This window comes from Faecalicatena orotica, from assembly GCF_003149245.1.
Classification (GTDB): domain Bacteria; phylum Bacillota; class Clostridia; order Lachnospirales; family Lachnospiraceae; genus Faecalicatena_A; species Faecalicatena_A orotica.
The window spans coordinates 115,344-173,014 of sequence record NZ_QGDL01000014.1 but is presented as its reverse complement, the minus strand read 5'-3'; the positions used below and the strand labels follow the sequence as shown (position 1 = coordinate 173,014).

The following is a 57,671-nucleotide window of genomic DNA, read 5'->3' as shown; positions in this document are numbered from 1 at the left end:
AACCGGGATACCATATTCTTTCGCGGCCTCATAGCAGTTCATAACCGCTGTAACCTGCGGCACACCAATTCCTGCTACGACACGTGTTGTACAGATGGAACCTGGTCCTATTCCTACCTTAACAGCATCTACACCAGCCTCTATCAGAGCCTTTGCTGCCGCACCTGTAGCCACATTTCCTGCAATCACCTGAAGGTCTGGATATTTTTCTTTTACCATGCGTACGGTGCGCAGAACATTTGCAGAATGTCCGTGTGCAGAATCCATAACGACAACATCCACTTTCGCGCGTACAAGTGCCTCGACCCTCTCCAGACAGTTTGCTGTAATTCCGATTGCGGCTCCACAGAGCAGGCGGCCCTGTTCGTCCTTCGCTGATAACGGGTATTTGATCTGCTTTTCGATATCCTTAATGGTGATCAGACCCTTCAAGTTTCCTTCTGCATCTACTATAGGAAGTTTTTCTTTCCTTGCCTTTGCAAGAATCTTCTTAGCCTCCTCCAGTGTGATTCCTTCCCTTGCAGTAATCAGACCTTCGGAAGTCATTGACTCTTTAATCTTTTTAGAAAAATCTTCTTCGAATTTTAAATCACGGTTTGTGATGATCCCGACCAGTTTCTTTCCCTCTGTGATCGGTACCCCGGATATCCTGAACTTAGCCATAAGATCATTCGCATCCTCAAGAGTATGCTCAGGTGACAGATAAAAAGGATCCGTAATGACCCCGTTTTCAGATCTCTTTACCTTATCAACTTCTTCTGCCTGCTCCTCAATAGACATGTTTTTATGAATAATACCGATCCCGCCCTGACGAGCCATAGCGATAGCCATACGGTGCTCCGTAACTGTATCCATGCCCGCACTCATCATCGGGATATTCAGCCGTATTTTCTTCGTAAGATTTGTAGACAAATCCACCTGGTTTGGAATCACCTCTGAATATGCAGGTACTAAAAGTACATCATCAAAAGTAATACCCTCTCCAATAATTTTACCCATGATTTAACATCCTCCATTTTCCTCTAATAGTATTAACGTATAGGTAACTATTCATAATTCTGAATTGTTACGATATTTTAACTGATATAGTACAAAAATAAAGCCGAGTTGTCAAGGCATTCCTTCTCATAAGAGTAAAATTAATCTTGATTTATTTTAACTCCTATTATAAACCTCTGCTTATAAATCGCATACAGTTATAAAAAATGAGTATATCCAAAAACCAGTATAACAAACAACCCGCCGGACCACAAGTCCTGCGGGTTGTTTCATATTCCGGCCCCTGTCTGATTGAAGGGCTTATTACATCATTCCCATTCCACCTGCACCGCCTGCTGGCATTGCCGGTGTATCTTCTTTAATAGTAGAAACTACAGATTCTGTTGTCAGTAAGGTAGAAGCTACGCTTGTTGCGTTCTGTAATGCACTTCTTGTTACCTTAGCCGGGTCCAGAATTCCTTCTTTTACCATATCAACATATTCTTCTTTGTAAGCATCGAATCCAATTCCACACTCTGATTCTTTTACTTTGTTGATGATGACAGCGCCTTCCAGACCTGCATTTGTTGCAATGTGGTACAGTGGTGATTCCAGAGCTTTCAGAACTACCTTGGCACCTGTCTTCTCATCCCCGTCAAGAGTCTCAGCAAGGGCTGCAACCTCTTTTGCTGCGTGGATATATGCGGATCCGCCTCCTGCAATGATTCCTTCTTCTACAGCCGCTCTTGTAGCGTTCAGGGCATCTTCCATACGAAGCTTCGCTTCTTTCATCTCTGTCTCAGTTGCAGCTCCTACACGGATAACTGCTACACCGCCAGCAAGTTTGGCAAGTCTTTCCTGTAATTTCTCTTTATCGAAATCAGATGTTGTCTCTTCAATACCTTTTTTGATCTGTGCAACTCTGTCTTCAATTGCTTTCTTATCTCCGCAGCCATCAACGATAACTGTGTTTTCCTTCTGAACCTTAACAGATTTTGCACGTCCAAGCTGATCCATTGTAGCTTCTTTCAGGTCCATTCCAAGTTCATCGGAAATCACCTGTCCGCCTGTCAGGATTGCGATATCCTGCAGCATTTCTTTTCTTCTGTCACCATATCCAGGTGCTTTTACAGCTACTACATTGAATGTTCCGCGCAGTTTGTTCACGATCAGAGTCGTCAGGGCCTCTCCTTCGATATCTTCAGCGATAATCAGAAGTCTTGCTCCTGACTGGACGATCTGCTCTAACAGAGGCAGGATATCCTGAATGTTAGAAATCTTCTTGTCTGTGATCAGAATATATGGATCTTCCAGATTAGCTTCCATCTTCTCCATGTCTGTAGCCATATATGCGGAAATATATCCACGGTCGAACTGCATACCTTCTACAAGATCAAGCTCTGTCAGCATTGTCTTGGATTCTTCGATTGTGATAACTCCATCGTTAGAAACCTTATCCATAGCATCGGCTACCATCTGGCCTACGGAATCATCCCCTGAAGATACGGCTGCAACTCTTGCGATCTGCTCTTTATCTTTCACTTTGCTGCTCATCTTTGCGATTGCTTCAACTGCAACATCTGTTGCTTTCTTCATACCTTTACGAAGAACGATCGGGTTAGCGCCTGCTTCAAGATTCTTCATTCCTTCATGAACCATAGCCTGTGCAAGTACTGTAGCTGTTGTTGTTCCGTCACCTGCTACATCATTTGTTTTGGAAGCTACTTCTTTAATCAGCTGTGCCCCCATATTTTCAAATCCGTCTTCCAGTTCGATCTCTTTCGCAATTGTTACACCGTCATTTGTGATAAGCGGTGCTCCGAATGATTTGTCAAGTACGACGTTTCTTCCTTTTGGTCCTAATGTTACTCTTACTGTATCAGCCAGCTGGTTAACGCCTCTTTCCAATGCTGCTCTGGCTTCTGATCCGTATTTAATTTCCTTTGCCATGTCTGTCACTCCTCTTTCTTTTCTTCTATTCTTTTACTGAAATCTTCTTTTCTGGTTATTCTCTGTCCGCTTCCGGTTCGTATACCGCCGCTAAAGCGGCCCGGGATATTCTATGCTTCTACGATTGCAAGGATATCGCTCTGCTTAACAATGATATATTCCTCTTTGTCGAGTTCTACATCTGTTCCTGCATATTTGGAATAGATTACTTTATCCCCAACCTTAACCTGCATCGTCACTTCTTTTCCATCTATATTTCCACCAGGACCCACTGCGATAACTTCTGCCTCCTGTGGCTTTTCTTTAGCCTGGCCCGGCAGGACGATACCTGATTTTGTTGTCTCTTCTGCTTCTACCTGTTTTAATACAATCTTGTCACCCAATGGTACTAATTTCATAGTAATTCCTCCTTGTTTTTCGTTTTATTAGCACTCATTTCTTTTGAGTGCTAACCTCATGAATATAAAATAGCACTCTGTTTCCATTTTGTCAACAGAGTTTCTAATTTTTTATATTTAGTTTATAAACATAAAAATCTTATGTTACCAGTTTTACTTTCTTTTTACAGGGCGTTTCACACCGGATACATTGTAGAATCCATTTTTAATCTTAAACACGATCATATCACCGTGCTCGCATTGATAGCGCTCTTTTACGACTCCCGTACAGTAAAGCAGTTCTTTCTTTGTGGAAATGTAACACTGATACTTGGCATCCAGTGAAATAGCTGTCAGCTGGTCTTCCTTCAGCAGCAAGTATATGTAGTCTTCCTCCAAATCATACTTAAAAACCTGACAATGATGTGATGTATCATCAAAAATACCGTCTGCTGAAATCACACTCTCCATCTGCAAATCTACCGGGTTTCCTTCATACATTATATTATGCCTCCTGTTCTTTTATTAATCTGGAAACAGAAAGGGCATCAGCTGCCTGATACCCTTTCGATTATCCCATCCACTGATAAGAATAAACTTTTATAAACGTTCTTTTTTAATCTTTTCCAATTCTGTAAAAACATAATCATTGAGCACCTTGATATAGGTTCCCTTCATCCCGGAAGAACGTGACTCAATGACTCCTGCACTTTCAAATTTGCGAAGTGCATTTACAATCACGGACCTTGTGATTCCCACACGGTCTGCGATCTTACTGGCAACAAGAATTCCTTCTGTTCCATCTAATTCTTCAAAAATATGAATAATTGCTTCAAGTTCGGAGAATGAGAGTGTGCTTATTGCAGACTGTACAATATGCTCTTTTCTTGTCTCTTCCGCGCTCTCTTCATTCACAGAGCGGAGCATCTCAAGTCCCACCACTGCTGTTCCATACTCACTCAGGATAATATCGTCAATTTCATAGACAGAGTTCTGCTTATAAATAAACAGGGTCCCTAGTCTCTCACCTGCAATGTCGATCGGTGTAATAATTGCCTGATAACCTTTAACGCTGTCTGCCGAAAATCCCAGTGTCTCCAGATTCACATTCTCTTTCGTGGACAGGATGTTTAAAAGCCGTTCATTCAGCATTTCATCAATATGGGATCCCACAGACTCCGTAATCAGTTCTTTGATCCCGTCTACTTCTAAACACTTACTGACCCCCAGGATCTTTCCTTTCTTACTTACTACAAGCACATTGGAATTCAAAATCTCCGTAAGGACGGCACATATATCATTGAAAACCACCTTACTGGAATTATTGTTATGCAGTAACTTATTAATCTTTCTCGTTTTATCCAATAACTGTACGCTCATAAATTTCCTCCAATTCTAATTGTATATACAAATCTTCCCAATTTCCTCGATATAGATATGTTATCATACAACTTTCGAATTATCAACGTAATTTATCTAATTCTTTTCTATAATTCTAATTCTTTTTCAAATTTCGGACATAACCGCATTTTTCATCCGCACAAACTAGCTTATTCCCCTTTTCAACCATATAGTTTCCACATTCCGGACACTTCTCTTTCGATGGTTTCTGCCAGGACATGAATTCACATTCCGGGTTGTTTTCACAGCCATAATACTTTCTTCCCTTTTTCGTCTTGCGGATTACTACATCTTTTCCGCAGAGCGGGCACAAAACACCAATCTTCTCAAGATACGGCTTCGTATTCCTGCAGTCCGGGAATCCAGGGCAGGCAAGGAACTTCCCGTGGGGGCCATATTTAATGACCATGTTGCGTCCACAGTCTTCACAGATTACGTCGGTCACTTCGTCCTCTATCTTAACGCTCTCCAGCTCTTTCTCTGCGATCTTCACGGCTTCGTCCAAATCGGGATAGAAATTCCGGATAACTTCCTTCCAGGCCACCTTTCCCTCTTCCACCATATCTAGCAGGCCTTCCATGTTAGCCGTAAAGTTTTCATCCACGATGCTCGGGAAAGACTGTTTCATGATGTTGTTTACGACTTCACCGATTTCCGTAATATATAAATTCTTAGCTTCTTTTGTCACATAGCGGCGCCCGAGAATTGTTGAAATTGTAGGCGCGTAAGTACTTGGACGTCCAATCCCCAGTTCTTCCAGTGTCTTTACAAGCGTTGCCTCCGTAAAATGCGCCGGCGGCTGTGTAAAATGCTGCTTTGTATCAAAGCTGTCTTTTTTCAGCTCTGTCTCCATGCTCAGGCCGTTAACCAGAACATTGCTTTCTTCCTTTTCTTCATCCGCCTCGGTGTAAACACTGCGGAATCCGTCAAATACAACCTTGGAGGTTGACACTGTAAAACGGTAATCACCAGCCCCGATTTTAACGGAAATTGTCTCATATTTTGCCGGTTTCATCCTGCTGGCCGCAAACCGTTTCCAGATCAGCTGGTAGAGGCGGAACTGGTCTCTGGAAAGAGATTCTTTTAATGATGCCGGTGTCCTGCTGATATCGGTCGGACGGATAGCTTCATGGGCATCCTGAATCTTCTTCTCCGTCTTTTTTGCGGCTGTGGAAGCTGCCACATACTCTTTTCCGTATATTTCTTCAATATACTGCCTTGCATTTGCGTCCGCTTCTTCTGAAATTCTTGTAGAGTCTGTACGAAGATATGTGATCACGCCGACCGTGCCATTTCCTTTGATGTCGATTCCTTCGTACAGCTGCTGTGCGATACGCATCGTTTTCTGTGTACCAAAGTTCAACACCTTCGCAGCTTCCTGCTGAAGTGTACTCGTCGTAAACGGAAGCGGGGCTTTACGGATTCGTTCCCCTTTCTTCACATCTGTCACTTTATATTCTTCATTCTCAATCGCTTCCACAATCTGGTCCAATTCCGCCTTGGAACTGATTGTGATCTTCTGCTTTTCCGTGCCATAGAACTTTGCCGTCAATGGCCGCTTCTCACCTTTTACTTTCAGAATCGCATCCAGAGACCAGTACTCCTGCGGGATAAATGCATCTATCTCAGATTCTCTGTCCGCGATCAGGCGCAGAGCCACAGACTGCACACGTCCCGCGCTCAGTCCCCTCTTCACCTTCGCCCACAGGACCGGGCTGATCCGGTATCCTACCATTCTGTCCAGAATACGGCGTGCCTGCTGTGCATCCACCAGATTCATGTCTATGTCTCTCGGTGACTTTAAAGATGCTTTTACCGCATTCTTCGTAATCTCATTGAACGTGATACGGCGCATTTTCTTGTCATCCAGCTTCAGTGCTGTTGCCAGATGCCAGGATATTGCCTCCCCCTCGCGGTCAGGGTCAGTCGCAAGATAAACTTTGTCGGCCTTTTTCGCCTCTTTGCGCAGGTTTGCAAGGATGTCTCCCTTTCCCCGAATTGTGATGTACTTCGGATCATAGTCGTGCTCCACATCAATTCCCAGCTGGCTCTTCGGCAGATCCCTGACATGACCGTTCGACGCTGCAACTGAATAGCTGCTTCCCAGAAATTTCTTAATTGTCTTCACTTTTGCGGGTGACTCCACAATAACCAGATAATGTGCCATAAAAATTCTTTCCTCCACCTGTCCCGGTTTTTTGTATATGCCCGGACACATTTATTATTTCAATTTAATGTAATAATTCTTAGATACTTCTCTGACATATCCCTTAAGCTCCAGTGAAACAAGCACCTCTACCACCTCATTTGCACTAAGTGCAGTTTCCTCAATCAGCGAACTTACATTTCTGGGATACAAATCAAGTCGACTATACACCATATTTTCCGTAGTTTCAAGCACTTTTTTATTTTTGTCTATTTTTACCGTATCCGGAAACCCGCATATTCCAAGCTCCTCGAGCAGTATTTCCGGTGTAATCAAAATGCCCGCGCCCTGCCTGATGAGCTGGTTGCACCCCTGGCTCAGACTGCTGTTAACCGGTCCTGGAAGGGCATAAATGTCTTTCCCCTGCTCCAGTGCCATGTCCGCCGTAATCAGGGACCCGCTCTTCTCTCTCGCCTCCATCACAAGCACAACATCTGATAATCCACTAATGATACGGTTGCGTCTGGGAAAATTCTGGGGTACGGGCGGTGTCCCGGGTAAAAATTCTGACAGAACGCCGCCTCCCTGTTCCAGAATATCAGCATACAGGCCTCTGTTTTCTTTTGGGTAACAAATATCCACGCCGCAGCCGAGCACGGAAAAGGTCTTTCCCTTCCCCATCAGAGCGCCTCTCTGTCCGATGCCGTCAATTCCCCTTGCAAGTCCGCTGATTATGCTTATCCCGCACTGTGCCAGTTTTTCTCCGTATTCTAAAGCATACTTTTCCCCATATGGAGTACACTTTCTGGCTCCCACGATGGCAATAGCTTTTCGGTCCTCTGGAGGCAGGTTTCCCTTCACATAAAGGGCATAAGGCGGAGAAGGGATTTCCAGAAGCTTTTTGGGAAATTCTTCCGAGAAATGAGGCAGAAACCGTATATTTTTTCGCCTCAGCTCCTGAAAATCTTCCTCAAGATTCCGCGATTTCTGTGCCTGCATAATTGTATTGACATCATCCCTGTTTAAGAACTCATGCGTCATTAATTTTGTTTCTTCTATATAAAATATATCCTTCCCCGTACCAATCTTTTTTCTCAGCAGCATCTTTTTCTTATCAGACAATTTAGGGATTGCTGCCAGCCAGTACTCGTACATCATAGAATCACCTCCCCCAGTACTTTTTATCCATCGTCCGGTAGCCAATGGCTTCTTTTATGTGCTTTTCCTCTATTTTTTCAGAGCCTTCCAGATCGGCAATTGTCCGTGAAACCTTCAGAATCTTATGATAAGTCCTTGCCGTCAGCCTGAGTGCGGAATATGCCTGTTCCATTAGTTTACTTTCCTGCCTGCCCAGCCTGCAGTATGTATCCAGTTCCTTTACCTCAAGCAGCGCATTGGAAGTAATCGTTGTTCCCACATAACGCCTGTTCTGAATCTCCCTTGCCCGGCATACCCTCTCTCTGATTTCGGCAGAACTCTCCTGTTTCTTCCGGTTCTTCAGAGACTCATACTTCACCTTCGGGGCCTCTGCACATATATCAATCCGGTCCAGAAACGGCTGGCTGATCTTCCCCAGATAGTGCTGGATCTGCCCCGGGGTGCAGGTACACCTCTCGATATCAGGATAACACCCGCACGGACAGGGATTCATGGCGGAGACAAGCATAAAATTAGCCGGGAAAATATAGCTGCCGTGTGACCTCGATATCCGGATCCGGTGTTCTTCCAGAGGCTGTCTTAAAACCTCCAGCACCGATTTTTGAAATTCCGGCAGTTCATCCAAAAACAGAACCCCGCCGTGGGCCAGACTGATCTCCCCCGGGACGGGCATCAGCCCTCCCCCGATTAAGGCCGCCCTTGTAGCCGTGTGGTGTACACTGCGGAAGGGGCGCTGTCTGATCAGGGGTGCTTCATTTTCTACCAGACCCATGATGCTGTATATTTTCGTGATCTCCATGCTCTCTTCCATTGTAAGTGGAGGCAGGATGCCCGGTATACGCTTCGCAGCCATTGATTTCCCGCTCCCGGGCGGCCCTACGAGGAGCAGGTTGTGTCCGCCCGCAACCGCAACCTCGACAGCTCTTTTCACCGACTCCTGTCCCTGGATATCGCTGTAATCAGGCAGTTCTTCTTTCTTACTTCCTCCACCTCTTTCAGGGTATGGCTGTGCTTCCAGATGAAGCTGCCCGGCCAGATAACAGAAGACTTCCTCTAGATTCTTTACCCCGACTACCGACATTCCCTCCGCAAGCGCACCTTCCGCCGCATTGTCTTTTGGCACAATACACGAGCGGATTCCAGCACTGCGCGCTTCCAGTACAATGGGCAGGATTCCCGGTACCTTCTGTACAGAGCCATCAAGCCCCAATTCCCCTATCAGAAGCATTCCCTCTGTGCTTTCCTGCGGGAGCTCTCCCAGCGAAATCAGGATGGAAACCGCTATCGGCAGGTCAAACGCTGCCCCTCTTTTTCGCATCGTCGCGGGAGACAGATTAATCACTGTCTTTCTGGCCGGATAGTCCAGCCCGGAATTCCGGATTGCCGTACGCACCCGCTCAGCCGCCTCCTTCACCTCTGATGACAGATAACCAACCATATGAAACGCCGGAAGTCCATTGCTGACATCCGCCTCCACATGTACAAACTCTACTTTCAGCCCCTGAATAGAGGCCGACAAAACCGTGCTGAAACTCATCCGCACACTCCTCTCTTCTTTTCTATAAATCATTCCATGAAACACGGCCGAACCGGCCTGATGATTGATCTGCTGTACCGGAAAAAGAAATTTCCGGAACTGTATGATTATCATATCCCGCCATTGTAAAACTGTCAATTTTATATTTGTTAAATTTTCCCATGATTCCTAAAAAAAGCATAAACTTTCTTATCTGTCTCCTCTTCTTCCATCGGATATAGTATACTGGTAATATAGAAAATTCAAGGAGGTTTCACTATGGAGAAACAGCAGTATGTATGCCCCAAATGCGGCAATAACCACTATGAAAGCGATCAGTTTCAGGCAACCGGCGGGAACTTTGCCAAAGTCTTCGATGTACAAAACAAGAAGTTTCTGACAATTTCCTGTACACGCTGCGGATATACAGAATTATACAAACGTCAGAACTCCGACGGATGGGACGTTCTGGACTTCCTCATGGGATAACAGGCCCTTAAACCTTACAAAAAGAGCCCCCACCTGTCCTTATTTGTGGTGGAAAAGCACAATTTCAGCACTTCGCACATAGACTATATCAAATGTGCTTAGAGGTGCTGTTCTTGAAATCCTTTCCAAATCCCCTCACTCCTTCGGAAGAAAAATATTACATGCAAAAATATACAGAGGGTGACCTTCAGGCAAAACATGTCTTAATCGAACGAAATCTGCGGCTCGTTGCACATGTCATCAAAAAATATCAATATTTGGATGAAGACCCCGAAGATCTGATATCCATCGGAACAATCGGTTTGATTAAAGCGGTTGTAACATTCAATCCCGATAAGGGTAACCGTCTGGCTGCCTATGCATCGAAATGTGTCGAAAACGAAATCCTCATGTACCTGCGAGCCAAAAAGAAAACGAGCAAGGAGATTTCACTGTATGAGCCGATCGGTACTGACCGGGAAGGCAATGAGATCAAGCTGTATGATATCATTGAGACAGAAGATGCAGATGTACCGGAGAAAATTCACCTGAAGGAAAATATACAGAAGCTATATGAAAAGGTAGAGAATGAGCTCTCTAACCGTGAACGGCTCGTTCTGAAAATGAGATATGGACTCTATAACGGGGAAGAATATACGCAGCGGGAGATTGCCAGACAGCTTGGAATCTCTCGCTCGTATGTGTCTCGGATTGAAAAAAGCGCAGTGGAGAAGCTGCGGGAATTTTTCTGACTGGGTTAGGCGCTTAAGAAGGCGTAACTGAAAAAGCAAGGAAAATTGAGGTATGTCCCTCTGTTTTCCTTGCTTTTTCAGCTGTACTGCTTATATTACTCCTGTCTTCTCAGGATATCGTATTTTTCGGCTTTCTGGTCCAGGCCTATATATAATACCTGTTTCGGATGTGGGGCGCTTTCTTGTTCTTCGCCCTCCTCTGTTACTATTTTCAGGACTTTTGTCTCTGTATTTTCACCGTCCGGCTTCATGATTTCTATTGTTTCGCCTACAGAAAATTTATTTCTCTGCTCGATCTGGTAAAGACCTTCCTTTTCTTCATTGATGATTCCCAGATACGTGTATTCCTTTACATAGGTATTACTGTCGTAGATCTGGGTCGTTTCATCGGGTTTCCCGTAGAAAAAGCCTGTCGTAAACTGGCGGTAGGTACAGTTTGATATCTGCTCCAGATACCAGGGCATGTTTTTCTCGTATAATGCGGGGTCCTTCTGGTAGTCGTCTATTGCTTTCCGGTAGGTCCTCGCAACTGTTGCCACATATAGCGCGGTTTTCATACGGCCTTCTATCTTCAGGCTATCAATACCGGATTCCAGCAGATCCGGAATATGCTCGATCATGCACAGGTCTTTCGAGTTGAAGATATAGGTTCCCCTCTCGTTTTCGTAGACAGGCATGTATTCTCCCGGCCTCGTCTCCTCTACCACGGAATATTTCCAGCGGCATGGGTGGGTGCAGGCCCCGTGGTTCGCATCCCTTCCTGTAAAGTAATTACTCAGCAGGCATCTTCCGGAATAGGAGATGCACATCGCGCCGTGTACAAATGTCTCGATTTCCAGTTCATCCGGAATATGGGCGCGGATCTCCCTTATTTCTTCCATCGAAAGCTCCCTCGCCGTAACGACACGGCTGGCTCCCTGTCTGTACCAGAAATTGTACGTTCCATAGTTGGTATTGTTTGCCTGTGTACTGATATGACGCTCAATCTCCGGACATACTTCTTTAGCGATATCAAATACTCCGGGATCGGCTATGATCAAAGCATCCGGTTTGATCTCCTTTAGTTCTTCAAAATATTCACGCACGCCTTCGAGATCATCGTTATGGGCCAGTATATTGGCTGTTACATAGACCTTCACATCATGTTCGTGGGCAAATGCAATCCCCTCTTTCATATCTTCCATCGAAAAATTCTTTGCCTTGGCACGAAGCCCGAATGCCTCTCCGCCAATATAAACCGCGTCGGCACCGAATATCACTGCTGTTTTTAATACCTCCAGGCTGCTTGCCGGGATTAATAACTCAGGATGTCTAGCCATCTTCTTTCCCCTTTTTCCTTATTTCGCATCTTTTATGCTCTGCTTCTTCACACTGACAGCCACTCCGTCACCCAAAGGCAGGATTGATGTTACAAGCATTTCATGATGCTTCAGTTCATAGAGATACTCCCGCATCCGGCTGTGGATCGTCCGGTTCCTTCTCTCCACGGCAAAGCGTGACTCGATGATGTCACCGTCCTGAAGTACATTGTCAGACACAAGTGTGCCCCCTTCCTTCAGAAGCCTCATCACCTCAGGGAGATAATGAATGTACTGTCCCTTCGCGGCATCCATAAAAATAAAGTCATAGCATCCGGCTAAGTCCTTCATCACCTCAAATGCATCGCCTTCTATCAGCGTGATCTGTGATTCCCTGCCCGCGCGTCTGAAATTCTCCCGGGCAATGGGGATCCTTTTTTCATAGTTTTCTATCGTGGTTATCTCACACCCGTCCGGGGCATTTTCGCTCATCAATAACGCAGAGAAACCTACGGCAGTCCCCACTTCGAGTATGCTCATAGGTTTTTGTATAGTTAAAAGCACCTTTAGAAAGCTTTGCATTTCTTTTCGTATGATTGGTACGTACGAATCCAACGCTTCCCTTTCTATCGCTTCCAATATTTCACTATTCTCTGTCTCTAAAGAATTGATGAATGTAATCATACGTTCATCTACTATCATATCTTACACATCCACATCCATGATAATCGGAATAATCATCGGTCTTCTCTTAGTCTTCTTCCAGATATAGTCGTTCATTGTATCGCGGATGACAAGCTTGATCTTATTCCAGTCTGCATGCTTATTCTGCAGGCAGCGGTCCAGTCCGTCTGACACTACCTGGCGGGCTTCTTCCATCAGCCCTTCTGACTCACGCACATAGACGAAACCGCGGGATACGATGTCCGGTCCTGCAAGCAGGCGGTTCGTCCCCTTTTCCAGTGTCAGGACAACGATCAGAATACCGTCCTCAGCCAGATGCTGTCTGTCCCTCAGGACGATATTGCCAACGTCACCGACTCCGAGCCCGTCAACAAGAATTGCCCCTGTATGGACCTTATCTACTACTTTTGCTTCCTGTTCACTTAATTCCAGAACATCTCCTGACTGAATGATGAAGATATTGTCTTTCTCAATTCCAAGTGAGGCTGCAATTGCCGCATTTGCCTTTAAGTGCCTGTATTCGCCGTGGACCGGGATCGCATACTTCGGTCTTACGAGGGAATAAATCAGTTTCAGTTCCTCCTGGCAGGCATGCCCTGATACATGTGCATCCTGGAAAATCACATTAGCGCCCTTGGCTGACAGCTCATTGATAACCTTGGAAACTGACTTTTCATTTCCCGGGATCGGATTCGAACTGAATATAATCGTATCGTTTGGCTGGATTGTAACCTTGCGGTGTACGTCAGCCGCCATTCTGGAGAGTGCCGCCATAGACTCGCCCTGACTTCCCGTTGTAATCAGCACCATCTTCTCCGGCGGGTAATTCCGCATCTGGTCGATCTCAATCAGTGTGTTCTCCGGCACATTCAAATATCCTAACTCCGATGCCGTAGAGATGATATTTACCATGCTCCGTCCTTCTACGACAACCTTACGGCCGTATTTGTAGGCAGAGTTAATCACCTGCTGCACGCGGTCCACATTGGACGCGAACGTTGCAATTATAATACGGGTATTCTGGTGTTCCGCGAAAATGTGGTCGAAGGTAATCCCTACCGTCTTTTCAGACTGGGTAAATCCCTTTCTCTCCGCGTTCGTACTGTCTGACATCAGGGCCAGAACGCCTTTTTTCCCGATCTCTGCAAAACGCTGGAGATCAATGGAATCCCCAAATACCGGTGTGTAATCTACTTTAAAGTCCCCTGTATGCACTACAATTCCTGCCGGTGAATAAATCGCCAGGGCAGATGCATCCTGAATACTGTGGTTTGTCTTGATAAATTCAATCCTGAATTTGCCAAGGTTGATAGACTGTCCGTGGCGAACGACTTTACGCTTCGTCCCCCGCAGAAGATTATGCTCTTTCAGCTTGTTTTCAATAATTCCCATTGTCAGCTTAGTCGTATAAATTGGAAGGTTGATTTCCTTCAATACATACGGCAGGGCCCCAATATGGTCCTCATGACCGTGGGTAATGACAAATCCTTTTACTTTATCGATATTATCCTTCAGATATGTGACATCCGGGATTACAAGGTCAATTCCCAGCATATCATCGGCCGGGAATGCCAGTCCACAGTCTACCACAATAATACTGTCCTCAAATTCAAAGGCAGTAATGTTCATTCCAATTTGTTCCAGACCTCCCAGTGGGATGATCCGAAGCTTTCCATTATTCTCTTTTTTCAAAAATTTTACACCTCCATGTGTTTTATGTACCTACTTCCGCGCATGAAAAAAACAGCATACCTCCGCCTGCATTCATTGCACTTTTCTTAATTATGTAATGACTTCATAAACGGATTATTTGCTCTTACTGAGGCATTCTTTACATTGTCCGTAAAATTTCAGTTCATGGTCCAGTACATGGAACCCGGTGTCCTCTTCAATGTGACGTTCCAGTTCTTCCAGAAGGTCATCTTCAAAAGGCAGCACCTTTCCACATGTCCTGCATATTAAATGATGATGGTTATGTTTTGTATCACCTTCAAATAAATGTCCGATCTCATACCTTACGCATCCATCATCCAGATTAATACGGTCCACCAACTGCATTTCAAGAAGCAGCTGCAAAGTACGATAGACGGTGGCAAGTCCGATATCCGGATAGTCTTCCCTGATCAGCTCGTAAATGTCCTCGGCCGCCATATGGCTGCCGCTGTTCGCTGCCAGCGCCTGCAAAACGAGCAGTCTCTGCTGCGTTACTTTTAGACCTTTTTCTCTTAACTTAACTTTGAGCAGTTCCTGCACTTTTTCCTCTTTCATCGTCATACTCCACTTCACTTGCAGTAAGTAAATCTATTGTAAATGTCTTTTAGACTTTACATTTCAATGTCAACGTCCTCCAGCAGTTCTTCGAAAACCTTGGATACTGCCAGAAGCTCTGTGTCGTCCTCCACGACTTCGTATACGCTCTCTGTATCTTCCTGAGAGCTCGTGTCCTTCAAAATCAGGCATTCCGCGTCGTCTTCTTCGGAGTCTGTAACAAGTATGTATACGGCTCCGTTAATCTTTGTCTGTTCCAGCACAAAAAAATCTACTGTTTCACTCGTATCTTCAAAGGTAAATTTAATCTTTTCCATACAAATATCCCCTTATTTCTGCAGCCTAAACGTTTCCTGACAAACCCTTTTTATCAATCGTCCTGCCGCGCGTCACTCTCTCTTTTTATATAGACAGAGTCAAGGTATCCCTGCAGAATAAATACTGCAGCAATCTTGTCGATATACTTCTTCCGGTTCTCCCGCCTTACATTACTTTCAATTAAAGTCCGCTCCGCCTCCACGGTTGTCAGCCTCTCGTCCCACATAATGACTTCGAGCCCTGTCCGCCGCACAAGCATATCCCTGAACTCTAAAGATTTCTCCGCACGTTCCCCTATGTCGTTATTCATATGTTTCGGAAAACCAAGCACGATCTTCCCAACCTCGTATTCGGAAACCAGCTCCTCAATACGTGCCAGAGTACGTCTTAACTTGTTTTCCTCTTTTCTTTGAATTGTTTCAATCCCCTGGGCCGTAAGTCCGAGTGCATCACTGATTGCAACCCCGACAGTCTTTGTCCCATAGTCAAGCCCCATAATCCGCATATTCATTATTCCCATGAATTGTGTTTGATATACGCTTTTAACAATTCTTCTACCAATTCATCTCTTTCTACCTTCATCACAAGGCTTCTTGCTCCATTGTAGCTTGTGATATAGGTCGGATCTCCTGACATGATATAACCGACGATCTGGTTCACCGGATTATATCCCTTTTCTTTCAGTGCCTTGAATACGATCTCCAGAATATCTTTTGCAGAAATCTGCGGACCCGGCTCTACCTGAAAGAATTGAGTATTGCTTAAATCGCTCATTTCTTTTCCTCCATTTTGTGTTTTTCACTATTTTGTGTTATTAGTATCGTAAATCTGACGATCATGCCAGATACCCTACTTACAATTCTAATATAAACATTGTCAAAATTCAATGAATAATTTGTAAATCATTTTCAATTTCAACTTTTACGATACAATTCTGAAGATTTTCATTCCTGTCTAGTGCAATTTTCATATACTCTTTTGTATGACCTACCTGCACTTTTTTCCCGTTTACCTCTGCTTCTTCCTCAACGAGCACCTCGACTTCCCTGCCAAGGAAGCTTTCTTCAAATCTGCGTCTGTTTTCCTCATTCAGTTTCAGCAGGATATCACTCCTAACGGCCTTAACCTGCTCCGGAACCTGATTCTCCATGACGGCGGCCTTTGTCCCGTGGCGTTTCGAATATTTGAAAATATGTGTCTCATAAAAACCTACTTTTTCCACAAAAGCTTTTGATTCCCCGAATTCTTCCTCTGTTTCTCCCGGAAAACCAACGATCACATCTGTCGTCAGCGCAGGCTGCCCGAAATACTTCCGCAGAAGCATGCATTTTTCATAATATTCAGCACTCGTATACCGGCGGTTCATCCGCTTCAGTGTCTGGTCACATCCGCTCTGCAGGGAAAGGTGGAAATGTGGGCACATTTTCTCCAGAGAGGCGATTGACTGTGCGAATTCCTCTGTAATAATCCTCGGTTCCAGAGAACCAAGGCGGATTCTTTTGATTCCTTCCACCTCATGGACAGCCTGAATCAGGGACAGCAGGTCTTCTTTTTCTTCGAAATCAACCCCATAGGAGCTCAGATGAATACCCGTTAGCACGACTTCCAGACAGCCATGATCCGCCAGACGCCTCACTTCATCGACCACATCTTCCTTCCTGCGGCTTCTGACGCGCCCCCTTGCATAGGGGATGATGCAGTAAGAACAGAACTGGTTGCACCCGTCCTGCACCTTGATATAGGCCCTCGTATGCTCCCCTGTCCGGGATACCTTAAGTGCTTCATATTCCTTTGTATGGTTAATATCAATGACTTCCTTCGTTTCCCCTGGCTTTGACTCAGCTATTTTAGATTCATTTTGCTTCTTCCAGTGTTCCTCAAGAATCGCAATCAGATCCTGCTTCTTATTGTTGCCTATAACAATATCAATACACGGATCGGTCTCCTGTTTTTCCTCCTGCGCCTGTACATAGCATCCGGCTGCAACTACAACGGCATCGGGATTCAATTTTCTTGCCCGGTGCAGCATCTGCCTTGATTTACGGTCGGCGATATTCGTTACCGTACAGGTATTGATGATATAAATATCCGCCCCTTCCTTAAACGGCACGATCTCATACCCCGCTTTTTCCAGCATTTCCTGCATCGCTTCTGTCTCATAAGCGTTAACTTTGCACCCTAAATTGTGCAGTGCGGCTTTTTTCATAAAATTTATTCTCCTATTTCCTTGTTTTTCCTCTTTGTTTCTTGACTTTTAAACGCGCATCTCGTAGAATATACATGAGGCGAAAAGCCTGACACATGTATATTGAAGGAGGGATTACCGATGAAAACAGTACAGATTTCTTTAAACTCAATCGACAAAGTAAAATCATTTGTAAATGAAATTACAAAATTTGATAACGACTTTGATTTAGTATCCGGAAGATATGTAATAGATGCCAAATCAATCATGGGAATTTTCAGCCTGGACTTATCTAAGCCAATCGAGCTGAACATCCATGCCGAGGGAAATGCAGATGATATTCTGAGCGCCCTGGATCCATACATTATCAAATAGTAATACATTTACAAGAAAAAGCTAGAAAGAGCTGTCTCAAAGGAGGCAGCCCTTTTTCATTTGTCCTTTATCTTAAGGCTTAACTGTAATAACCTCTGTTGTCTCTATTGCCGTCTTCATCAGTTCATCAATCTTCTCTTCCAGATTTCTCTCTGACTTCTCAATCCTCTCCAGATTCGGTTTTGTCACTGGATGCTTTGCAACGAAAATGGTACAGCAGTCTTCAAACGGCTGGATTGATGTCTCAAATGTATCTATCTTCTCCGCGATTTCCACGATCTCTCTTTTGTCAAACCCAATCAGCGGCCTGTACACAGGCAGTGTACATACTGCATTTGTAGCCGCAAGGCTCTGCATGGTCTGGCTGGCAACCTGTCCGATACTTTCTCCCGTAATCAGGCCGAGACATCCGTTTTCCTTAGCAAAATGCTCGGCGATCTTCATCATGTAGCGGCGCATGATGATTGTCAGTTCTTCATGCGGGCATTTTTCATATATATAAAGCTGGATATCGGTAAAGTTCACAACATGGAGCTGGATTGGCCCCGCATATCTGGATACCAGCTTCGCCAGATCCACGACTTTTTCCTTTGCACGCTCACTTGTGTACGGCGGTGCATGGAAGTATGTCGCCTGAAGGCCTACCCCGCGCTTTGAAATCATATAACCGGCAACAGGACTGTCGATCCCTCCTGACAAAAGCAGCATGGCATTCCCATTCGTACCTACCGGCATTCCCCCTGGTCCCGGTATAATCTCTGAATATAAGTAAATCTCTTCTCTTACTTCCACATTCAGCCGGATCTGCGGATTGTGCACGTCCACCTTCATCTCTGGAAATGCATCCAGAATCACACCTCCCAGATCACAGTTGATCTCCATAGAGGTCTTCGGATACTGCTTCCTGCTCCTTCTTGCCTCAACCTTAAACGTCTGGTTCCCTTCCGGGTACATCTCTTTCATATAATCAAGGACGTCCTGAGACAACTGCTCAAATCCGCGGTCCTCTACACGGACAACCGGGCAGATCCCCACGATACCGAAAACTCTCTTCAATCCTTCTACGGTTTCCTCGTAATCGTAGTCTCCCTCACAGTCCACATATACCCGGCCCTGTGCTTTGTGCACATGGAAGTCACCGTCCACGCCTTTCAGCGCGAAACGGATCTGGCGGACAAGTGCATCTTCAAACAGGTACCTGTTCTTTCCCTTGATACCGATTTCCCCGTACTTAATCAAAAATGAATGAAATCTCATATTCCTCTCCTTTGTCTGCATGTCCCGGTCCTGCCCGGGACTACTTCATATGGCCGGTACACCGTAAAACAGTAAAATTGCTAATGTGCATCCACCTGCCGTACGGTGTACCGGTTACTTGTTAACGTCTCGTATATTTTCTTAGCATTGGAACACAATTATATAACGTATCAAGCGTATAGTCAATTTCTTCCTTCGTGGTAAACTCTGACATACTGAATCTTACCGTCGCATCCAGAAATTGTTTCGGCGCCCCGATTCCTTTCAGGACACCGCTGACCGCCGGATGGTTGGAGGAGCATGCCGACCCGGAAGATACATAAATCCCTTTATCCTCCAGTGCATGGAGAAGTACCTCACTGCGGATTCCCGCGATTCCCACGCTGATAATATGTGGCGCGCTGCTATCATCTGTCAGTCCGTGCACGGTAGAGTCTTCAATCCGGCCAAGCCCCTCTAAAAAATACGACTTTAATTCACGCATCAGAGCCACCTTCATATCCAGATCCTGATAAATCATCTTGGACGCAAGCCCCAGTCCCGCGATTCCCGGAACGTTTTCCGTGCCGGAACGGATATTCTTCTGCTGTTCCCCGCCGAACACAATGGGTTTTATCTTTACTTTTTCATTGATATAAATAAAACCGATTCCCTTCGGGCCGTGAATCTTATGCCCGCTGGCCGTCAGCATGTCGATACCCTGACGTTTCGGATAAATATGGTATTTACCGAAGCCCTGAACCGCATCTGAATGGAACAGTATGGATGGATTGTATTTCTTGACGATCTGCACCGCTTCATCGATCGGCTGTACAGCGCCCATCTCATTATTTACATACATGATGGAGACAAGGATTGTTTCCGGGCAAAGCGCTTCTTTCAGCGCCTCTAACTTCACCCTTCCGTTTGCATCTACCGGAAGATAAGTGACCGCAAATCCCTCTTCCTCCTCCAGATATCTCATTGTATTCAGGATGGCCGGATGTTCAATCGATGACGTGATCAGATGGTTTCCCGCTCTTTTATTCGCCCTCGCACTTCCGATCAGGGCAAGATTATCACTTTCCGTCCCGCCTGAAGTGAAAAAAATCTCCTTCTGGTTTACCTTCAGTATTTTTGCCAGTCTGTCTTTCGATTCCTTGACATAGTGCTCCGCATCCACGCCTTTTCTGTGCATGGAGGACGGATTGCCGTAGTCCTGACACATCACTTTATAAACCAAATCCCCAACTTCCGGGTAACACCTGGTCGTTGCTGAATTATCCAAATAAACTTCCATGATATTCTTCCTTTACTATTTCTTATTAATACATTATGCGTCTGGAACCGTCATTGTTCTAAATGATACATTAGTATTGAAAGTACTGTCAGTCCGGCCGTCTCCGTCCGCAGGATGCGCCTGCCCAGTGTGACAGGCTGTGCACCTTCTGCCGCTGCCTTTTCGACTTCTTCCTCATCAAAGCCGCCCTCCGGCCCAATGAAAACGCCGACGCTCTGCCCCTGTCTGACTGCGGAGATAATCTCTTTCGTTTTTTCCATCCCCGCCGCCATCTCATAAGGGATCAGGAGCACATCCAGTTCTTTTGCATATTCCAGTGCCTCTGCAAAACGCATGACCGGCTTCACCTCAGGAATCAGGCTGCGTCCCGACTGTTTCGCCGCACCGAGTGCGATCGCGTTCCAGCGTTCCGTCTTTTTCTTTGCCTTCTTTTCGTCCAGCTTAACCACCGCACGCCGTGTCGCTACCGGTACGATCTCGAAGACTCCGAGTTCGACTGCTTTCTGGATGATCAGTTCCATCTTATCCCCCTTCGGGAGCCCCTGAAACAGATAGATTCTGGATGCAAGCTCCGAATAGCTCTTTTCGGAAGAAAGGATGTTCAGAACCACTTCCGTTTCTTCCAGCCTGTCTACCTCACAGACATAGTCAGTCCCCTGTCCGTCACTGATTCCTACCCTTTCTCCGGGCATAATCCGAAGAACATTCTTCATATGGTTCACATCCGGTCCGGTGATAAAGATATGCGGATCCCTGATCTGGGATGGTTCTGTAAAAAAATGATGCATATCGAAAGCCCCCTCTAATTCTTACGCGCTGTCACAGATACCCATTCGCCCTGATATGTGACTTCCAGAACTTCCAGGCCAGCCTTTTTGACAGCTTCCACTACGGTCTCTTCCTTATCGTCAATGATTCCGCTAGTAATGTAGATACCGCCCTTTTTCATCTGGTTCACAATGACAGGCGTCAGAACTGTCAGTACATCTGCAAGAATGTTTGCGGCAACGATGTCGTATTTCCCGTAACCGACTTTATCCTGTACCTCTTTGTCGTCTATAATATTGCCGATCATGACTTCATACTGGTCAGGACGGATACCGTTCACTTCCATGTTCTCATGGGTTGCCTCGATTGCACATGGGTCAAGGTCTGTTCCGACAGCATAAGCGGCACCAAATTTCAGCGCCAGCATCCCTAATATTCCACTCCCACATCCGACATCCAGAATCCTTGCCCCGTCCGTCACATACTTCTTGAGCTGGCGGATACAGAGCTGCGTCGTCTCATGCATTCCGGTTCCAAATGCAGTTCCCGGGTCAATATGAACGACCATCTTGTCCTCATCTTCCGGTTTTACATCTTCCCATGACGGGATAATCAGGATATCATCCACATAAAACTGGTGGAAAAACTGTTTCCAGTTGTTTACCCAGTCCAGATCTTCTGTCTGGGACTCTTCAATCGTACATTCCCCCACATTTACATATGAGGCCATGTCTTTCAGCTCCGCCCTGACATTCTTCAGGATTTCTTCTGTCTCTTCCCCTTCATCCAGATAGAAGCTTAAATAAGCCACACCGTCATCCATCTCCGTTACCGGCAGGATGTCTACGAACATCTGCTCCTTGTCTGCCGCTGTCAGAGGTATTTTATCCTCAATCTCCACGCCTTCGATCCCCAGGTCCATCAGCATACTGCTGACAATGTCTTCCGCCTCTGTTGTTGTCTTTAATCTGAATTTATTCCATCTCATTATTTTTTATCCTCCTGAAATATTTTTTTCAATTTCTTTATCACATGAAAATATGCCGGTATCAGAAACAAAACCGCGGCAATCCATGCCAGTCCGTTTCCAAGGCAGACCGCTTTATATCCGAATGCAGGAACGAGGACAAAGCCGACAAATGACCTTGCCGCCATCTCACATACTCCCGCGAGGATTGCAAAGCCGCTGTATCCCATCCCCTGAATCAGAAGACGTACGATATTCACCAATGCCAGCAGGATGTAAAACGCGACAGAACCGATCAGGTACAGATTAACCTGTTCCAGAAGTTCTGTTTCACTTCCGCTGATAAACAAAGATGCTATATTTTTTCCCCACAGCAGGGTAATCCCTAAAGCAACAGCTGAATAAACAGCACCGATAATTACACAGCTTTTCAGTCCCCTGCCGATTCTGTCCAGCTTCTTTGCACCTACGTTCTGGCCGCCATAGGTTGCCATCGTAGATCCCATCGCATCAAATGGGCACGCCAGCAGCATCTGTATCTTAGACCCCGCGGTTACAGCCGCCACAGCCATAGAGCCAAGTGAATTGACCGCGATCTGCAGGATGACACTTCCGATGGCAGTAATGGAGAACTGAAGCCCCATAGGAATCCCAATCTTGCATAATGGCACTACGTACTGTTTCCTGAGCCTTATATCCTCTTTCTTAAGACGAAGTATCGGAAAGTGTTTAATCACATAAAAAAGGCATAAAACGCCGGATACTGCCTGTGATATTACAGTCGCCCATGCCGCACCGGCAACCCCCTTCTTAAAAACAACAATCAGCAGGATATCCAGCAGAATGTTTAGCAGAGAAGAAATCGTCAGGAACACGACTGGTGTCTTGGCATCGCCGAGTGAACGGATATATCCCGCCAGCAGATTATATAGGAATGTAGCCGGGATCCCTGCAAATATTACTACAATATAATTGTATGCCCCGTCAACAATGTCTGATGGGGTATTCATGAATTCAAGTATGGGGCGGCACAAAATAACTGTCAGCACCGTCATAACCAGTGCAAATATAGCCGCAAGCAATGCGCTGTTCCCGACAAAGGCGCGCAGCCTCTTTTCATCCTTTGCCCCGAATTTCTGTGCAACGGGAATCGCAAAGCCATTACACACTCCCATGCAAAACCCGATCACGCAAAAATTGACAGACCCTGTTGCACCGACCGATGCCAGCGCATGTACTCCCAGAAATCTTCCTACAATCATGGTATCTGCCATGTTATAAAACTGCTGAAACAAAAATCCAAATATCATAGGCAGGGTAAATTCCAGAATCAGTTTCATAGGACTCCCCTGCGTCATATCTTTCATCAACGACTTTTTCTTTGCTGTATTTTCCATCTTCATGCTCCTTAAAGTAAATAAAACCTGTAACCGCTTTTAAGCAATCCAACGTAAACTATATCTCTTTTCTATATTACATGCAAGATTTTTTTCACTCCCATGCATTAAGCACCGGAATTGGTATAGCACCGCTTTCCTATGATTTTACCGCACTTTCTCCGGGATTGCCAGTATAAATAAAGTGGAAAGTACCAGTGCAAACCCGAGAAGGTCCATTTTCATAAACGTTGTCCCAAGAGCCGCAGCCGCAACCACAGTAGCTGCAACAGGCTCTACACTCGAAAAGAGGCCGGCATACACAGAACCAGTATATTTCACCGAGGACAGGTAAAAACAGAAAGGAAGGATTGTTCCCACTGTAATTATCATCAGAAATGCCGCTATAACCTGCCAGTCAATCACTGCCGGTATCCGCCACGGCCTCACTACTGCCATAAGCAGGGTTCCGCCGCATATCATCCCCCATGCGCTGACCGTTTCCGCAGAATAGCGCTTCAGGAGAGGCGCTGGCAGGACACCGTAAAAACAGGTTGTGACAGCTACAAGCATTCCCAGAAACAGACCCTTTCCAGAAATCGTCAACGTAGAAAAATCACCGTGGGTAGCAACCACCGCGATGCCTGCAACCGCTGCACAGACAGCCAGCATCTCCTTTACGCTCGGCATAATTTTATGTACGACTGCAAAAAACAAGATCAGAATAGCCGGGTTCAGATACTGGAAAATGGTTGCCGTTCCTGCATTCATTTCCTGTACTGCCGAGAAAAAGGTAAACTGCATTCCCATCATCCCAAGTATTCCAAACAGGACCAGCCTGATCCCGTCATTTTTATCCTTCCACACACTGACAATATCCTGTTTCTTTATTTTAGCGTAAATTAGCAGCAGGATTCCTGCCGATATAAGCCGGTACGGCACCAGCCATTCCGATACAATTCCTTTCTTCTCGAACAGAAACTGTGCCGCCGGACTTGTTACTCCCCACAGTACACCTGCAAGAAATGCATACAGGCAGCCCTTCATCCTTAATTTCCTATCTTGTGTCATCCTAAAAATCCCCATATTTTCCAAGAGGTACACACTGCCTTGCCCCCTCTTATTTTTCCTATTCGCTTATCGCAAGAAATTATTTATTACAATATAAAATATTTTAGTTTCTTCTGTTTTATTTTAGTTTTCAAAGAAATGCGTATAAGCATCAATTGACAGAAGAAATCGCAGTGCAATGAGGGCATTGTAAACGTGCCCCTATTGCACTGCGAATCTCCTTATCAGCTGTGATTCTCCTGCTATTTCATAATTTCCATAACATCTCCCGTGCGGATCCGCCCTCCCTTTATTACTTTAGCAAACACACCCTCTCTGGGCATAATACATTCTCCCATTTTCTGAAAAATCTCACAGCCGTGGTGGCATTCCTTTCCAATCTGTGTCATCTCCAGAATCACATCATTGCAACGAAACCTAGTGCCCACGGGCAGATTTCTGAAATCAAACCCTTCCACGACCAGATTTTCCCCAAAAGCACCATCCGCCACCTCTGCGCCCCTCTTTCGGAACTCTTCTATTTTATCATGCGACAGCAGGCTGACCTGCCTGTGCCATTTACCTGCGTGGGCGTCCCCTTCCAGACCAAAATCTTCTATAAAAAGTGCTTCACCCACATTTGTTTTCTGCGTTCCCTTTGCAGGGCTTGTGCAGACTGCCATCACCTTTCCCATTCATATCCTCCCTTTTGTCCGCTTCAGCCGCCAATACTGGACATCTGTTTCTGCTCCAGATCTTCCTGTTTCGAGCTGCCCTCCATTTGAAACTGATGGCTGCGCGGCTTTTCAAATATGACTTTTTGTATCATCTCTTCCAGTTCCTTCTCCCCGGCCTCATTTCTAAGCATCGCCCTTAAATCTACTCCTGTGGAATATTGAAGGCATGGCTTTAAAAATCCTTCTGCTGTCAGCCGGACTCTGTTGCAGCTTTCGCAGAACTTGTGGGAAACTGCACTAATAAATCCAGTCTTCCCGGTAAACCCGGGAAACCTTGCATAAATGGCAGGTCCATTCCCAAAATTACCCGTTAAAAACTGTGCTTCGCCGAAAGCCGCCTTTAACGCTTCATATACTAGCTCCTGACTGCTGAATGGATACTCTTTCCCCAGTCCGATCGGCATCATCTCGATAAAACGTACATCGATCGGTCTTTCTTTTGCCATATAGGCAAGGGGCCCCCACTGCGACTCGTTCTCTCCGTGCAGTGCAACACAATTCACCTTGACCCGGATATCCGGATACTGAAGTGCTGCTTCCAGACCTCTCAGCGCCGCCTCCAGCTCATCTCTGCGTGTGAGTTTCATATACTGTGCGCGGTCCAGCGTATCCAGACTAACATTCACCGCATCCAGTCCCGCGGCTGCAAGCTCTTCTATCTGCTCTGCAAGCAGCACACCATTTGTGGTCAGCGTTACCTGTTCTATGCCTTCTATTTCCTTTATAGAACGCAGAAGGCTGCCAAGCCCCTTCCTCACAAGAGGTTCACCGCCTGTCAGCTTGACCCTTGTAATGCCGAGTTTTGCACAAATCCGGCAGATACGTGTCATTTCATCGAACGAAAGAATCTCGCTGTGACTCACCTGTTCGACACCTTCCTCTGGCATGCAGTAAACGCAGCGCAGATTACATCTGTCCGTCACGGAAATGCGCAGGTATTCTATTTTTCTTCCATACTGGTCTAACATCACATCTCCTTCTGCCGTAAAATCACCCTGCCCCTATTATACTCGATTTCCACGGACTTTACAATCCGGGGTTCTTCACTTTGCTTCCGCACTCTCCTGTCATACCCTTCATGATTTCTAACCCGTGAGGCAGGGATGAAAGGATACATTCCAGATTTTCCTTTACAGCCTTTGGGCTCCCGGGAAGGTTTACAATCAAAGTCTCTCCCCGGATCACGGATGCCCCCCGGCTCAGCATCGCTCTTGGTGTAATCTGAAGGGAGGCATAGCGCATCGCCTCCGCAATCCCCGGTGCATTCTTCGACGCCACCGCAAGTGTAGCCTCTGGTGTGCAGTCTCTGGGGGAAAACCCTGTCCCGCCTGTTGTCAGGATCAGATCCATCTTCTTTTCATCACATAGTTCAATCAGTTTTTCTTCCAGCATTTTCTGGTCGTCCGGAAGGAGGATCATCTCAGCTGTTTCATACCCCTCATGCTCTATCATCTCCCGGATCAGCGGACCACTTTTGTCCTCCCGCTCGCCTGCATATCCTTTATCACTCAGCGTTATGACTGCTGTCTTCCACTTTCTTTTCATGATAATATTCACCACTCTTTCCGCCAGTCTTCCGGCACAAATAAATTTCCCGAATCTCCATAGACTTGTCCAGTGCCTTACACATATCATAAATAGTCAGCAACGCAGTACTGACACCCGTAAGTGCTTCCATCTCCACCCCGGTCTTTCCTGTTACCTTCACCGTGCAGTAACACTGTACCGCATATTCCTCCGGCAGCATCTCAAAAGTCACCTTACAGTTTGTGATCGGCAGGATATGGCACATCGGGATCAAGTCCGAAGTCCTCTTCACACCCATGATTCCTGCCGTCGTGGCCACGGATAGAACATCTCCCTTTCCGACTGTGCCGGCACAGATTGCTTCATAAACCTCTCTGTTCACAATAATCTTCCCTGTCGCCACTGCCTCGCGGACGGTCTCATGCTTTTCCGTTACATCGACCATGAACGCTTTTCCATTTTCATCAAAATGTGTCAAACCCATTGTTATCTTCCTCCCTGTCCTTATTATCTATATTAACACACACAATTTCCAGTGTAAATCTGAATCAAAAACATGTATAATAGACATGTTACCTCTACAATTGTCCAGAAATGTCAAGAAATACATTTCGTCCTCCCCTATACTAAACAGCAAAGCAGGTGCAGTAAATGAACAGAGATAAAGCAGAGAATCAGTATACAAAAAACACATCCCTGAAAGCAGTCCAGACGATGCAGGAGTATATCGGCACCCACTTTGGGGATGAAGATTTCAGTCTCGAAAAGGTATGTGAGGCCTCCGGTTACTCCCGGCGCCATGCGGACAGACTCTTCAGATATCATCTGGATATGTCGCTGAAAGATTATATTCACTCTGTTTGTCTGACACAAAGTGTAAAAGAACTGTCAGAAAGTGATACCAGTATCCTTGAGATTGCGCTCAACAGCCACTTTCAGACACACGAAGGATTCACCCGTTCTTTTCATAAGAAGTTCCACGTAACCCCTTCGAAGTACAGGCGTACCCAGATCCCTGTCCCTCTGTTTACACAGTACCCGGTTGAACATTACTATGCCCTGCTGGACTATGAAAAACGCAAGGAGGAAATAAAAATGAATCAGGAAATCAGTTTATGTATGGTAACAGCCAAAGAAAGGCCAAAAAGAAAGCTCATCTACCTCCCCTCTGTAAAGGCGGAAGATTATTTTTCCTACTGTGAAGAAATGGGCTGTGAATGGGAGGGCCTGCTGAACAGCATCCCGGAAAGATTCGAACCTGCTGCACTCGTCGAACTGCCAGATTTTGCAGTCCCCGAAGGCTGCTCAAAGACTGCCGCAGGGATAGAAGTCCCACTCACATTCGACAAGCCGCTGCCTGAAGGGTATCTGACCGTAGAATTACAGGAATGTACCATGCTCTATTTCCAGAGCGAGCCCTATGAAGATGAGAACGATTTCTGCGCCGCAATCGAAAGTACCTATACTGCGGTAGAAAAATACAAACCCGAGGTCTACGGCTATCGGTTCGCCTATGACATTGCCCCGAGTTTCAATCTCGGAGCCGAGGCTGCCACAGGTGCCAGACTCGCTGTCCCAGCCGTAAAATCAAGATAATTTTACAGGATCAAGCCGGCATAGAGCCGGAAACTTTTTTGGGGGCAAATCAGTTTTTGCCCCCAGCATCATATGGCTCAGCACTTCACAAAATTTTGGCACAAAATTCATACAAATTTTATGGCTTCAAGCAGTAATCTATGATAGAGTATATGTACTTGAAAAGATCTGGTGTATTTCATACATTCTTAGAATCTAATCAAAGGGGAATTCCCCATTTTCAAAGGTTTCCTTCTTAAAGAAAGAATCATTCCAACAATCCATGTTTCAACATCGGACAAACAACAATCATTTAAAAATTCAAACAATAAAGGCTGGTGATGTCTATTGAAAGTATAAACTTGTCTTCGGAGCAATCACTTCATTTTGAAATATACATAAACAGTAGACAAGGAGAAAATTACATATGGGAAAAAATGATATTTATATGAAACGCTGGCTCTCCGATAAGCACCGGTTTGCAGATTTAATCAATGGCTCCCTGTTTCAGGGAAAACAGGTATTCCTGCCGAATCATTTAAAGGAAAGCAGCCCGGAACAAACCCTTATCTTACGGAAACCGAACGGCGAAGATATCAGTATTCAAAGATACCGTGACATCATGATGATGGCAGAAGACGGAACAAGGATCGTGGTACTTGCATGTGAAAACCAGGATGAAATCCACTATGCCATGCCTGTCCGGGGAATGCTGTATGATGCATTGAACTATACTGAACAAATCAGCCAGATTAGAAAAATCAGGAGAGAAAACAAGGAATTGGAAAATTCCTCTGAATTTTTGTCCGGCCTCAAGAAAAGTGACCAGCTCACCCCCGTTATCACTGTTGTCTTTTACTATGGCGAAAAAGAATGGGATGGAACACAGGACCTGCATGGACTGTTAGGTCTTAACGCAAAGGAATATGAACTATTGAAAAAATATATTCCCAACTACCGGATAAATTTGATTGATCCAAGGCGGTTGAATCATGATTTATGTTTTCAGACGGATTTACAGCTGGTATTCGGCATGTTAGAATATAGAAAAAGTAAAGAAGGGCTGCAGGAATATATGCAAACTAACAAGAAATACTTCGGCAGTATCGATGAAGATTCATATAACGCAATACGGGTACTGCTCGGATCAGGGCAGCAATTACCCGAAGCTAAGCAAAAATCAGGAGGGATTGATATGTGTAAAGCATTAGACGATTTATATCAGGATGGTGTTAAAGAGGGGATTAAAACCGGTATTGAAAAAGGAATCGAACAGGGCATCAAGCAGGGGATTGCGCAGGGTGTCGAACGGGGTGTCGAGCAGGGTATCGAACAAGGCATTGAGCAAGGCATTAAAGCATTTATCCTTGATTACCGCGAGGAAGGCTATGACAAAGAAAAGATTCTTATGAAGCTGCAAAACCGCTTTTCCCTTACAAGGGAAAAGGCGGAAGAATATTTTTCTAGGTTTTCATGAATGACTTTTTAGCCCCGGCACGTGTCTCATGAATTACTACTTTTCTGAGCATCCAGATACACAGTATATTCGGTATTGCCATAAAGGAATTGAACAGGTCCGAGACAGTCCAGACCAGATCCAGCGACATCACGGCGCCGAAATACACGGCTGCTATGTAGACGACCCTGTAGGTAAAAAGCCTTCTGCTTCCCCATAGATAGCGGACCGCACATTCCCCGTAATAGCTCCACCCAATGATCGTTGCAAATGCAAACAGTACAAGGGAGACGGACAGCATCATGCTGCCGTCTGCGGGCAGTCCCGCGAAAGCAAGAAAACACAGTTCATCATCACCCGCTCCTGCATAGACTGCCGGAGCTTTTATCATGCTGCTGACAATTGCAATTCCCGTGATCGCACACATGACAACTGTATCCCAGAAAGGCCCTGTCATAGAGATAATCCCCTGTTTTACAGGCGAACTTGTTCTGGATGCAGCCGCAGCCATCGGAATCGAGCCCAGTCCTGCCTCGTTTGTAAATAATCCCTTTGAAATCCCAGTTCGCATACCGATCATTACGGCGGTTCCTGTAATCCCGCCGGCAACAGATCTTGATGAAAAAGCTGATCCAATAATCACCACCAGTGTTTCACCAAGATACGCACGGTTTATCCATAAAAGCAGCAAACATCCCCCCAGATAAAAAATGCTCATAAAAGGCACCAGATATGTACACACCTTTGAGACCTGCTTCGCCCCTCCCAGTATGACTATTCCTGCCAGCAAGGCTGCAATGATCCCTACGATGCGAGGGGAAACCTCGTAGTTTGATGTGACTGCCGCACAAATAGAATGTGACTGGACGCTGCTTCCCATCCCCAGAGATGCCAGTATTGTACTCACTGCAAATATGACTGCCGCACTTTTCTGGTGCAGAACATGTTCCATAACGTACATCGGTCCCCCGCTGTATGAACCATCTGGTTTCTGTACCCGGTATTTCACCGACAAAAAACATTCCGCGTAACAGGTTGCAATCCCGAACACGCCGGTCACCCAGCACCAGAACACGGCCCCCGGCCCGCCTATCGCGATTGCCGCAGAGATTCCGATAATATTTCCCGTCCCGATGGTTGCCGCCAGTGCTGTAGCCAGTGCGGAAAACGGAGAAATCCCCTCATTGCTTTCTTCACTTTTGGAAAAACTCAAACGGATTCCCGTCGGTATCTTCCTCTGGATAAACCCAAGGCGGAATGTAAAATATAAATGAGTACCCAACAGGACAACCAGCATCGGCATCCCCCAAAGGTACTCATAAATTGATTTCATAATCTGCGAAATAGCTTCCATGTCATGCTCCGTTTGTTCCATATCATTCTATATATATGACATCCTATTCCACTTTAGAATTTTACATCCTTTTTTCAGTGACTTCTCTTCGTTCCCTGCGCAGTGCTATCAGAAGTATGATCCCGGACACAGCCCCAAAGAACAGAAATGACTGTATCAGAGGTGTAAAGTTGTAGTTCCCCTCTGTCCAGAAGCCTGCGAAATCACTCGTGATATAACTCATCGGGAAAAGCGCAGCCACCTTTTGTGCTGCTTCAGGCAGGTCCTCTACCTGAACCCCCATCATCCCGCACAGTACCATCACCCCAAAGTAAACCGCCATCATAATCGCATACGTGGGGCCGAACTTCTTCAGGATCGTGGCAACTCCGTGGGCCAGCGCAAAAAAGATCCCGCTTAACAGCAGCAGGCTGATGATCAGGCACAGAGCTGCGCCCGGCCTTGGTATCTCCATTTCAAGGGTACTGTAAGCTACAATCGTATACAGCACAAGTCCGATGCTCATCACTGCAAACTGTGCGATAATCTTTGCCAGAAGCGTCGTATTCGGTGAAAATCCAAACAACTGCATCCGCAGCGGTATCTCCTTCTCCAGTTCCTGCGAATAATTCGAAGAATATCCAAGCAATACGACCGCCATCGGAATGATCAGGCTCATAGTAATAAACACTGCCGTATTCGTCTGTGGAATCATACTCTCCGGGACATCTGCCTGTACCGCTTTTGTGATAATAAAAAGCATCAGAATGGGGAAAAAGATTCCGAACATATATACAAAAGGATTCCCCAGCACATTCCGTATCTCATACATAATCAGCCTTCTGCCGCATCTTTTTTTAGTCATGGTCCACCCCTCCGTTTCCGCGCTCCTGATAATACGCTTTCTTCGCATTGATTGACATAATCTCAATATCACTGCTGCTTCGTTTGAAGTTAACATTATTCCGTATGAGCAGTTTTGCAATATCTTCCTCCTCTGTCTTTCCCCTGCATGCTAGTGCAATCAGATGGGAAGGTGCTTCCAATTTCCTGTATGGTTCTGTCAGGCGCCCATGCTCTTCCCCTGCATCCAGAGTGATGATGGAATTACCACAGTATTTACGGAACAGAGTTTCTTTTTCCCCATAATCAATCACTTTCCCCTGATCCAGAATCAGCAGCTTATTTGCCAGAAGCTCCAGTTCCTCATAATAATGAGATACGATACAGAGTGTATTACTCTTTCCCTCATACCACTTCAGCAGCCTTTCCATCAGCCGCTGTCTCGTTTCGAAATCCAGACCCGAAGTCACCTCATCATAAAAAGTAAGCGGTGCATCCTGCATCATGACCATAATAATCGTAAGCCGCTGCTTCTGTCCTCCGGATAGGGATTTATAATGTTTCTTTAGACACTCTTCAAATTCAAAATATGTGATCAGTTCCTGAAGACGGCTGTTTTTACTGATACTTGTATCAAGCAGTGTTTCCAGAACATGCCGCACAGACATGGTGGATACATAATCGTTAAACTGCAGATGGGCTGCCATCTGTTCCGGCTTCAGCTCCGTCTGAATCCTCCCTTTGTAAGATGTCAGGCCAAGCATGGTCTTTACAAATGTAGATTTCCCCGCCCCATTGGAACCGATGATGCCTATTCGCTCACCTTTGTTAATCTCAAGCGGACGGTCAATTTCAAGGGCCAGCTGTCTGCCATAATATACCTGCAGGTTTTTAATTGTCACCAGCATTTCTTTTCTCCTCTCCTTTTGATAACTTTAGTTTACCGCTTTCATATGAAGTCTGTATGAAGATGCTGTGCGTCTTCTTTGAATGTGAAATTCAATTTTGCCCTTACCCCGCCGGATACATTTTCCACGGTCAGTTTACAGCCGAGTACTTCACTGTAATATGCACTGACATACAGTCCAAGCCCCTTTCCCCGTTCTTTCCCGCTGCCGCTCACAAAAGGTTCATAAAGGTGCGGCAACAGGGTCTCATCTATGTGTGCCCCCTGATTCACAATACTCACCGAACCTGCCTCTGACTCCACAAGTATCTGCCCATTTTCCGGTGTATTTGCAACTGCATTGGAAAACAGATTATCCAGTATTTTCTTTAGAAGCTCCCTGTCGCTTGGCACAGTCCGGGTTGTCCCACCCTTCTCAAAACGAAGCTTCTTCATCTCTGCCTGAATACGGTAAGCCCCCATCACTTCCATTAGAAGAACATCTACATCCACGGATTCTATATGAAGGTTTTCCGTACAATGGTTCAGATATAAAATATCCTCCACGATTTTCCTCATCGACTGCAGTTGTTCCTTCACCTGAGGGAGATAAGTCTTCGTATCTTTATATTTACCCACCTCCTGTATCATACCGTCCACAAGCAGGAGTGCCGCAGTGACCGGTGTTTTTAGCTGGTGCGAAGATGCCCTTAAAAAGACTTCCTGACGCTTATTTTCTTTTTTCAGCCGTTCATTCTTTTCTTCCAGCTCATCGTAATTCTCTTTCAGTTTCGCATATAGCTCGTTCAGGGTCCGGCCAAGCTCCCCAATCTCATCACGCGCCGTAATTTTGAACGGTTCCACCTCCAGACTCCCGGCGTTCTTAACTTCTTCTGCATAATGGGCAAGGCTGACCACCGGATTAACAATCTTTTTGGAAAAGAACTGGGAACAAAGCATGACAATCAAAAACAAAACCGCTGCTATCATCGGAATACTCCCCATAACAATCGGCTTAATTTCTTTCATCTGCGGAGTCATCACCGGCAGAAAGGAAAAAATGAGCGAACTTCCGCTCCTGCCTATTGCAATATAAGTCGTATACTGATTGTCTTCATCCGAAGCTCCCCCTTCAAAAACAACAATATCTTTATCCATAATATGCATTTTAACAGAGTCGTCCGCTTTGAACACTTCTGTGTCCTTATCAATCTGTACTTCCACATCAACCGGTGCAGTTTCATCCAACAAGGCACTCTTCTGGAACCCTTTTTTCAAAAGTTCCCAGTCGATCGCCTCGAAGTCCTCTTTTTCTACATCTTTCATATTCCCGAAACAGTTACGGACCTGCCCCAGAAGTTTTTTGAGCTGCTCGTCCTGCACAGTCACTGTAAATTTAAAGGCCTTTCCGGCCAGGTATATTTCGTCCCCCTCAAGTGGGATCTCCAGCGTAGCCGACCCCGTCGGGTTTTGAACCTTAAGCCCCTTATAGCTGTGATTCTTCATGTATCCCTTCTCGACTTCTACCACAGACTTCAGGTTCTGCTTCTTCATATAATCCACATACAGGGACGGCAGCATCGTTACGAAATAAATGACAATCAGGCTGACAAGAAGCGCCGAAATCCCAATGCTGTATAGAAATGTCTTTTTTGACAGCTTCATATGCTACACCTCCTGTTTAAATTGGTACCCGACCCCAATGACGGTCTTGATAAAGTTCTGGGGCAGTTTTTTCCTCAGGTTCTTCACATGTGCATCGATAATCCTGTCGTTTCCGATGTAATCATCATTAAAAATATGCAGGATCAGCTGCTCCCTTGTAAAAACTCTGCACGGCTCATCATATAGGGTCTCCAGCAAAAGAAACTCACTCAGCGTCAATTCCAATGGTTCCCCATTGTAACAGGCCTGATATGCACCTTTATCAATGAATAACCCCTCCCGCACCGTCCGGGCAGAAGGCTTCACCCGTCTGAAAATTGTTTCCATGCGCTTCAACAGGATAATCGGCGATACCGGCTTGATCACATAGTCATCCGCATACGCATTGAACGCCCGTACCTGTGTCTGTTCATCCCCGAGAGCCGTCAGCATAATCACAGCCATATCAGGATATTTGTCCCTTATGAAATCCAGAACTTCCAGACCGCTGATTTTCGGAACCATAATATCCAGAACTGCCATATCAAATATATCTTCCGTAAGAGCCTTCACTGCTTCCTCCCCGTCTGCCGCTGAATACACATCATATCCCTGCATCTTCATATATTCAGCCAGAACATCCTGAATGACCGGCTCATCCTCTAAAAATAAAATCCTCTTCCCCATATGGTACTCCTCCTGTTGTTTCATTTATTATAACAGAACCATATGAATTTCAAATGAATTTTTAACGGTACTGCCTTTCATGAAAAAATCTCCGGTCCAGCCATTACTGACTGTACATCCGGAGATTCCTCTTGTTTATAACCTTCTCTTTCTTCCTCATGCCGCTTAGAAACGAAAGCTTCTTTTATCTTCATACATCTTCCTGTCAGCCAGAACAAAGGCATGTTCCAGCGATTCCTTCTCCTCTGTCAAAATAATCTCATAACCGACCGCTGCCGTTATTTTTAAACCAGCCGCATTCTTTTCTTCTTCCAGATACCGGCGGAATCCGGATATGCGGTTCTTGAGCTCCTCTTCCTCTTCATCTGGAAGAATAATAAAAAATTCATCGCCGCCCATTCTGAATATATATTTTTCATATCCCTTAAATGCCACCCTTAACGCGTCCGCCACAAAAATAAGAATCTGATCTCCCATGTGGTGTCCCATTGTGTCATTCACCTGTTTAAAACAATTAATATCAACCACGACAAACCCGATCTGGCGGAACTGACTTCGGTTCCGTTCCAGTTCGTTAACCTTTTCCATATATGAGGCCCTGTTATGCAGCCCAGTAAGCCCGTCATTGTACGCCAGCTGATATACTTCCTTCTCACGCTCGAGCCGCTTTTTCTGATCACTGATTTTCTGAGTCTTAAATATAGAATGGATAAAAACAACATAGCAGGATATAACAACAACTGCAAAAACTAACCACACCGGGAAATACTCGACCCTCTCAACCATCGGTTTTGGATACCCGGCAAAGAAAATCATGGCAAAATAGATCAACGCCGTGGAGCATGCCATCAGTCCCCATCCCGCATCAGCCTCCGCCAGAAGCTTTTTATACTTATCCGCATATTTAAATGCAAACCGGAGGATGACTGCAAATAATACCGGCATGATGATAACCGCATAAACTTCACCGTACTCCAAAGTAATGCCGAACAGCCTGCCAATAAATGCAACAATTAGGGAGATCGTATCTATAAAACAAAATGTCAGCACAAACCGGCTGTCCCTGTATTTTGCATAATACAAAAACAATAGGAAACTGGGCACTGTCATACAGACCGTTGACGAAACTGCTGCCGGTAATTTCAGGATATATACAGCCCCGTAATATGCCGCCACAATCAGTACACAGCCTATATATTTAAACATCACCGGCACACGGGTGTTCTCCCTTGACGGACACATAATCGTATAGAGAAGAAGGTCACAAACGATCACAATCATATCGTTCATAACTACAAGTAAATCATACATTTACACAGGCTCCTTTAAACTTCAGTAATAAAAACATTATACGTAACTGTTCAGGACTATGAACAGCTACGCCGCAAGCCCATAAAAATCGCCTTTGGCGATGGGGCTTGCTTCTGACTGTTCCACATTTTCGTACGGACTGTGCAGTAAATGCACAGTCCTGTACTGAACAGTTACCATTATACAATAAAAATCGACATTCGCATATACTTCTTTTTTCCATTCCCGTTTTCATACAAAATAAGCCGGAAATAAATTTCCCGGCTTATTTATCCATATCTCTTCAGGCATCCTGTCTTAAGCAATACTTGTTGTTTTCTCAAATTGCGAGTTATAAAGGTCCGCATAGAACCCGTTCTTCGCAATCAGTTCGTCATGGTTACCCATTTCTACGATATCTCCGTCTTTCATAACAAGGATCATATCTGCATCCCTGATTGTAGAAAGTCTGTGTGCGATAACAAAACTTGTTCTGCCTCTCATGAGGGTATCCATTGCTTTCTGGATCTGGATCTCTGTCCTCGTATCAACAGAACTGGTGGCCTCGTCAAGGATCAGGATCTTTGGATCAGCCAGAATCGCCCTCGCGATTGTAAGCAGCTGCTTCTGTCCCTGAGATACATTGCTCGCCTCTTCATTCAGTTCCATATCATAACCGCCCGGCAGTGTCTGGACAAAACGATGGACACGTGCCGCTTTCGCTGCCTCTATGACTTCTTCATCTGTCGCATCCAGTTTTCCGTAGCGGATATTATCTTTAATGCTTCCGTGGAACAGCCATGTGTCCTGTAGTACCATGCCAAACATCTGTCTCAGCTCGCTTCGGTTGAAATCCTTGACGTCGTGACCGTCTATCAGAATTGCACCGGAATTCACGTCGTAGAACCTCATAAGCAGCTTGATCATTGTTGTCTTTCCGGCTCCTGTCGGCCCGACGATCGCAATCTTCTGCCCCTCTTTTACTTTTGCAGAGAAATCATTGATGATGATCTTCTCCGGGTTATATCCGAAGTGTACATGGTCAAATTCCACATTTCCTTTCAGCCCTTCAACAGATACTGCATTCTCGACAGTCTGGTCCTCTTCATCTTCATCGAGGAACTCAAACACACGCTCGGAAGCCGCTGCTGTTGACTGAAGCATATTTGCCACCTGTGCAACCTGCTGGATCGGCTGTGTGAAGTTACGCACATACTGGATAAAGGACTGAATATCCCCCACTTCTATCGTATCTTTGATAACAAGGTATCCGCCCAGAATGGCAACTACGACATATCCCAAGTTTCCTACAAACTGCATGATCGGCATCATCATGCCTGATATAAACTGGGATTTCCATGCGGAATCATACAGCTTGTTATTCGTCTCATCAAATTCGGTTATAACATCTTCTTCCTTATTAAATGCTTTGATAATGTTATGTCCGCCGTAAACCTCTTCCACCTGTCCGTTTACATTTCCCAGATATTCCTGCTGTCCGCGGAAATATTTCTGTGAATGTTTCATAATGATGGAAATCAGTCCTATAGATATCGGAAGGATCAGCAGCGCCACAACTGTCATCAGCGGGCTGATGGACAGCATCATAATTAAGACTCCTATGAGCGTTGTAACGGATGTGATCATCTGCGTCGCACTCTGGTTCAGGCTCTGCCCCAGCGTATCAATATCATTTGTCACACGTGACAGGACTTCCCCGTGTGTCTTTGTATCAAAGTAATTCATCGGCATACGGTTGATCTTCAATGAAATTTCTTTTCTCAGGCGGTAAGTCATCTTCTGAGATATGCCTGTCATAATGTAGCCCTGTACAAATGAGAATAATGCACTTATTACATAAAGACTCAGCGTGAATAAAAGGATTCTTCCGATCTTTTCGAAATCCATCCCGCCTTCGCCGGAAACCTTGCTCACGAGTCCGTTGAATATTTCTGTTGTTGCTTTTCCTAAAATCTTCGGCCCTACAATATTAAAAATTGTACCTCCGACTGCAAATATAAGGACGAAAAACAGCTGGAACTTATAAGCCTTCATGTATCCGAGTAACTTTTTCATCGTGCCTTTTAGATCTTTCGGCTTTTCTCCCGGTACCATTCCCCTGCCGGGACCATGTCCGCCCATGCCTCTTCTCGTGTTTTTACTCATGGCTGCTCTCCTCCTTTCCTTCCAGACCTTCTTTTAATTCTGCCTCTGACAGCTGAGATGCCGCGATCTGCTGATAAACCTCACATTTCTTAAGCAGTTCTCTGTGGGTACCGATACCGGCAACTTCTCCGTCATCCAGAACAATAATCTGTTCCGCATGTAAGATCGTACTGATACGCTGTGCAACAATGAGCACGGTACTGTTTGCTGTCTTTTCCTTCAATGCCCTTCTGAGAGAAACATCTGTCTTGTAATCCAGAGCCGAAAAACTGTCATCAAAGATGAAGAGATTCGGATGCTTTGCAATTGCTCTTGCTATAGAAAGTCTCTGCTTCTGTCCGCCAGATACGTTGGAACCACCCTGGGCAATCGTGCTGTTATACTTCTTCGGTTTTGCGTCGATAAACTCTGTTGCCTGGGCGATTTCTGCCGCCTCTTCCATCTCCGCGTCTGAACCATCCGGATTGCCAAACATGATATTCGATGCGATATCTCCCGAGAAAAGAACTCCCTTTTGAGGAACATACCCCAGTTTCTCACGCAGTTCGTGCTGTGAAATATTACGGATATCTATGCCGTCAAGCGTAATCTCACCTTCCGTTACATCATAAAATCTCGGGATCAAATTGACCAGTGTGGACTTACCGCTGCCGGTACTTCCTATTATGGCTGTCGTCTCACCCGGACGAGCCTCGAATGTAATGTTACGAAGTACATCCTCGCTTGCTCCCGGATAGCGGAAGGATACATGATCAAATTTCAGGACTCCGTCAAGATCATCCGGAAGTTTTTCAGGTTCCTTCGGATCATGGATCATTGTCTTACTTGTCAGAACTTCATCCACACGCTCTGCTGATACGGCTGCCCTCGGGAGCATAATCGAAATCATGCACAGCATCAGGAAACTAAAGATGATCTGCATTGTATACTGGATAAATGCCATCATATCTCCTACCTGCATCTGCCCGTCACTGATTCCATGTGCACCTGTCCAGACGATCAACACGGAGATTCCATTCATAATCACCATCATAACAGGCATCATGAATGTCATGGCACGGTTAACAAACAGGTTCGTCTTTGTCAGGTCAATATTTGCTTTATCAAACCGTTCTTCTTCATGCTTCTCCGTACTGAAAGCACGGATAACAGACAGACCGGTCAGGATTTCTCTTGTTACAAGATTCAGTTTATCAACCAGCTTCTGTAATATCTTGAATTTCGGCATAGCAACTGTAAAGAGTACGAGTATAACCAGACCAATCAGGAGGACTGCCAGACCGATAATCCATGACATAGATACATTCGTCTGGAATACCTTGTAGATACCTCCGACTGCCATGATCGGTGCATACAAGACCATTCGAAGCAGCATGACAACAAGCATCTGAATCTGCTGGATGTCATTGGTACTTCTTGTGATCAGAGACGCTGTTGAAAAATGGTCAAACTCATTATTGGAGAATCCTACCACTTTTCTGAATACCCTGCCTCTCAAGTCACGCCCTGCTGTCGCGCCGACGCGGGAAGCCATAAATCCTACAAGCACACTCGCTATCATCCCCAGCAGCGCCAGTGCCAGCATCTTACCACCGGTCCCCAATATATAGGAGGACTGGAGATGGGCCGTATCAATATTCAGGTTCCCATATACTTCCTTTATATAAAGCGTAGCAGCCTGTTCTACCATTGTTTCGGGCATGTCGTCCATCTGCTCACTCATCTTGTCAACGATCTGGGCACGCTGCTCATCCGGAACGAGCTCAAACAGTTCAAAAATATCCGCTTTGTCTATCTTTTTCAACTGCTCGTCAATCTTTTCCTGCGCTTCCTTCTGCATCTGTTCTGCCGCCTGTTGCTGCTGTTCCATCATCTGGTCAGCTAACTCAGGGTTTGCAGCGAGTGCAGCCTTCTGCTCATCCGTCATCTGGTTCTGGGCATCCGCCATCTGCTGCTTTGCCTCTTCCATCTTCTGGTCAGCCTGTTCCTGAATGGCAGATTTCATATTCTCCTTCATGGAATTTTCCATCTTCTTCGTGGTATCACTGCCTGAATCTATCCCGGACACAAAAAGCATCGGCTTTCCGAGAATATCTGACAGCTTTTCCATCAGCTTCTCGTCTTCTGCTGTCTTGTCTTTCAGTACATAAACAGCTCCGTCGTAATCATATCCTGTATCCTTATCTTTCAGTTCATAGGCATCCTTTACCGTCTCTGCATCATCACTGCTTACAAACAGCAGCAGCTTATCCATATCCTTCTGTGCAATCGCGTCCGGTATTGATTCGTCAATACCGCCCTGCTGGATTCCGACATTTACTATATCGGATGTATATGCAGGAAGCGAAAGATCACAATATGCCTGCACAACGAGAACTGCCAGAATCGCAATCATTGCTTTCCAGTACATTCCCATATACTTGAATAATTTCTTCATAATCCCTATCCTTTCTTCATTCTTGTCTTATGTCATCGTGATAGTGCCTGTAGGGTGCTTCATTATTCTAAGCCCTGTTCTATGCATACCCCGTTATTTTCAAGATATTTCCATGAGGTTATCTCTCATCTGTAGTAAGAGTCTTCTCATCAGCAATTTTTCTTCCTGACTCAGTCCGCTGAATATCTGTTCATCCATCTCTGCCGCCACGGTTTTAATATTCTTAAGACAGGCTTCCCCTTTTTCAGTCAGACTAAGCCGCATAATCCTTTGATCCTTTTCATCCGGGCTCCGCCTGATATAGTCCATCTTTTCCATCTTCTGGATTGTATTCGTAATCGACGGTGGTGTCACATTCATAAACTTCGCCATCTCCCGCTGTGAAAGGCCGCCCGACTTATTCAGCATAAAAAGTATCCCCGCCTGACTCGGCTTTAAATCAAACTTATCGAATAACTGGGTCGCTTTCTTCATACTCAAATGCATAATCTGGCCCATAATTCCCACAGTAGGCATATGCTCCATGTCACAATTCATCCTCAGCGCTCCTTTCTTTAAGCATTTTCAAAACACCGCTAACCATAAATTAGTTAGACGTCTAACGGTTATATTAGTAGTATTATATAAAAAAGTCAATATAAAGTGATAGATTTCACAGTTTTTTAATAATTTCTTCCAAAAAATAATTAGACAGTTAACATATTATATTCATAACACAAGTCTTGTCTGCCGCAAAATAGATTGACGGGTTTTTATAATATCTGGTAATCTGTTTATATAATAATGATAATGGATTAGAAAGTATCTCCTGAAGAAATATATTATAAAATATAGAAAGTGAGAATTACATGATTACGAACGCAGATATCTGGTCTTTATTAGAACAGTTTTATTCAGATGGCTTTACAGTTGAAACATTAAGCAAGACTACCGGTATATCGGCAGAGTTGCTTGAACGATGCCGCAAAAAGGAAACTTTAAATAGAGATGATCTTCAGGAACTTACATATGTCCTTGCTTTTTTGAGTGAATTGTATATGCAGGATACCACAAGTATAAACTATTTAAAAGATCTGGTAGCAATGCTGACATGGTACTTTATGATTTCAAAAGAGGCAATTGCAAACTACCTTCATTTAACAAAGGAGGAATTTGAAACCTTTCTTGCTGATCCCAGGAACTATCCGAATTGTTATGATTTATCAATGAATTTGATGCTCTTATATGTAACATTGGTAAGAGATAAGAGGCTTTGAAGTTTAATAATTGCACCTCTACTGGCCTTTACTCTTTGTTGCTCTTCATCTTTCTCCACATACTTGGAGTAACCCCATACATTTTTTTAAACTTCCGGATAAAATGGCTGGAATCATAGCATCCTACCTCGCATCCCACCTCTGTTACGCTTAAACTACTCTCCTCCAAAAGTCTTTTCGCATTCTTCATCTGTTGTTCTGTCAGCAGTGTACAGAAATTTTTTCCTGTATACTTTTGAAGTATCTGTCCCAAATAAGTCTCGTTGTAACCAAAGAACTGTGCCGTGGACTTAAGTGTAACATGGTTATAATTCACAGTGATATACCCGATAAGAGCAACGATATTACTCTCCTGCGTATTATCAATTGGGTTAGAGATAATCGCCATCATTTCATAATGTCTCAACAAATGGATAAACATCTGCTTTATATATAAAGTCACACTTTCATTGTATAAATAATCTTTTTCTTTCCTCTCCTTATACATATTAAGAACTGCATGCTTCATCCATTCATCGTTCCCCGTAGGATATATGATGTATGGGCTAACTTTCTTATTATACAGAACATGCTCAAAAAAGTCTGAAAGTGCCTGATTCCCCCTCATCATCCTCAAAAAAGATGAATCAAACATTTTTTTGCTCATCATAATATTAATAATGACCGCCTCATCATTTATTGCCGAAATGGCATGCATCGCATTAGGGGCCAATATGCAGACATCTCCTGTTTTCATATCAAAGGACTGATCTTCTACAAAGTGAACACATGAACCACTGTATACATAGACAAGCTCTATATAGGCATGATTATGCATAAGCGGATAGCTGTATCTGCCATGAAGGACAATTTCAACATAGTCACCGTCCTCATAGAAGTCCTTAATTGTGTTTCCCTGAGAATTCGTTGTTATTTCTTCATGATAATGCTCTATATTCCCATAATCTTTCTTTTTTTCCTTACTGATTAAAGCATATTCCTGATAAGACATTGGTTTTTCAAGAAAATGCTGCCCGCCGTTTTCATACTCTGATTTGAATCTTCTTTCCCTCTCTGATAACTGAAACACTTTATCCAGCATACAGGTCCCTCCGACAATGTGAAATAGAATTTGAGCCAGACATATGTATGCCTGACTCATATATATTTAATACCATTTTATCATAATATTACCGAACATACCAGACGGTTCCAGAATCTCTCTGTCTGGTCCAAACAGACCTGGATTTTTTAACACTGCCCTTGCCGGTGTATTTACAACTTCCACTGCAATTTTATTCTTACCTTCCTTTGACTGAATACTGATATCCCACTGATATGGCGGTGTCATTCTCTTTCCTGCACTCTTACCATTCACAAAAACTTCTGCCGCTTCATATATATGTTCGGAACAAAACAGTACTTTCTCTGCATTTTTCAGCTCTATCTCTTTCTCATACCTCATCACGCCTGAAAATTCCGGAGCAAATGAGGAAACAGGAACTAGCTTGTCCAGACTTCGGAATTCCGGGAAATCTGGATACCCCTTAGATTCTATCTTTGCAAACAGCCATTTATCAGATATATCCAGTACATTTATTTGGCTTGATTCCCCTTCCAGCTCAAGCACTATACCGGTTCCGGCTATTAGAAGAATACTTTCATATGGTTTCAGATTAATAGGTATCTTCAAACCATCTTTTTCTTGTTTCTGCCGTACAGGCAATATGCGTCTGTACATTGCATCATATTGGATTACCGTTCTACTCTCTGGCAAAATCACATCTACATCGGCATCTTCAGATAATGAGGTGTTAAAAAAGAAATAAATATCATACTCCTCTTTTCTATAATGATAGTATCCCAGATTCCGGCACTCTTTCTTCAATACAGGCCCGCCTGCACCTATTTCCGCCAGATATTCCGGCAAATCGTCTAGCCGGACTACAGAGCACTGTCCAATTCCCTCAAGCATATGGTTATCCTTTGCTGTTAACTCTTCTATGGTTTCCGGCCGACTGTTAACAAAAATAACCGACAGCCCTTTTTCAAATACATCACAGATAAAATATGCCAGTCTTCTATCCAGTATTTTTGTTTCTGGTATAATAAGAGCTTTCATCATCCTGCCGTTGACGATCAGCTTCCCTTGTTCGACTGAGGTTCCATAATATGTCTGCTCCGTCAGTACATCAACAGGTATAATCTGAAAATCGATCTGATGCTCCATAAGTTCTCTGGCGGGTTCCTGAACATACATACACTCAGTCATCCAGTCATGTTCACCCGGATACAGGACAGCCACTTCCGGAACATTCATCCCATGATTGAACAGTTCACACATTCTGTTCGTGTATTTCATCAGCTCCACAAAATATGGGAATTCAGGGTTATTTCCTCCTGCATAAAAATGCGGCGGGCAGTCTGCATCCGGAAATTCTGCCATAGAAAATGCATGAGGCACAAAATGATTCACACCTTGCAGCAGAAGGTAGTCTGTCAGCCACTTCATGCTTTTCACTCCAAAATTCCAGCCATATGCCCCAAATGTCTCGCACATTGCCCGTCCTTTTTTCTTCGGGTCAGTCTGGGCACAGGATGCGGCGAGTTTAGCGAGTGCAAAATGGTAGAAATGGCCGTCACCTATAAATGCCACGCCATGCCTTGCCCCATATGCGTTTCCCGGTATAATCTGACCACCGATTGTATCAATGCCAGACATGTGCTGCCCGGACATGGCGCGGAAATAGTGCCCTGCGCCGCATCCCAGACGGCTGTGTTCATTATTGTCTTCTATTACGTGCCCTATATATGATACGTTGTGGTCTTCACACCATTTCCCAATCTGGCAGGAAAAATTCTTTTCATACATTCTGCTGACGGCATCCATATAGCAGTGCCGGACCTCTGCCGGTTTCATTTCATCTTCTGTCTGGAGCCATAATAAAGGTAGTTTCAATCTCCAGTTCTCTCCAAGTAAAGACGGCATTAACGCCTGTAACTCCCCACACCACGGAAGGGCCATATTCTTTCGCCCTATGGCATCTCCCATATCAAAATTATCCACATTGTAAAATCCCGGTTCATCAGAGAAGAAACCCACTATTGTCTTGCCAAACTCATTTGCATAATGTTCATAATGCAATTCGTATATAGCCTCCACAAGCACATGTACAGACTCCTGATCAATATAATTGATATATTCATTTCTGGCTCCGAAATCATATGTAGTGAAGGTTACACATATTCGCCATATACCGTCAGGAATATCCCATATAAGCTTCCCATTTTCCACATAAGTTGACAAATCTATAAACTGATTCCCCACCATATCCCCATCTATGAGGCGCACTGCCGTTACACTTAGCAGTTCCTGACGGTCAATCAAAGGCTTCTCAACCTTCCTGCCAAAATCCAGCCACGTAAATTTCTTCTGCATCATTATGGGTATATCCAGTGTTGCCTGGACAATAGGACCAACACAGTCTGTATGCTGCATCATCAGATATTTTCTTGCATGTTCTGGATATTTACCGGGTATGGCACCATTTGCCTGACCGGTTGGAAAGTGGGCATCATCCAAAATCCATATTTTCATGTCTCGTTTTTTTGCCTCATCCAGAACGATATCAAAATCATGCCACCATCCCGGTCCGGCAAAATCCGGATGCGGTCTGGATTCCAGACATACAGCCCGGATTCCACACTCGCTGATTTTTTCAATTTCTCTGCGCAGTACATCTTCGCTCTGATTCCTCATCCATAAAAAGGGGAAAATATAATTCTCACAGTTTCCTGATAAAAGCTTTTCTATGCCTTGTTGTACAGCCATTTCTGCCTCCTGCAATTAAGCATTATTATTTGATTCTCTAATTTCCAAATCCGCCCGGATATCTGTAACACGTTTTTCTGTTAATTTGTAGAAGAACAAAGGAACTAATGAGAGCACACCGCATATAGCCGGAATAATATTTACCACAAAATTAATTCCCATCTTGGCCGTTTCGGTCTGCTCTGCACCGGCAACATAACCTACTGCACTTAAAAGAAGGACTCCAACTACACCACAAAAAGCTGTGGCAGCTTTTACAGCCAGTGTTAAAAAGGATGCTGCAAGACCTTCCTGACGCACACCAAGTTTCCACGCACCATACTCAATAGAGTCCGAAACCATTCCATAGCTGAGTGCCCCGGCAGAATTACATAATCCACACAGAAAGCTCAGTACCAACAGCAATGATGTACTGACTGTTCCAAAGAAAAACAGGCCTATAAATGCAAGAATCATGATCGTTGACAGTAAAAACATATAGTTTCTTTTCCCCAGACGCTTTGTCGCAAATGGTATTATTAATGTCCCGACCAACTGTGCCGCTGTCATAACCGTAAAGACGAGAGAAACCATTTGATAGGAACCGATAACATAAATGACATAATATGCCAACAGGCTCATTCGTGCAGTAACACAAATTGTTCCAAACAAAGTGGACAGGACTATCATCAATAACTGGTCGTTCTTACACAGTTCTTTTAAATTCCCAATAAATCCTCTTTTCTTCTCCTGAACTTCAACAGATGTATTATGTAATTTTTCAGTGTATTTTTCTTTACAAATGAAAGCCTCGATTAGAAAACATGGTATCATTAAAACAGATAATAAAACTGTAACTGACATGTACCCCTTTGCTGTAGCAGTATCACTTTTTCCAAAATAAAGAATTAATGGCATTACTACCGCTGATAAAACAATACTAATTACAGATGAGCCAATTCCGCGGGATGTAGACAAATTCATACGCACTTGCGAATCTATTGCTATTACATTAACAATTGCGGCATGTGCTGTAACGACTACTGTATATATCATGCCCGTTCCAATATAAGAAATCAAACACAAGATTAATTTAGCAGTTCCTTGAACCGGCCATACGGTAAATGTCAATATATTAAATATTGCAAGAAACGGGGGTGCAAACATCAGGTAAGGCCTGAATTTGCCCCAGCGTGTATGTGTTCTGTCCGCAATAGACCCCATAATCGGGTCATTCACTGCATCCCATACACGTGCAATTAACATAATCAGTGAAATAGCTGATGCAGTTAAGCCTACAACATCTGTATAGAATAAGGTCAGATAATTATTAATCATGTACCAGCTCATCTGGTTTGCAACTTCCCCCATACCATATCCAAGAGCCAGCTTAGGACTTGTTCTCTCTTTTTGTACTGCTTTTACTTCTGTACTCATTTCCATTCCTCCTCATCTCTACTTTAAGATTTCCAGTAAAATACCTGTTTCTTTAATCATATCTGCATAGGCCACAATTGGTTCCCCATTGGGCCAGTCAATTTCCAAATATGGTTTTCTTCCTGATATCCGTTCTGCCATCCCTAAAACATCATCAAATGTCTCTTTCGTTTCAAACTTAACATGATGCAGTCCCGGACCATGTTCCCTCAGCCAATCATCAAAAACCCCCGGACCATTCGGGGCAATCAGTTCAAGTTCATACCCCTCGTTTCTGTAAATTGCTGATGCAAAGTCGGTTCCCACCTTACCATTTACTATTTTGTCTGCAAAAAATTCATTATGCAGGCTGACTTCCCAGAACTTGATACCAAATTCTTCTTCATAAATTCTGACAGCCTTTTCCAAATCTTCCACTACAATCCCAAGATGTATGACCTTACCAAATTTCTGTCCCACCACTTTAACCTCCTGCTTTTCTCTTATATTTTTAGTATATAAAACTATAAAATGTAAAAATTGTATATTTCCCTTCTCCTGATTGTAAATTTCTCTATTCTTCGTAATCTATGACTACTTTTACTGCACCTGCCTTTTTAACCTTTGTATGATATGCCATGTTCCGCATCCACACGTTTTCTTCTTTTCGCCTAATATAATCACTGCCTCAACATCCGGCGGAATTACTACATCCAGATAAACTGTATCACCTGTTAATTTCCATGATACAGAAATTTTTCCCCATATTGATTCAAAGGCACCTTCCGCATTGTGAAGTCCACATGTAAAATCAGGTTCTATTCTTACCTTTTTATATCCGGGCTCTGACGGACATATACCCAGTATCGTCCTGTACAGGTACTCACCTACACATCCAAATGCAAAATGATTCATGGAACAATTATTGGGAGTTCCATCCTCTGCATAACCATTCCAGTACTCCCACATTGTAGTTGCCCCCATTTTTACTTCATAGAGCCAGGACGGGCATTCATCCCTGAAAAGCAGTCTATTAGCAAGTTCTTTCTGTCCATTTGCATGTAATACCGGCAAAAGGTATGGTACCGACAGAAATCCCGTATCCAGAAGGTCGTTATTTTTATGTATCAAATCTGCAAGCCTGCTGACGGCTGACGGACGCAGCGATTCGGGTACAGCACCAGTCTCCAGAGCCAGCACATAGATTCCCTGATATTCTTTTTTCAAGGTACCGTCCTGATTCATATACTCTTCATAAAATGCTGTTCTTATATTCTTGTTAAGCTCCCTGTAATACTGCATCAGATCGGTTTCTTCAAGAATCTGGCAGACTTTTGCCATGATATCCGTTGTCAACGCATACAGCAAAGTTGCTACTACTTCTCCGGTCTCCCATGCGACATCCATAATAGACTCTCCTGCCATCTGCACAGAAGGCATCAGCCAGTCCCCAAATTGGAAATCCGCATTCCATAAATATTTCTGTCGTTTTAGCTCCTCTGGTGCTAAACTGTCCTTCTCCTTTGGAATTCTTGCCGCCCTCTGTTCTACGGACTTCATATATTTGAGCATCATAGGAAAATTCTCCTTCAGAACAGCTTCGTCACCATATGCTTCATATAACCTCCAGGGCACAATAACCGCGGCATCAGACCATCCTGCTGCAGATACTCCCTCTGTCCCTTCCGGCTTCATAATATCATGAGACGGCATATATGGTACAATATGCGGAATCTGACCGTCATCTAACTGCTCATTCTGCACATCCTCCAGCCAATGACGAAGAAACTGTTCAACATCCTGTTCATAACATGCAGTAGGGGCATAAAGCTGTATATCTCCTGTCCATCCGGTCCGTTCCCTTTGAGGACAATCTGTAGGTATACATATCATATTTCCCCGCTGTGAACGCAGAATATTTTTATGCAGCCTGTTGAGGCGTTCATCGGAAGCACGGAATTCTCCTGTCTGTCTCAGAGGTGTTCCTATTACATGTACTGTATAATGTTCCGGGTTGAAATCTTGAGTCCCTGTAATTCTGACATATCGATATCCATGATATGAAAATCTTGGTCTCCACTCGCATATACCATCTTCTGCACAACAGTAATAGTCTGTCTGCTGTTTATTTTGTCCGATAATATTCTGGAGGAAGTTTCCCTCTTTATCCAGAGTCTCGCTATACTCCAATGATACTGTCTGACCTTTTTTCAGGTTCAGCCTGAAGGATAAATATCCCACCGTTGTTTCTCCGGCATCCACAACCATTTCTCCTTTTGGTGTAACGAATATTTCAGGTCTGTATACCCTTTGTTCCTGTACCGGAGGGATAGACTGAAGGCATAATGCTTTATAATCAAAATCACATACCTCCACTGCCTTCCAGTTTTGGTCTGAGTAAGATTCTTCCAGCCATCCCTTTGGTTTTTTCCCGGCGTCATAATATTCACCTACAAATAAATCAGCATATTGCCATGCTCCCTCTGTCCATTTCATGCCCTGCCCTGTACAGAAAGTATCTCTGCGTCCATCATGATACCGGCATTCTATCTGCATAAGAAACGCATTTTCTTTTCCATACTGTTCGCCAATTCCTACTGCCCCGATCTTCCCTGTATACCATCCATCGGCAAGCACAACACCTATTACATTCTTTCCCGGTTTAAGCAGTGGAGTAATATCATACACCTGATATTCCAGCCGTTTTTTATAAGAAGTATAGCCCGGCGCCAAAAAATCGGATACAGAAATTCCATTTACCCATAACTCATATATACCGTGTGCAGAGGCATAAACCACGGCATAATCCGGCACCTCTTCCAGTGTAACTCCTTTTCTCATATATACCGGCGGATCCAGCCGGTCAAGGGCACTTTTCTGCCTTTCAGATGATGCATGTGGAATACTGCTGTCCGTCAACGGTTTCCTTTTCCTGTCCGGAGCCACCCACTTTGCTTTCCAATGATCCAAACCGGAATAAAACTCAGGCCCCTTTATAGCATCCATACTTCCATCTGTGCCAAAACAGGTCAGCGTCCATGAGAATTTACCACATGGTTCAAAAGTAACAGGACATGATATATTATGGCGTACAGCTTGTAAAACCAGTCCGCTGTCCCATATAATCCGGTCATATCTGTCACGGACTATAATCTCATATCCTTTCTGTCCACAGTCACCTTCCAGTCTCCACGAAAATAGTGGTCCCATCCCCCCTTCCCCATAGCTAAATGTTTTACTGCCCCATGTACAGCGTGCATCTATAATTTTCACCATATTATTCGCCCTTTCTTTTACTGTTTTATAAGCGAATTATAGTATTTTACTTTTCTAATTAATTGGATATTTTAAAGTTCCTTCATTGTATATTTTATATATAAGCCATTTAAGTATTTACAAAAAAAGGTTGAAACAACAGCCAATTTCATAGCTGTTATTCCAACCTTATTTCAACGGTACCCAGTCATTATTTTACTTTTTCTTTTCTTATCAAGAATATTGCCGCGATGCACACTGGGAAGATAATTGCTGCAAATAAGCCACCCTTCAGTCCCCATTTCGAGGTATGGTCAGCTACCACACCAACAAGCCCCGGGCCGGACATGCAGCCGGCATCCCCTGCAAGGGCAAGAAAAGCAAACATGGCGGTTCCACCCTGTGCGCATTCTCTGGCAGCTATACTGAAAGTACCGGGCCACATGATCCCGACAGAGAGCCCGCAGAGGGCACAGCCAAGAAGACTGACAATCGGTATCGGTGCAAAAACCGCCAGCAGATAGCTTGCGACGCAGAGCACACTGCTCATAAATATAAACTTCTCCAGTTTAATCCGTTCTCCGCATTTCCCGTAAAAGACACGGGACACTCCCATCAGAAGCGCAAAGGAGCAGGGCCCGAGCAGGTCTCCCACTGTTTTAGAAACATGCAGGCTGCTCTCGGCAAAATAGGATGCCCACTGGGACATTGCCTGCTCGGAAGCCCCGGCACACAGCATCAGAACAAAGAACAGCCAGAATATCCGCATGGACAAAAGCTTTTTAATTGGAATACGGTTCTCTTCCTCGACCAGTACGCGGATCGGAACCCTCATAAAAACAAATGCATTCAAAAATGGCAGAACCGCCCAGATCATTGGGAGATATCTCCAGTTTTCCATTCCTATGAGCTTGAATCCCAATGTAGACAGAATTACGACTCCCACATGCCCGAAGCAGTAAAAGGAATGCAGAAGGCTCATTGCCTTCTCTTTTGCCCCCGTCGGCGCAGCCTCAACAATCGGGCTTACCAGTACCTCCAGCAGCCCACCGCCAATTCCGTTTAGGGTAATCGCCGCCATTAATCCCGCATAAGGGGTGGGAAACAAAAATGGGAAGATCCCCATCCCGATCAGTCCTGCTGCTGCCATAAAGTGCGCAAATACCATGCAGACACGGTAGCCAATCCTGTCCACATATTTTGCGGCAAGCAGATCTACGATCAACTGGATTCCGAAATTCATTGTGATAAGGAATCCTATCCTCTCAACAGAAATCGAAAACTGCTGCTGAAAAGTAAGGAACAGAAGCGGTCCTAAATTGTTAACTATTGCCTGAGTAATATATCCTACATAGCAGGAATAAATAGTATATTTGTATGATTTCGTCATGTAGTATATTGACGGTCAGAAATTGATTTTTTCCCTGACCGCCGCCCTTTCTCTATGTTTTCCTTTTAATCCGCAATCACTTTTTTCTTCCATCGTCCCGCGCGGTAACAAATAAATGTAATACATGCCCCGAGTACCCATGATATCAGGAGAGAGATAAAGATGCACGCACTGTCTCCATTTGGATGTGCAGCTGATCTTGTAAAATATGCCAGACCGTAGGCAAGAGGCACGCGGATGACAACCGTCGTCACCATTGAAATCCACATTGGAGTAACCGTATCTCCGGCACCTCTCATAACACCGGACAGGCACTGCGTCACTTCCATCGCTATATAACCGGCTGCCAGTATCTTCATCATAGAAAAGCTTAATTCCACGAGTTCCGGCGTCTCTGTAAAGATCGCCATCAGGTATCGTCCGAATAATAGAATCAGGAGCGTAATCACGGCCGATGTCATCACCGCTATCCCGGTTCCCTGCCTTGCTCCTTTGACCACTCTGTCCATCTTTCTGGCGCCTACATTTTGTCCGGAATATGTCGTCATCGCAGTCCCAAACGAGAATGCCGGCATCATCGCGAATCCATCCACACGCATGACAATGACATTGGCCGCTATAAACAATTCCCCAAAACTGTTAGTCAGTGACTGCACAACAATCATGGACAAAGAAAAGATTGCCTGAGTCACACCGGATGGCAGTCCCAGACGGACCAGGTCCCAGGAATACTTCTTCTCCGGAATCAGATATTCTTTTTTCATATCAAAAACCTCTTTCATCCGGCATAATTTCATAAATGATAAAACCGCAGAGATCATCTGGGCAATTACTGTAGCCAGTGCAACTCCGGCCACCCCAAGTCCGAACTTCGCCACAAATATGTAGTCTAAAACAATGTTGATAACTGTCGCAACGAGGAGATACACCAGGGCGGAAACGGAATCTCCCAGACCTCTTAAAATACCACCCAGGATGTTATAAAAGGCACATCCTACAATTCCCATGAACAAGATCATCAGATAATTATTGCACCACCCGATGATACTGTCCGGCGTACGCAAAAGTCTTAGAAGCGGCATTGTAACAAACGGGGTAACCGCCATGACAAGAACCGTTGTAATAACCGTCAGCGTAATACAGCATCCGATTGTTTTTGACAGCGCTTCTCTCTGCTTCGCGCCAAAATACTGCGACACCATGATTCCGACCCCGACAGAAATCCCAACGAACAACACAAGCAGCAGGTTCAGTATAGGTCCTGCACTTCCAACTGCTGCCAGTGCATTGTCCCCTACGAACCTGCCTACAATGATGCTGTCTGCTGTATTATATAGCTGCTGGGCAATATTGCCGATCAGCATCGGGATTGTGAATGCCACAATCTTCTTACCCGGATTCCCTTCAGTCATATCTACCGGGGCGAATAGCTTCTTCATACCTGTTAACATAGAAAAATCTCTCCCTTTTTCCTTATCTTACTGTACATACTGTGATTATTTTAACGTATCCTTTTCATAATGTCTACCTTATTAAGAGAACTTTCCACTATTACACATGCAAATGCCGTGCACCCCTGTGCACGGCATCTATGTCAGGAAATACACTGCACTTAATCCTCAATCATCCCTTTATATATCAGCTCCAGATCCTTTGCTGCCCGTTCCATTCCCAGTCTGCTTACATTCAGGACCAGATCGTGGGAGCCGACAGATCCCCAGTCCTTTCCGGTATATGTCTCATAGTAATAGCGTCGTTCTCTGTCCATCTTTTTTACCTTGTCAGCGGCCTTCTTCTCTGTCAGGTCAAAAAGTTCCATTGTCCTTTTAATCCTGTCTGCCTTGTCTGCACAGATAAAAACATTGAGGCATTCCGCCTTTCCATCCAGTACATAGTCGGCACATCTTCCGATAAAGATTGCAGGTCCCTTTTTCGCCAGTTCACGTATAATCCCTGCCTGTGCATAGAACATCTTATCATTGATCGGCTCGAGATAATCCACTCTCCCTACATACGGCATAATCGTTCCGGGTGCATAGGCATATGTAGATAAAAACCCGCTTAAAGCCGTTTCATCTACGGAATCTGCTGTATCCTCGCTGATATCCAGTTTCTCTGCCGCCAGTTCCACCAGATTTTTGTCATACAGCGGGAGATTCAATCTTTCCGCAAGCATCGACCCGATTTCACGTCCGCCGCTTCCAAACTGCCGCCCGATTGTGATGATTACATTCTTTGACATATTCATTCAGCTCCTTCCTGCATGATTTACGTCCATCAGTTCTTACTACTATTATACTTATTTTGTCAGATTATAACAAGCTTTTAATCGAAATTAACTGATATTAATAAATTCCATATTCCTCTGATATACCAGACAATTCCGATACACAGCGCTGTATCCATAAAGAAGAATGTTCTGGTCCCTGATGCAAGCAGAGTCGGTGAAAATCCCATGAGCAGGCGTGTGGCAAGTCCGGCCGATAAGATGAGAACCAATAACAGAGTCTTTCTTGCAGACATAAAGCTTCCACAGACAGCCACCAGAATCATCAGTGTAAGTATCGTATACAATATAATCTGTGGATAGACCGGCAGGGGCGGTGCCTCCAGATCGCCATTTTTATAATATACACCAACAGCCCATTTCCGAATTTGCGTGCCAAACAGAGCATCTGGAATTTTCCCTGCCCAGATGCCGGCCCGGTACAAAAATGGTATAGTTCCGCACACAGTAAATATGTTCACCCTTCGATATTTCATCCAAAGCCACACACATAGAACCACTATAAATAAAATAAATGGAATATCCCTCGCGGCATAAAAGTAATTGACTGTAGTAAACCAGCCGTTCCAGAGCTTATCAATTACGGATAGTTCCCCAAACCCGTGCCAGTAAGAAGAAATCTCCTGCTCAAGCCTCGCCGCATTCCCCTTGCAGGTCATTAGAAAAACCAAAGATAAAAGGCTGACTGCCATTTGAGAAAACAGGATTGGCTTAACCTTCCTAAGCTGAAAGAAATATACAACAGCCAGAAAATAGAAGCAAAAAACAATTGCCGCTGTCTGCTCCATATTACAGCCAAATAGTGCCGCGGCGCCATATCCTGCATAATGATACCATTTGACTTTCTGGTCCTGAAACAGCATTCTAATTGGAATTAAGGCAGCAATTGCAGCAGCCAGCGCCCAGATATAGTTAATCGCACCGGGCTGGATCCCGACTTCGACAAGGCCATCTGCCGGAAATATAAACAACAGTGCTATAAATACAGTTGCTTCAAACCGTTTCCACGCAAGCAGCGACCGCAGTGCATATACCGTCCCCAGAATAATCAGACCGTCCAAAACAGCAAACACCACATAGGGCTGTTTCAGTATAATATAAAGCGCCCCCTCCAGAATCAGCCTGCCTGACCATGTCTGTGAACGCCAGATAAGGAAATCCAGAAATCCATATTGTTCCAGATAGCTCTTAAATACGACCGTATCCGCTCTACACTCCCTGACATTATAATGAAACAGACACAGCCCTAAACACAATAATACCAGAACGGTTCTCTCAATATAGACCGAATTACGTATTCCGAACCTCCGGACTCTTCTCCCTGTCTTTCTTATTACATTCATACTTATCTCTCCTCATACTTTATGCCAGACTCGCCTAAAACCAATATACATACCGATAGCCGGCAGCTTATTCATCTGCCGGCTGAAAACGGACGGTGATCGCCAGAAACTGCCCGTCCACAATGGCCGCTTCTGCTGTTCCACCTATCTTCCCACACAGTTCCTTTACAATCGCAAGGCCCAGCCCGGAAGAATGTTTCTGCCGGGCCGGGTCAGCTTTATAGAATCGGTCGAAGATTCTATCAGGGTCAATTACAGAAGCATTCTGCACCGGGTTCGAAAACGTAAACGCCGTCCCCTTCTGGACAATACTCAGTCCGCCCAAACCATGTATCAATGCGTTATTGATCAGATTACGGAAGATGCGGCCAAGAATTTCCTCTGCTGCGAAGACACAGATTTCTTCATTCTCAAACCGGATATCCGGTTCTATTTGTTTCTCCTCGAACACATGAAACAGGCCAATCATACAGTCACTCAGAATCGGGAACACCGCAGTCCTGCGGCAGTCGGGTGAAAACTCACCGCTGGTAAGCTTCGTATATAAAAACAATTCCTCCAGCATATCCTTTAGTTCCGCAATCCGTCTTTCAATAATCCGCTCATAGCGAAGCTGCTTCTCAGATTCCGTACAGTCCTGCAGCATCTGCAGGTAACCCGACGCACTGGTAAGCGGGGTTCGGATATCATGCGCAATATTGGATATAGACTGTTTCAGTTCTGTCTGGGACCGCAGATATTTCTGTTTTTCGCCGCTGACATCCGCAAAGATATGGTTCAGTTTCGTATAAAGCCGCAAAAATGCCCGGTTCCTTGTGTTCGAGGTCAGCTCTATATGGCTGCCCGCTTCCAACTGGTCAAGCTGTTTATACAGATGCTTAACCTCCCTGATATAGAGGATAATCAGGGCAGACAGTACTGCAGTCACAATAAGCAGTACTGCAATCAGAAATTTCATCCGCATCTAACCTCCTTAAATATCTTTTTTCGCCAGCACAATCTCGCTGATAACAGTATACAGTACAAAAAAAGCAGATCCGGTAATAAATGGCCTCAAACCATATTCTCCCTGAAACGCACTTGGCAGAGAAGCAAGAGTCAAATATAAACTGTAGTCAAAAATCCACCCTAGTCCAAACAGTCCGAACACACTGCTGAGTATCATAACGACGAGCCCGCTGTTTAAACAGATGGCCCCGGCTACCCCCGCCGCCTTGCTGCGGGTAATCATGCAGATTAGCATTATGAGTGCTGAGAAGGCATTTACGATAAACCAGGCTGAGAACAGATAATACAGAATGTCTTCTAACCCCGAATATGCAAAAAAACCTCCGCTGATAATATTTAACAGCAGCGTAACCAGAAAAGTACCTAAAAGGTACAGGAAATTAACAATGCAGAAAGTACCTGTTTTACCCAGAACATAATCCCACTTATTTTCATGGGCAGCCATAATGTTCTTAATAAACCCGCTCTCGAAATCCATGCATATAAAGAGTGCACCAAAAACCCCTGTCGTAACGGAAAGAAAGCCGCCGCTCACAGTTCCCTGCCGGAATATTTCCAGAATCGTTGTATTTGCCAGAGATGACTCGATGTCGGAGGCATCCGCTGAAAGCTCTGCCCCGAACTGGAGGATCAGGTCTCTGGTCGATGGATTCGTGATGATAAACAGGATGCCAAAGGTCACGATATTGATAAATACGAGTATCCCAAAACATATATAAAAACTTTTGCTGCGGAAGACACGGTATAGGTCCGTGCGAAGAAGATTAAGCATAC

General features: G+C 44.7%; 53 protein-coding genes (2 of these 53 cut by a window edge). 6 read left to right on the top strand and 47 right to left on the bottom strand.

What is annotated here, in order from left to right:
• The 8 genes from guaB to A8806_RS20540 all read right to left on the bottom strand — a co-directional run.
• On the bottom strand, nucleotides 1–999 hold the 5' portion of the coding sequence (guaB, locus tag A8806_RS20575) for an IMP dehydrogenase (RefSeq protein ID WP_109733040.1). Its footprint begins 456 nt before the window's first position; the window shows 999 of its 1,455 coding nt (coding positions 1–999); its start codon is at nucleotides 997–999; the stop codon falls past the left edge of the window.
• A gap of 303 nt (nucleotides 1,000–1,302) precedes the next feature.
• Entirely contained in the window at nucleotides 1,303–2,928 is a 1,626-nt protein-coding gene (gene groL, locus A8806_RS20570) for a chaperonin GroEL (RefSeq protein WP_109733039.1), read from the bottom strand.
• A 110-nt stretch (nucleotides 2,929–3,038) separates the two neighbouring features.
• A complete protein-coding gene (locus A8806_RS20565; RefSeq protein ID WP_109733038.1) occupies nucleotides 3,039–3,326 on the bottom strand; it encodes a co-chaperone GroES in 288 nt (95 codons plus the stop codon).
• A 153-nt stretch (nucleotides 3,327–3,479) separates the two neighbouring features.
• Nucleotides 3,480–3,806: a hypothetical protein gene (locus A8806_RS20560; protein ID WP_109733037.1), complete on the bottom strand. Its 327-nt coding sequence runs from the start codon at nucleotides 3,804–3,806 to the stop codon at nucleotides 3,480–3,482.
• A gap of 99 nt (nucleotides 3,807–3,905) precedes the next feature.
• Nucleotides 3,906–4,685 carry a GTP-sensing pleiotropic transcriptional regulator CodY gene (gene codY / locus A8806_RS20555; RefSeq protein ID WP_109733036.1) on the bottom strand — a complete coding sequence of 260 codons (780 nt, stop codon included), beginning with the start codon at nucleotides 4,683–4,685 and terminating at the stop codon, nucleotides 3,906–3,908.
• 115 nt (nucleotides 4,686–4,800) lie between these two features.
• Nucleotides 4,801–6,873: a type I DNA topoisomerase gene (topA, locus tag A8806_RS20550; RefSeq protein WP_109733063.1), complete on the bottom strand. Its 2,073-nt coding sequence runs from the start codon at nucleotides 6,871–6,873 to the stop codon at nucleotides 4,801–4,803.
• Nucleotides 6,874–6,927: 54 nt separating this feature from the next.
• Nucleotides 6,928–8,010 carry a DNA-processing protein DprA gene (gene dprA / locus A8806_RS20545; RefSeq protein WP_109733035.1) on the bottom strand — a complete coding sequence of 361 codons (1,083 nt, stop codon included), beginning with the start codon at nucleotides 8,008–8,010 and terminating at the stop codon, nucleotides 6,928–6,930.
• Between the two features lie 4 nt (nucleotides 8,011–8,014).
• A complete protein-coding gene (locus A8806_RS20540) occupies nucleotides 8,015–9,547 on the bottom strand; it encodes a YifB family Mg chelatase-like AAA ATPase (RefSeq protein WP_109733034.1) in 1,533 nt (510 codons plus the stop codon).
• A gap of 258 nt (nucleotides 9,548–9,805) precedes the next feature.
• On the opposite strand from A8806_RS20540, the gene A8806_RS20535 reads away from it, so the two are divergent.
• Together A8806_RS20535 and sigK are read left to right on the top strand one after the other, a co-directional pair.
• Nucleotides 9,806–10,015, top strand: a complete 210-nt coding sequence (locus tag A8806_RS20535; RefSeq protein WP_109733033.1) for a zinc ribbon domain-containing protein — start codon at nucleotides 9,806–9,808, stop codon at nucleotides 10,013–10,015.
• 113 nt (nucleotides 10,016–10,128) lie between these two features.
• Entirely contained in the window at nucleotides 10,129–10,746 is a 618-nt protein-coding gene (gene sigK, locus A8806_RS20530) for an RNA polymerase sporulation sigma factor SigK (protein WP_109733032.1), read from the top strand.
• Nucleotides 10,747–10,841: 95 nt separating this feature from the next.
• Here the strand turns inward: sigK and A8806_RS20525 are convergent, their stop codons facing one another.
• The 8 genes from A8806_RS20525 to mtaB all read right to left on the bottom strand — a co-directional run bounded on the left by A8806_RS20525 (nucleotide 10,842) and on the right by mtaB (nucleotide 17,520).
• Entirely contained in the window at nucleotides 10,842–12,065 is a 1,224-nt protein-coding gene (locus A8806_RS20525; protein ID WP_109733031.1) for a peptidase U32 family protein, read from the bottom strand.
• An 18-nt stretch (nucleotides 12,066–12,083) separates the two neighbouring features.
• Nucleotides 12,084–12,746 (bottom strand): O-methyltransferase, encoded by a 663-nt coding sequence (locus tag A8806_RS20520; RefSeq protein ID WP_109733030.1) that lies wholly within the window; start codon nucleotides 12,744–12,746, stop codon nucleotides 12,084–12,086.
• A 3-nt stretch (nucleotides 12,747–12,749) separates the two neighbouring features.
• Nucleotides 12,750–14,420, bottom strand: coding sequence for a ribonuclease J (locus A8806_RS20515; RefSeq protein ID WP_109733029.1), 1,671 nt, complete (start codon nucleotides 14,418–14,420; stop codon nucleotides 12,750–12,752).
• A 114-nt stretch (nucleotides 14,421–14,534) separates the two neighbouring features.
• Nucleotides 14,535–15,002 (bottom strand): Fur family transcriptional regulator, encoded by a 468-nt coding sequence (locus A8806_RS20510; RefSeq protein ID WP_109733028.1) that lies wholly within the window; start codon nucleotides 15,000–15,002, stop codon nucleotides 14,535–14,537.
• 50 nt (nucleotides 15,003–15,052) lie between these two features.
• A complete protein-coding gene (locus A8806_RS20505) occupies nucleotides 15,053–15,313 on the bottom strand; it encodes a DUF1292 domain-containing protein (RefSeq protein WP_109733027.1) in 261 nt (86 codons plus the stop codon).
• 53 nt (nucleotides 15,314–15,366) lie between these two features.
• On the bottom strand, nucleotides 15,367–15,819 hold the full coding sequence (ruvX, locus tag A8806_RS20500) for a Holliday junction resolvase RuvX (protein WP_109733062.1): 453 nt from the start codon (nucleotides 15,817–15,819) through the stop codon (nucleotides 15,367–15,369).
• 5 nt (nucleotides 15,820–15,824) lie between these two features.
• A complete protein-coding gene (locus tag A8806_RS20495; protein WP_109714067.1) occupies nucleotides 15,825–16,088 on the bottom strand; it encodes an IreB family regulatory phosphoprotein in 264 nt (87 codons plus the stop codon).
• A gap of 109 nt (nucleotides 16,089–16,197) precedes the next feature.
• A complete protein-coding gene (gene mtaB, locus A8806_RS20490) occupies nucleotides 16,198–17,520 on the bottom strand; it encodes a tRNA (N(6)-L-threonylcarbamoyladenosine(37)-C(2))-methylthiotransferase MtaB (protein ID WP_109733026.1) in 1,323 nt (440 codons plus the stop codon).
• A gap of 120 nt (nucleotides 17,521–17,640) precedes the next feature.
• On the opposite strand from mtaB, the gene A8806_RS20485 reads away from it, so the two are divergent.
• The gene (locus A8806_RS20485; protein ID WP_109733025.1) at nucleotides 17,641–17,874 is read left to right on the top strand and encodes an HPr family phosphocarrier protein; all 234 of its coding nucleotides are present in this window, start codon (nucleotides 17,641–17,643) and stop codon (nucleotides 17,872–17,874) included.
• A gap of 72 nt (nucleotides 17,875–17,946) precedes the next feature.
• On the opposite strand, the gene thiI is transcribed toward A8806_RS20485, so the two are convergent.
• The 10 genes from thiI to moaC all read right to left on the bottom strand — a co-directional run bounded on the left by thiI (nucleotide 17,947) and on the right by moaC (nucleotide 27,319).
• Nucleotides 17,947–19,131, bottom strand: coding sequence for a tRNA uracil 4-sulfurtransferase ThiI (gene thiI / locus A8806_RS20480; protein ID WP_109733024.1), 1,185 nt, complete (start codon nucleotides 19,129–19,131; stop codon nucleotides 17,947–17,949).
• Between the two features lie 121 nt (nucleotides 19,132–19,252).
• On the bottom strand, nucleotides 19,253–20,410 hold the full coding sequence (locus A8806_RS20475; protein WP_109733023.1) for a cysteine desulfurase family protein: 1,158 nt from the start codon (nucleotides 20,408–20,410) through the stop codon (nucleotides 19,253–19,255).
• Between the two features lie 50 nt (nucleotides 20,411–20,460).
• Complete coding sequence (locus tag A8806_RS20470) at nucleotides 20,461–21,198, bottom strand: 16S rRNA (uracil(1498)-N(3))-methyltransferase (protein WP_109733022.1); 738 nt, start codon at nucleotides 21,196–21,198, stop codon at nucleotides 20,461–20,463.
• 14 nt (nucleotides 21,199–21,212) lie between these two features.
• On the bottom strand, nucleotides 21,213–22,166 hold the full coding sequence (gene prmA, locus A8806_RS20465) for a 50S ribosomal protein L11 methyltransferase (protein ID WP_109733021.1): 954 nt from the start codon (nucleotides 22,164–22,166) through the stop codon (nucleotides 21,213–21,215).
• Nucleotides 22,166–23,542 (bottom strand): MATE family efflux transporter, encoded by a 1,377-nt coding sequence (locus A8806_RS20460; protein WP_242996212.1) that lies wholly within the window; start codon nucleotides 23,540–23,542, stop codon nucleotides 22,166–22,168. Before A8806_RS20460 ends, prmA begins: the two co-directional genes overlap by 1 nt.
• Before the next feature lie 147 nt (nucleotides 23,543–23,689).
• Complete coding sequence (locus A8806_RS20455; RefSeq protein ID WP_242996210.1) at nucleotides 23,690–24,592, bottom strand: DMT family transporter; 903 nt, start codon at nucleotides 24,590–24,592, stop codon at nucleotides 23,690–23,692.
• Between the two features lie 242 nt (nucleotides 24,593–24,834).
• On the bottom strand, nucleotides 24,835–25,266 hold the full coding sequence (locus tag A8806_RS20450) for an MOSC domain-containing protein (protein WP_109733020.1): 432 nt from the start codon (nucleotides 25,264–25,266) through the stop codon (nucleotides 24,835–24,837).
• A 23-nt stretch (nucleotides 25,267–25,289) separates the two neighbouring features.
• The gene (gene moaA / locus A8806_RS20445) at nucleotides 25,290–26,276 is read right to left on the bottom strand and encodes a GTP 3',8-cyclase MoaA (RefSeq protein ID WP_109733019.1); all 987 of its coding nucleotides are present in this window, start codon (nucleotides 26,274–26,276) and stop codon (nucleotides 25,290–25,292) included.
• 58 nt (nucleotides 26,277–26,334) lie between these two features.
• A complete protein-coding gene (locus A8806_RS20440) occupies nucleotides 26,335–26,853 on the bottom strand; it encodes a MogA/MoaB family molybdenum cofactor biosynthesis protein (RefSeq protein ID WP_109733018.1) in 519 nt (172 codons plus the stop codon).
• Nucleotides 26,813–27,319: a cyclic pyranopterin monophosphate synthase MoaC gene (moaC, locus tag A8806_RS20435; protein ID WP_109733017.1), complete on the bottom strand. Its 507-nt coding sequence runs from the start codon at nucleotides 27,317–27,319 to the stop codon at nucleotides 26,813–26,815. Before moaC ends, A8806_RS20440 begins: the two co-directional genes overlap by 41 nt.
• Before the next feature lie 167 nt (nucleotides 27,320–27,486).
• Here moaC and A8806_RS20430 point away from each other — a divergent pair, with 167 nt between their 5' ends.
• Both A8806_RS20430 and A8806_RS20425 read left to right on the top strand, forming a co-directional pair.
• Complete coding sequence (locus tag A8806_RS20430; RefSeq protein WP_109733016.1) at nucleotides 27,487–28,431, top strand: helix-turn-helix transcriptional regulator; 945 nt, start codon at nucleotides 27,487–27,489, stop codon at nucleotides 28,429–28,431.
• A gap of 406 nt (nucleotides 28,432–28,837) precedes the next feature.
• Nucleotides 28,838–29,887, top strand: a complete 1,050-nt coding sequence (locus tag A8806_RS20425; RefSeq protein ID WP_109733015.1) for an Rpn family recombination-promoting nuclease/putative transposase — start codon at nucleotides 28,838–28,840, stop codon at nucleotides 29,885–29,887.
• Here A8806_RS20425 and A8806_RS20420 read toward each other — a convergent pair.
• The 9 genes from A8806_RS20420 to A8806_RS20380 all read right to left on the bottom strand — a co-directional run bounded on the left by A8806_RS20420 (nucleotide 29,874) and on the right by A8806_RS20380 (nucleotide 41,689).
• Nucleotides 29,874–31,220, bottom strand: a complete 1,347-nt coding sequence (locus A8806_RS20420) for an alanine/glycine:cation symporter family protein (RefSeq protein ID WP_109733059.1) — start codon at nucleotides 31,218–31,220, stop codon at nucleotides 29,874–29,876. The two genes, A8806_RS20425 and A8806_RS20420, sit on opposite strands and share 14 nt — an antisense overlap.
• Nucleotides 31,221–31,281: 61 nt before the next feature.
• The gene (locus A8806_RS20415; RefSeq protein WP_109733014.1) at nucleotides 31,282–32,064 is read right to left on the bottom strand and encodes an ABC transporter permease; all 783 of its coding nucleotides are present in this window, start codon (nucleotides 32,062–32,064) and stop codon (nucleotides 31,282–31,284) included.
• Nucleotides 32,057–32,950, bottom strand: coding sequence for an ATP-binding cassette domain-containing protein (locus tag A8806_RS20410; protein ID WP_109733013.1), 894 nt, complete (start codon nucleotides 32,948–32,950; stop codon nucleotides 32,057–32,059). Before A8806_RS20410 ends, A8806_RS20415 begins: the two co-directional genes overlap by 8 nt.
• A gap of 41 nt (nucleotides 32,951–32,991) precedes the next feature.
• The gene (locus A8806_RS20405) at nucleotides 32,992–34,593 is read right to left on the bottom strand and encodes a sensor histidine kinase (RefSeq protein WP_109733012.1); all 1,602 of its coding nucleotides are present in this window, start codon (nucleotides 34,591–34,593) and stop codon (nucleotides 32,992–32,994) included.
• A 3-nt stretch (nucleotides 34,594–34,596) separates the two neighbouring features.
• Complete coding sequence (locus A8806_RS20400; RefSeq protein ID WP_207657873.1) at nucleotides 34,597–35,259, bottom strand: response regulator transcription factor; 663 nt, start codon at nucleotides 35,257–35,259, stop codon at nucleotides 34,597–34,599.
• Between the two features lie 165 nt (nucleotides 35,260–35,424).
• Nucleotides 35,425–36,570, bottom strand: coding sequence for a GGDEF domain-containing protein (locus tag A8806_RS20395; protein WP_109733010.1), 1,146 nt, complete (start codon nucleotides 36,568–36,570; stop codon nucleotides 35,425–35,427).
• A 297-nt stretch (nucleotides 36,571–36,867) separates the two neighbouring features.
• The gene (locus A8806_RS20390) at nucleotides 36,868–38,715 is read right to left on the bottom strand and encodes an ABC transporter ATP-binding protein (protein WP_109733009.1); all 1,848 of its coding nucleotides are present in this window, start codon (nucleotides 38,713–38,715) and stop codon (nucleotides 36,868–36,870) included.
• A complete protein-coding gene (locus A8806_RS20385; RefSeq protein WP_109733008.1) occupies nucleotides 38,708–41,152 on the bottom strand; it encodes an ABC transporter ATP-binding protein in 2,445 nt (814 codons plus the stop codon). The genes A8806_RS20390 and A8806_RS20385 overlap by 8 nt, the downstream gene beginning before the upstream one ends.
• Nucleotides 41,153–41,251: 99 nt before the next feature.
• A complete protein-coding gene (locus tag A8806_RS20380; RefSeq protein ID WP_109733007.1) occupies nucleotides 41,252–41,689 on the bottom strand; it encodes a MarR family winged helix-turn-helix transcriptional regulator in 438 nt (145 codons plus the stop codon).
• 311 nt (nucleotides 41,690–42,000) lie between these two features.
• On the opposite strand from A8806_RS20380, the gene A8806_RS20375 reads away from it, so the two are divergent.
• Entirely contained in the window at nucleotides 42,001–42,408 is a 408-nt protein-coding gene (locus tag A8806_RS20375; protein WP_109733006.1) for an HTH domain-containing protein, read from the top strand.
• Between the two features lie 28 nt (nucleotides 42,409–42,436).
• Here A8806_RS20375 and A8806_RS20370 read toward each other — a convergent pair whose 3' ends face one another.
• The 12 genes from A8806_RS20370 to A8806_RS20315 all read right to left on the bottom strand — a co-directional run.
• The gene (locus tag A8806_RS20370) at nucleotides 42,437–43,489 is read right to left on the bottom strand and encodes an AraC family transcriptional regulator (protein WP_181368808.1); all 1,053 of its coding nucleotides are present in this window, start codon (nucleotides 43,487–43,489) and stop codon (nucleotides 42,437–42,439) included.
• A 66-nt stretch (nucleotides 43,490–43,555) separates the two neighbouring features.
• Complete coding sequence (locus A8806_RS20365; RefSeq protein WP_109733004.1) at nucleotides 43,556–46,219, bottom strand: glycoside hydrolase family 2; 2,664 nt, start codon at nucleotides 46,217–46,219, stop codon at nucleotides 43,556–43,558.
• Nucleotides 46,220–46,234: 15 nt separating this feature from the next.
• The gene (locus A8806_RS20360; protein ID WP_109733003.1) at nucleotides 46,235–47,635 is read right to left on the bottom strand and encodes an MFS transporter; all 1,401 of its coding nucleotides are present in this window, start codon (nucleotides 47,633–47,635) and stop codon (nucleotides 46,235–46,237) included.
• 18 nt (nucleotides 47,636–47,653) lie between these two features.
• A complete protein-coding gene (locus A8806_RS20355; protein WP_181368807.1) occupies nucleotides 47,654–48,094 on the bottom strand; it encodes a VOC family protein in 441 nt (146 codons plus the stop codon).
• Between the two features lie 120 nt (nucleotides 48,095–48,214).
• Nucleotides 48,215–50,890, bottom strand: a complete 2,676-nt coding sequence (locus tag A8806_RS20350) for an alpha-L-rhamnosidase (protein ID WP_242996208.1) — start codon at nucleotides 50,888–50,890, stop codon at nucleotides 48,215–48,217.
• 190 nt (nucleotides 50,891–51,080) lie between these two features.
• On the bottom strand, nucleotides 51,081–52,259 hold the full coding sequence (locus tag A8806_RS20345) for an MFS transporter (RefSeq protein WP_109733001.1): 1,179 nt from the start codon (nucleotides 52,257–52,259) through the stop codon (nucleotides 51,081–51,083).
• A gap of 65 nt (nucleotides 52,260–52,324) precedes the next feature.
• Nucleotides 52,325–53,710 carry an MATE family efflux transporter gene (locus A8806_RS20340; RefSeq protein ID WP_109733000.1) on the bottom strand — a complete coding sequence of 462 codons (1,386 nt, stop codon included), beginning with the start codon at nucleotides 53,708–53,710 and terminating at the stop codon, nucleotides 52,325–52,327.
• Between the two features lie 161 nt (nucleotides 53,711–53,871).
• A complete protein-coding gene (locus tag A8806_RS20335; protein ID WP_109733057.1) occupies nucleotides 53,872–54,501 on the bottom strand; it encodes a cytidylate kinase-like family protein in 630 nt (209 codons plus the stop codon).
• Between the two features lie 83 nt (nucleotides 54,502–54,584).
• Nucleotides 54,585–55,889 (bottom strand): DUF6056 family protein, encoded by a 1,305-nt coding sequence (locus A8806_RS20330; RefSeq protein ID WP_109732999.1) that lies wholly within the window; start codon nucleotides 55,887–55,889, stop codon nucleotides 54,585–54,587.
• A gap of 67 nt (nucleotides 55,890–55,956) precedes the next feature.
• The gene (locus A8806_RS20325) at nucleotides 55,957–56,853 is read right to left on the bottom strand and encodes a sensor histidine kinase (RefSeq protein WP_109732998.1); all 897 of its coding nucleotides are present in this window, start codon (nucleotides 56,851–56,853) and stop codon (nucleotides 55,957–55,959) included.
• Between the two features lie 9 nt (nucleotides 56,854–56,862).
• Complete coding sequence (locus A8806_RS20320) at nucleotides 56,863–57,669, bottom strand: ABC transporter permease (RefSeq protein ID WP_109732997.1); 807 nt, start codon at nucleotides 57,667–57,669, stop codon at nucleotides 56,863–56,865.
• Nucleotides 57,662–57,671, bottom strand: partial view of an ATP-binding cassette domain-containing protein gene (locus A8806_RS20315; protein ID WP_330405419.1) — the end only. The gene runs 956 nt beyond the window's last position; the window shows 10 of its 966 coding nt (coding positions 957–966); its start codon lies beyond the right edge, outside the window; the stop codon is at nucleotides 57,662–57,664. Before A8806_RS20315 ends, A8806_RS20320 begins: the two co-directional genes overlap by 8 nt.

Coding starts and splice junctions, on each gene's coding strand:
- groL (WP_109733039.1), bottom strand. CDS start 2,928: ATGGCAAAGGAAATTAAATACGGATCAGAAGCCAGAGCAGCATTGGAA.
- A8806_RS20565 (WP_109733038.1), bottom strand. CDS start 3,326: ATGAAATTAGTACCATTGGGTGACAAGATTGTATTAAAACAGGTAGAA.
- A8806_RS20560 (WP_109733037.1), bottom strand. CDS start 3,806: ATGTATGAAGGAAACCCGGTAGATTTGCAGATGGAGAGTGTGATTTCA.
- codY (WP_109733036.1), bottom strand. CDS start 4,685: ATGAGCGTACAGTTATTGGATAAAACGAGAAAGATTAATAAGTTACTG.
- topA (WP_109733063.1), bottom strand. CDS start 6,873: ATGGCACATTATCTGGTTATTGTGGAGTCACCCGCAAAAGTGAAGACA.
- dprA (WP_109733035.1), bottom strand. CDS start 8,010: ATGATGTACGAGTACTGGCTGGCAGCAATCCCTAAATTGTCTGATAAG.
- A8806_RS20540 (WP_109733034.1), bottom strand. CDS start 9,547: ATGAGTTTCAGCACGGTTTTGTCGGCCTCTATTCAGGGGCTGAAAGTA.
- A8806_RS20535 (WP_109733033.1), top strand. CDS start 9,806: ATGGAGAAACAGCAGTATGTATGCCCCAAATGCGGCAATAACCACTAT.
- A8806_RS20525 (WP_109733031.1), bottom strand. CDS start 12,065: ATGGCTAGACATCCTGAGTTATTAATCCCGGCAAGCAGCCTGGAGGTA.
- A8806_RS20520 (WP_109733030.1), bottom strand. CDS start 12,746: ATGATAGTAGATGAACGTATGATTACATTCATCAATTCTTTAGAGACA.
- A8806_RS20510 (WP_109733028.1), bottom strand. CDS start 15,002: ATGACGATGAAAGAGGAAAAAGTGCAGGAACTGCTCAAAGTTAAGTTA.
- A8806_RS20505 (WP_109733027.1), bottom strand. CDS start 15,313: ATGGAAAAGATTAAATTTACCTTTGAAGATACGAGTGAAACAGTAGAT.
- ruvX (WP_109733062.1), bottom strand. CDS start 15,819: ATGCGGATTATGGGGCTTGACTATGGGACAAAGACTGTCGGGGTTGCA.
- A8806_RS20495 (WP_109714067.1), bottom strand. CDS start 16,088: ATGAGCGATTTAAGCAATACTCAATTCTTTCAGGTAGAGCCGGGTCCG.
- mtaB (WP_109733026.1), bottom strand. CDS start 17,520: ATGAAAAAAGCCGCACTGCACAATTTAGGGTGCAAAGTTAACGCTTAT.
- A8806_RS20485 (WP_109733025.1), top strand. CDS start 17,641: ATGAAAACAGTACAGATTTCTTTAAACTCAATCGACAAAGTAAAATCA.
- thiI (WP_109733024.1), bottom strand. CDS start 19,131: ATGAGATTTCATTCATTTTTGATTAAGTACGGGGAAATCGGTATCAAG.
- A8806_RS20475 (WP_109733023.1), bottom strand. CDS start 20,410: ATGGAAGTTTATTTGGATAATTCAGCAACGACCAGGTGTTACCCGGAA.
- A8806_RS20470 (WP_109733022.1), bottom strand. CDS start 21,198: ATGCATCATTTTTTTACAGAACCATCCCAGATCAGGGATCCGCATATC.
- prmA (WP_109733021.1), bottom strand. CDS start 22,166: ATGAGATGGAATAAATTCAGATTAAAGACAACAACAGAGGCGGAAGAC.
- A8806_RS20460 (WP_242996212.1), bottom strand. CDS start 23,542: ATGGAAAATACAGCAAAGAAAAAGTCGTTGATGAAAGATATGACGCAG.
- A8806_RS20455 (WP_242996210.1), bottom strand. CDS start 24,592: ATGACACAAGATAGGAAATTAAGGATGAAGGGCTGCCTGTATGCATTT.
- A8806_RS20450 (WP_109733020.1), bottom strand. CDS start 25,266: ATGGGAAAGGTGATGGCAGTCTGCACAAGCCCTGCAAAGGGAACGCAG.
- moaA (WP_109733019.1), bottom strand. CDS start 26,276: ATGTTAGACCAGTATGGAAGAAAAATAGAATACCTGCGCATTTCCGTG.
- A8806_RS20440 (WP_109733018.1), bottom strand. CDS start 26,853: ATGAAAAGAAAGTGGAAGACAGCAGTCATAACGCTGAGTGATAAAGGA.
- moaC (WP_109733017.1), bottom strand. CDS start 27,319: ATGGGTTTGACACATTTTGATGAAAATGGAAAAGCGTTCATGGTCGAT.
- A8806_RS20430 (WP_109733016.1), top strand. CDS start 27,487: ATGAACAGAGATAAAGCAGAGAATCAGTATACAAAAAACACATCCCTG.
- A8806_RS20425 (WP_109733015.1), top strand. CDS start 28,838: ATGGGAAAAAATGATATTTATATGAAACGCTGGCTCTCCGATAAGCAC.
- A8806_RS20420 (WP_109733059.1), bottom strand. CDS start 31,220: ATGGAAGCTATTTCGCAGATTATGAAATCAATTTATGAGTACCTTTGG.
- A8806_RS20415 (WP_109733014.1), bottom strand. CDS start 32,064: ATGACTAAAAAAAGATGCGGCAGAAGGCTGATTATGTATGAGATACGG.
- A8806_RS20410 (WP_109733013.1), bottom strand. CDS start 32,950: ATGCTGGTGACAATTAAAAACCTGCAGGTATATTATGGCAGACAGCTG.
- A8806_RS20405 (WP_109733012.1), bottom strand. CDS start 34,593: ATGAAGCTGTCAAAAAAGACATTTCTATACAGCATTGGGATTTCGGCG.
- A8806_RS20400 (WP_207657873.1), bottom strand. CDS start 35,259: ATGGGGAAGAGGATTTTATTTTTAGAGGATGAGCCGGTCATTCAGGAT.
- A8806_RS20395 (WP_109733010.1), bottom strand. CDS start 36,570: ATGTATGATTTACTTGTAGTTATGAACGATATGATTGTGATCGTTTGT.
- A8806_RS20390 (WP_109733009.1), bottom strand. CDS start 38,715: ATGAGTAAAAACACGAGAAGAGGCATGGGCGGACATGGTCCCGGCAGG.
- A8806_RS20385 (WP_109733008.1), bottom strand. CDS start 41,152: ATGAAGAAATTATTCAAGTATATGGGAATGTACTGGAAAGCAATGATT.
- A8806_RS20380 (WP_109733007.1), bottom strand. CDS start 41,689: ATGAATTGTGACATGGAGCATATGCCTACTGTGGGAATTATGGGCCAG.
- A8806_RS20375 (WP_109733006.1), top strand. CDS start 42,001: ATGATTACGAACGCAGATATCTGGTCTTTATTAGAACAGTTTTATTCA.
- A8806_RS20370 (WP_181368808.1), bottom strand. CDS start 43,489: ATGCTGGATAAAGTGTTTCAGTTATCAGAGAGGGAAAGAAGATTCAAA.
- A8806_RS20365 (WP_109733004.1), bottom strand. CDS start 46,219: ATGGCTGTACAACAAGGCATAGAAAAGCTTTTATCAGGAAACTGTGAG.
- A8806_RS20360 (WP_109733003.1), bottom strand. CDS start 47,635: ATGAGTACAGAAGTAAAAGCAGTACAAAAAGAGAGAACAAGTCCTAAG.
- A8806_RS20350 (WP_242996208.1), bottom strand. CDS start 50,890: ATGGTGAAAATTATAGATGCACGCTGTACATGGGGCAGTAAAACATTT.
- A8806_RS20345 (WP_109733001.1), bottom strand. CDS start 52,259: ATGACGAAATCATACAAATATACTATTTATTCCTGCTATGTAGGATAT.
- A8806_RS20340 (WP_109733000.1), bottom strand. CDS start 53,710: ATGTTAACAGGTATGAAGAAGCTATTCGCCCCGGTAGATATGACTGAA.
- A8806_RS20335 (WP_109733057.1), bottom strand. CDS start 54,501: ATGTCAAAGAATGTAATCATCACAATCGGGCGGCAGTTTGGAAGCGGC.
- A8806_RS20330 (WP_109732999.1), bottom strand. CDS start 55,889: ATGAATGTAATAAGAAAGACAGGGAGAAGAGTCCGGAGGTTCGGAATA.
- A8806_RS20325 (WP_109732998.1), bottom strand. CDS start 56,853: ATGCGGATGAAATTTCTGATTGCAGTACTGCTTATTGTGACTGCAGTA.
- A8806_RS20320 (WP_109732997.1), bottom strand. CDS start 57,669: ATGCTTAATCTTCTTCGCACGGACCTATACCGTGTCTTCCGCAGCAAA.